This window comes from Acidovorax sp. Leaf160 (assembly GCF_001424265.1).
Classification (GTDB): Bacteria; Pseudomonadota; Gammaproteobacteria; order Burkholderiales; family Burkholderiaceae_C; genus Paracidovorax.
This window is the reverse complement of sequence record NZ_LMOV01000024.1, coordinates 111,612-168,029: the sequence shown is the minus strand read 5'-3', so window position 1 is coordinate 168,029 and position 56,418 is coordinate 111,612. Positions and strand designations below refer to the sequence as shown.

The 56,418-nt window shown below is 69.2% G+C and carries 49 protein-coding genes (2 of these 49 running past the window's edge); 24 read left to right on the top strand and 25 right to left on the bottom strand.

Going from position 1 to position 56,418, the window contains the following annotated elements; translation table 11 throughout:
- Together ASF94_RS14335 and ASF94_RS14330 are read left to right on the top strand one after the other, a co-directional pair.
- A protein-coding gene (locus tag ASF94_RS14335) for an SDR family NAD(P)-dependent oxidoreductase (RefSeq protein ID WP_056667669.1) crosses the window boundary here: on the top strand, window positions 1-119 show its 3' end. The gene continues 598 nt to the left of window position 1, outside the view; 119 of the gene's 717 nt are visible here — the last part of the coding sequence; the start codon falls outside the window, past its left edge; its stop codon occupies window positions 117-119.
- Window positions 120-185: 66 nt separating this feature from the next.
- Entirely contained in the window at window positions 186-1,355 is a 1,170-nt protein-coding gene (locus tag ASF94_RS14330) for a mandelate racemase/muconate lactonizing enzyme family protein (RefSeq protein WP_056667665.1), read from the top strand.
- Window positions 1,356-1,461: 106 nt separating this feature from the next.
- Here ASF94_RS14330 and ASF94_RS14325 read toward each other — a convergent pair whose 3' ends face one another.
- The 4 genes from ASF94_RS14325 to ASF94_RS14310 form a co-directional block, all read right to left on the bottom strand.
- Window positions 1,462-2,262 (bottom strand): amino acid ABC transporter permease, encoded by an 801-nt coding sequence (locus ASF94_RS14325; RefSeq protein WP_056667662.1) that lies wholly within the window; start codon window positions 2,260-2,262, stop codon window positions 1,462-1,464.
- Window positions 2,259-2,921 carry an amino acid ABC transporter permease gene (locus ASF94_RS14320; RefSeq protein WP_056667659.1) on the bottom strand — a complete coding sequence of 221 codons (663 nt, stop codon included), beginning with the start codon at window positions 2,919-2,921 and terminating at the stop codon, window positions 2,259-2,261. Before ASF94_RS14320 ends, ASF94_RS14325 begins: the two co-directional genes overlap by 4 nt.
- A 13-nt stretch (window positions 2,922-2,934) precedes the next feature.
- Complete coding sequence (locus ASF94_RS14315; RefSeq protein WP_056667657.1) at window positions 2,935-3,837, bottom strand: glutamate ABC transporter substrate-binding protein; 903 nt, start codon at window positions 3,835-3,837, stop codon at window positions 2,935-2,937.
- Between the two features lie 169 nt (window positions 3,838-4,006).
- A complete protein-coding gene (locus tag ASF94_RS14310; RefSeq protein ID WP_056667654.1) occupies window positions 4,007-4,954 on the bottom strand; it encodes a ketopantoate reductase family protein in 948 nt (315 codons plus the stop codon).
- Window positions 4,955-5,301: 347 nt separating this feature from the next.
- Here ASF94_RS14310 and ASF94_RS14305 point away from each other — a divergent pair, with 347 nt between their 5' ends.
- From ASF94_RS14305 to ASF94_RS14285, 5 genes are all read left to right on the top strand, one after another.
- The gene (locus ASF94_RS14305) at window positions 5,302-5,991 is read left to right on the top strand and encodes a response regulator transcription factor (RefSeq protein ID WP_056667651.1); all 690 of its coding nucleotides are present in this window, start codon (window positions 5,302-5,304) and stop codon (window positions 5,989-5,991) included.
- Window positions 5,988-7,403, top strand: a complete 1,416-nt coding sequence (locus tag ASF94_RS14300; RefSeq protein ID WP_056667647.1) for a HAMP domain-containing sensor histidine kinase — start codon at window positions 5,988-5,990, stop codon at window positions 7,401-7,403. Before ASF94_RS14305 ends, ASF94_RS14300 begins: the two co-directional genes overlap by 4 nt.
- Window positions 7,404-7,490: 87 nt before the next feature.
- A complete protein-coding gene (locus ASF94_RS14295; RefSeq protein ID WP_082493304.1) occupies window positions 7,491-8,528 on the top strand; it encodes an ABC transporter substrate-binding protein in 1,038 nt (345 codons plus the stop codon).
- Between the two features lie 19 nt (window positions 8,529-8,547).
- Window positions 8,548-10,755, top strand: coding sequence for an iron ABC transporter permease (locus ASF94_RS14290; protein WP_056668129.1), 2,208 nt, complete (start codon window positions 8,548-8,550; stop codon window positions 10,753-10,755).
- A gap of 67 nt (window positions 10,756-10,822) precedes the next feature.
- On the top strand, window positions 10,823-11,869 hold the full coding sequence (locus ASF94_RS14285) for an ABC transporter ATP-binding protein (protein ID WP_056667644.1): 1,047 nt from the start codon (window positions 10,823-10,825) through the stop codon (window positions 11,867-11,869).
- Window positions 11,870-11,989: 120 nt separating this feature from the next.
- On the opposite strand, the gene rpoD is transcribed toward ASF94_RS14285, so the two are convergent.
- Window positions 11,990-14,377, bottom strand: coding sequence for an RNA polymerase sigma factor RpoD (rpoD, locus tag ASF94_RS14280; RefSeq protein WP_056667642.1), 2,388 nt, complete (start codon window positions 14,375-14,377; stop codon window positions 11,990-11,992).
- Window positions 14,378-14,786: 409 nt separating this feature from the next.
- Window positions 14,787-16,790, bottom strand: coding sequence for a DNA primase (dnaG, locus tag ASF94_RS14275; RefSeq protein ID WP_056667639.1), 2,004 nt, complete (start codon window positions 16,788-16,790; stop codon window positions 14,787-14,789).
- A gap of 188 nt (window positions 16,791-16,978) precedes the next feature.
- Between dnaG and ASF94_RS14270 the strand changes: the two genes are divergently transcribed.
- Entirely contained in the window at window positions 16,979-17,659 is a 681-nt protein-coding gene (locus tag ASF94_RS14270; RefSeq protein ID WP_082493330.1) for an EAL domain-containing protein, read from the top strand.
- Between the two features lie 140 nt (window positions 17,660-17,799).
- Here ASF94_RS14270 and ASF94_RS14265 read toward each other — a convergent pair whose 3' ends face one another.
- The gene (locus tag ASF94_RS14265) at window positions 17,800-18,885 is read right to left on the bottom strand and encodes a mechanosensitive ion channel family protein (RefSeq protein WP_056667636.1); all 1,086 of its coding nucleotides are present in this window, start codon (window positions 18,883-18,885) and stop codon (window positions 17,800-17,802) included.
- Between the two features lie 339 nt (window positions 18,886-19,224).
- Between ASF94_RS14265 and ASF94_RS14260 the strand changes: the two genes are divergently transcribed.
- Window positions 19,225-23,307, top strand: coding sequence for a response regulator (locus tag ASF94_RS14260; RefSeq protein ID WP_056667634.1), 4,083 nt, complete (start codon window positions 19,225-19,227; stop codon window positions 23,305-23,307).
- 83 nt (window positions 23,308-23,390) lie between these two features.
- Entirely contained in the window at window positions 23,391-24,548 is a 1,158-nt protein-coding gene (locus tag ASF94_RS14255) for a two-component system response regulator (RefSeq protein WP_056667631.1), read from the top strand.
- A gap of 59 nt (window positions 24,549-24,607) precedes the next feature.
- Here ASF94_RS14255 and ASF94_RS14250 read toward each other — a convergent pair whose 3' ends face one another.
- From ASF94_RS14250 to ASF94_RS14225, 6 genes are all read right to left on the bottom strand, one after another.
- Window positions 24,608-25,858, bottom strand: coding sequence for a glycosyltransferase family 4 protein (locus tag ASF94_RS14250; RefSeq protein ID WP_056667627.1), 1,251 nt, complete (start codon window positions 25,856-25,858; stop codon window positions 24,608-24,610).
- On the bottom strand, window positions 25,843-27,549 hold the full coding sequence (locus ASF94_RS14245; RefSeq protein ID WP_156382548.1) for an ATP-binding cassette domain-containing protein: 1,707 nt from the start codon (window positions 27,547-27,549) through the stop codon (window positions 25,843-25,845). Before ASF94_RS14245 ends, ASF94_RS14250 begins: the two co-directional genes overlap by 16 nt.
- Entirely contained in the window at window positions 27,543-28,457 is a 915-nt protein-coding gene (locus ASF94_RS14240; RefSeq protein ID WP_056667622.1) for a glycosyltransferase, read from the bottom strand. Before ASF94_RS14240 ends, ASF94_RS14245 begins: the two co-directional genes overlap by 7 nt.
- Entirely contained in the window at window positions 28,454-29,638 is a 1,185-nt protein-coding gene (locus tag ASF94_RS14235; RefSeq protein WP_082493303.1) for a glycosyltransferase family 1 protein, read from the bottom strand. Before ASF94_RS14235 ends, ASF94_RS14240 begins: the two co-directional genes overlap by 4 nt.
- Window positions 29,638-30,513, bottom strand: a complete 876-nt coding sequence (locus ASF94_RS14230; RefSeq protein ID WP_056667619.1) for a glycosyltransferase family 2 protein — start codon at window positions 30,511-30,513, stop codon at window positions 29,638-29,640. Before ASF94_RS14230 ends, ASF94_RS14235 begins: the two co-directional genes overlap by 1 nt.
- Window positions 30,514-30,578: 65 nt before the next feature.
- Window positions 30,579-31,547, bottom strand: coding sequence for an inositol monophosphatase family protein (locus tag ASF94_RS14225; protein ID WP_056667616.1), 969 nt, complete (start codon window positions 31,545-31,547; stop codon window positions 30,579-30,581).
- Between the two features lie 187 nt (window positions 31,548-31,734).
- Between ASF94_RS14225 and ASF94_RS14220 the strand changes: the two genes are divergently transcribed.
- Together ASF94_RS14220 and cysE are read left to right on the top strand one after the other, a co-directional pair.
- The gene (locus tag ASF94_RS14220; RefSeq protein WP_056667613.1) at window positions 31,735-32,544 is read left to right on the top strand and encodes an RNA methyltransferase; all 810 of its coding nucleotides are present in this window, start codon (window positions 31,735-31,737) and stop codon (window positions 32,542-32,544) included.
- A gap of 66 nt (window positions 32,545-32,610) precedes the next feature.
- The gene (gene cysE / locus ASF94_RS14215; RefSeq protein ID WP_056667610.1) at window positions 32,611-33,396 is read left to right on the top strand and encodes a serine O-acetyltransferase; all 786 of its coding nucleotides are present in this window, start codon (window positions 32,611-32,613) and stop codon (window positions 33,394-33,396) included.
- Between the two features lie 129 nt (window positions 33,397-33,525).
- On the opposite strand, the gene mog is transcribed toward cysE, so the two are convergent.
- Both mog and yjgA read right to left on the bottom strand, forming a co-directional pair.
- Window positions 33,526-34,173, bottom strand: a complete 648-nt coding sequence (mog, locus tag ASF94_RS14210) for a molybdopterin adenylyltransferase (RefSeq protein WP_056667606.1) — start codon at window positions 34,171-34,173, stop codon at window positions 33,526-33,528.
- A complete protein-coding gene (yjgA, locus tag ASF94_RS14205) occupies window positions 34,166-34,831 on the bottom strand; it encodes a ribosome biogenesis factor YjgA (RefSeq protein WP_056667602.1) in 666 nt (221 codons plus the stop codon). The genes mog and yjgA overlap by 8 nt, the downstream gene beginning before the upstream one ends.
- Before the next feature lie 110 nt (window positions 34,832-34,941).
- Between yjgA and pmbA the strand changes: the two genes are divergently transcribed.
- Together pmbA and ASF94_RS14195 are read left to right on the top strand one after the other, a co-directional pair.
- The gene (gene pmbA / locus ASF94_RS14200) at window positions 34,942-36,354 is read left to right on the top strand and encodes a metalloprotease PmbA (RefSeq protein ID WP_056667599.1); all 1,413 of its coding nucleotides are present in this window, start codon (window positions 34,942-34,944) and stop codon (window positions 36,352-36,354) included.
- Window positions 36,355-36,705: 351 nt separating this feature from the next.
- Entirely contained in the window at window positions 36,706-37,011 is a 306-nt protein-coding gene (locus ASF94_RS14195; RefSeq protein ID WP_056667596.1) for a hypothetical protein, read from the top strand.
- A gap of 91 nt (window positions 37,012-37,102) precedes the next feature.
- Here ASF94_RS14195 and ASF94_RS14190 read toward each other — a convergent pair whose 3' ends face one another.
- Window positions 37,103-37,528, bottom strand: coding sequence for an RNA-binding S4 domain-containing protein (locus tag ASF94_RS14190; RefSeq protein WP_056667594.1), 426 nt, complete (start codon window positions 37,526-37,528; stop codon window positions 37,103-37,105).
- Window positions 37,529-37,776: 248 nt separating this feature from the next.
- Here ASF94_RS14190 and ASF94_RS14185 point away from each other — a divergent pair, with 248 nt between their 5' ends.
- Together ASF94_RS14185 and ASF94_RS14180 are read left to right on the top strand one after the other, a co-directional pair.
- Entirely contained in the window at window positions 37,777-38,544 is a 768-nt protein-coding gene (locus ASF94_RS14185) for a basic amino acid ABC transporter substrate-binding protein (protein ID WP_056667591.1), read from the top strand.
- Between the two features lie 185 nt (window positions 38,545-38,729).
- Window positions 38,730-39,497, top strand: coding sequence for an amino acid ABC transporter permease (locus tag ASF94_RS14180; RefSeq protein WP_056667588.1), 768 nt, complete (start codon window positions 38,730-38,732; stop codon window positions 39,495-39,497).
- Window positions 39,498-39,528: 31 nt separating this feature from the next.
- Here the strand turns inward: ASF94_RS14180 and ASF94_RS14175 are convergent, their stop codons facing one another.
- On the bottom strand, window positions 39,529-40,977 hold the full coding sequence (locus ASF94_RS14175; RefSeq protein ID WP_056667586.1) for a sensor histidine kinase: 1,449 nt from the start codon (window positions 40,975-40,977) through the stop codon (window positions 39,529-39,531).
- Window positions 40,974-41,657 (bottom strand): response regulator transcription factor, encoded by a 684-nt coding sequence (locus ASF94_RS14170; protein ID WP_056667583.1) that lies wholly within the window; start codon window positions 41,655-41,657, stop codon window positions 40,974-40,976. The genes ASF94_RS14175 and ASF94_RS14170 overlap by 4 nt, the downstream gene beginning before the upstream one ends.
- Before the next feature lie 130 nt (window positions 41,658-41,787).
- Here ASF94_RS14170 and ASF94_RS14165 point away from each other — a divergent pair, with 130 nt between their 5' ends.
- The 3 genes from ASF94_RS14165 (at window position 41,788) to ASF94_RS14155 (ending at window position 44,993) form a co-directional block, all read left to right on the top strand.
- Window positions 41,788-42,747, top strand: coding sequence for a tripartite tricarboxylate transporter substrate binding protein (locus ASF94_RS14165; RefSeq protein WP_056667580.1), 960 nt, complete (start codon window positions 41,788-41,790; stop codon window positions 42,745-42,747).
- Between the two features lie 150 nt (window positions 42,748-42,897).
- A complete protein-coding gene (locus ASF94_RS14160) occupies window positions 42,898-43,473 on the top strand; it encodes a tripartite tricarboxylate transporter TctB family protein (RefSeq protein WP_056667577.1) in 576 nt (191 codons plus the stop codon).
- Window positions 43,473-44,993 (top strand): tripartite tricarboxylate transporter permease, encoded by a 1,521-nt coding sequence (locus tag ASF94_RS14155; RefSeq protein WP_056667574.1) that lies wholly within the window; start codon window positions 43,473-43,475, stop codon window positions 44,991-44,993. Before ASF94_RS14160 ends, ASF94_RS14155 begins: the two co-directional genes overlap by 1 nt.
- Window positions 44,994-45,150: 157 nt before the next feature.
- On the opposite strand, the gene ASF94_RS14150 is transcribed toward ASF94_RS14155, so the two are convergent.
- Entirely contained in the window at window positions 45,151-47,388 is a 2,238-nt protein-coding gene (locus tag ASF94_RS14150; protein ID WP_056667571.1) for a TonB-dependent siderophore receptor, read from the bottom strand.
- Between the two features lie 658 nt (window positions 47,389-48,046).
- Between ASF94_RS14150 and ASF94_RS14145 the strand changes: the two genes are divergently transcribed.
- Window positions 48,047-48,451, top strand: a complete 405-nt coding sequence (locus ASF94_RS14145; protein ID WP_056667568.1) for a polyhydroxyalkanoate granule-associated phasin — start codon at window positions 48,047-48,049, stop codon at window positions 48,449-48,451.
- A gap of 79 nt (window positions 48,452-48,530) precedes the next feature.
- Here ASF94_RS14145 and ASF94_RS14140 read toward each other — a convergent pair whose 3' ends face one another.
- From ASF94_RS14140 to ASF94_RS14130, 3 genes are all read right to left on the bottom strand, one after another.
- Entirely contained in the window at window positions 48,531-49,247 is a 717-nt protein-coding gene (locus ASF94_RS14140; protein ID WP_056667565.1) for a glutathione S-transferase N-terminal domain-containing protein, read from the bottom strand.
- A gap of 77 nt (window positions 49,248-49,324) precedes the next feature.
- Window positions 49,325-50,317, bottom strand: coding sequence for a ferrochelatase (gene hemH, locus ASF94_RS14135; RefSeq protein ID WP_056667562.1), 993 nt, complete (start codon window positions 50,315-50,317; stop codon window positions 49,325-49,327).
- Between the two features lie 214 nt (window positions 50,318-50,531).
- On the bottom strand, window positions 50,532-51,158 hold the full coding sequence (locus ASF94_RS14130) for a helix-turn-helix transcriptional regulator (protein WP_056667557.1): 627 nt from the start codon (window positions 51,156-51,158) through the stop codon (window positions 50,532-50,534).
- A gap of 200 nt (window positions 51,159-51,358) precedes the next feature.
- On the opposite strand from ASF94_RS14130, the gene ASF94_RS21360 reads away from it, so the two are divergent.
- Entirely contained in the window at window positions 51,359-51,688 is a 330-nt protein-coding gene (locus ASF94_RS21360) for a hypothetical protein (RefSeq protein WP_156382547.1), read from the top strand.
- A 65-nt stretch (window positions 51,689-51,753) separates the two neighbouring features.
- Window positions 51,754-52,491 carry an HAD family hydrolase gene (locus tag ASF94_RS14125; RefSeq protein WP_056667554.1) on the top strand — a complete coding sequence of 246 codons (738 nt, stop codon included), beginning with the start codon at window positions 51,754-51,756 and terminating at the stop codon, window positions 52,489-52,491.
- 46 nt (window positions 52,492-52,537) lie between these two features.
- Here ASF94_RS14125 and ASF94_RS14120 read toward each other — a convergent pair whose 3' ends face one another.
- The 3 genes from ASF94_RS14120 to ASF94_RS14110 form a co-directional block, all read right to left on the bottom strand.
- Window positions 52,538-52,909 (bottom strand): DUF962 domain-containing protein, encoded by a 372-nt coding sequence (locus ASF94_RS14120; RefSeq protein ID WP_056667551.1) that lies wholly within the window; start codon window positions 52,907-52,909, stop codon window positions 52,538-52,540.
- 91 nt (window positions 52,910-53,000) lie between these two features.
- Window positions 53,001-53,810, bottom strand: coding sequence for an alpha/beta fold hydrolase (locus tag ASF94_RS14115; protein ID WP_056667548.1), 810 nt, complete (start codon window positions 53,808-53,810; stop codon window positions 53,001-53,003).
- Window positions 53,811-53,812: 2 nt separating this feature from the next.
- Window positions 53,813-55,123: an O-acetylhomoserine aminocarboxypropyltransferase gene (locus ASF94_RS14110; RefSeq protein ID WP_056667546.1), complete on the bottom strand. Its 1,311-nt coding sequence runs from the start codon at window positions 55,121-55,123 to the stop codon at window positions 53,813-53,815.
- Between the two features lie 101 nt (window positions 55,124-55,224).
- On the opposite strand from ASF94_RS14110, the gene ASF94_RS14105 reads away from it, so the two are divergent.
- Window positions 55,225-55,677, top strand: coding sequence for a CBS domain-containing protein (locus tag ASF94_RS14105; protein ID WP_056667544.1), 453 nt, complete (start codon window positions 55,225-55,227; stop codon window positions 55,675-55,677).
- A gap of 242 nt (window positions 55,678-55,919) precedes the next feature.
- A protein-coding gene (gene aroC / locus ASF94_RS14100; protein ID WP_056667541.1) for a chorismate synthase crosses the window boundary here: on the top strand, window positions 55,920-56,418 show its start. 599 nt of this gene lie beyond the right edge of the window; 499 of the gene's 1,098 nt are visible here — the first part of the coding sequence; its start codon is at window positions 55,920-55,922; the stop codon falls past the right edge of the window.

The following is a 56,418-nucleotide window of genomic DNA, read 5'->3' as shown; positions in this document are numbered from 1 at the left end:
GCCGGCTGATCGATCCGGCCGAGATCGCAGCGCTGGTCGCCTTCCTGCTCTCTCCTTCGGTCGCTGCCATCACCGGCCAGGACATCGCCATCTGCGGCGGCTCGTCGCTGGCCCGCTGACCTGGTGCATTGCCTCCTCTCTTCTCTTGTCTTCTCCTCTCTTTTCCTCCTGAACGCGAGTCCCTCATGAAAATCGTCGATATCCGCGAATCCACCCGCCCGATCCAGTCCGATATCCGCAACGCCTACATCGACTTCTCCAAGATGACGCTGAGCCTGGTGGCCGTGGTCACCGACGTCGTGCGCGACGGCAAGCCGGTGATCGGCTACGGCTTCAACTCCAACGGCCGCTATGGCCAGGGGGCGTTGATGCGCGAGCGCTTCATTCCCCGCGTGCTGGAGGCCGACCCGGCTTCGCTGGTCGATGACACGGGCGAGAACCTGTGCCCGCACAAGATCTGGGCGCGCATGATGATCAACGAGAAGCCGGGCGGCCATGGCGAACGCTCGGTGGCCGTGGGCACCATCGACATGGCCGTGTGGGACGCGGTAGCCAAGATCGCAGGCAAGCCGCTGCACCAGCTGCTGGCCGAGCGCTACGGCGACGGGCAGCCCGCCAACCCGCGCGTCTTCGTCTACGCGGCCGGCGGCTACTACTACCCGGGCAAGGGGCTGGACGGCCTGCGCAAGGAAATGGAAAGCTATCTCGCCCGTGGCTACTCCGTCGTCAAGATGAAGATCGGCGGGGCCTCGCTCGCGGACGACTGCGAGCGCATCGAGTCCGTGCTGAAGATCCTCGGCCCCGGCCAGCAGCTGGCAGTGGACGCCAACGGCCGCTTCGACCTCCAGACCGCCATCGACTACGGCAAGGCCCTGTCGCAGTACCCCCTCTTCTGGTATGAGGAAGCCGGCGACCCGCTCGACTACGAGCTGCAGGCCAGGCTGGGGGAGGTGTACCAGGGCCCGCTGGCCACAGGCGAGAACCTGTTTTCCATGCAGGACGCGCGCAACCTCATCCGCCACGGCGGCATGCGGCCGGACCGCGACTGGCTGCAGTTCGACTGCGCGCTCAGCTACGGCCTCGTCGAATACCTGCGTACGCTGGAGATGCTCCGGGAACACGGCTGGTCCCCGAACCGCTGCATCCCGCACGGCGGGCACCAGATGTCACTGGCCATCGCCGCCGGCCTGGGCCTGGGCGGCAACGAAAGCTACCCGGACCTGTTCCAGCCCTACGGCGGCTTTCCCGACGGGGTGAGGGTGCAGGACGGCTACGTGACGCTGCCGGCGCTGCCGGGCATCGGGTTCGAGGGCAAGTCGGACCTGATCGCGGAGATGCGCGCGCTGGCGTCGTGAGGCTTTTCGGGGCCTGCACCTCGCCGTGGGTCACAGCGCGACACTTCAAGGACCTGCCGGTGCGGCTTTACTGGGCGATGCCACGCCAGCCCGCCGCAGCGGCCGCTCAGTGCATCGGCCGCCCCAGGCGGCGGCTCGCCCGCGATATCCCGTAGTTCACCAGGCAATACAGCGCCGCCACGACCAGGTACACCGGCACCAGCGAGTGGTAGTTGGCGATCAGCACCTTGGCGTTCTGCATCAGCTCGCCATAGGTCACGACGTAGCCGAAGGTGGTGTCCTTGACCACGATCACCAGCTGCGCGACCAGGGCCGGGACGATATAGCGCAGGGCCTGCGGAAAGACGATGGTGAAGAACACCTGCGTGCCCGTCATCCCGAGGCTGCGCGCGGCATCGGTCTGCCCGCGGGGCACGGCCAGCACGCCCGCACGGTAGACCTCGGCCACCACCGCAGCGGTGCTGAAGCCGATGGGCAGGGTCAGCATCCAGTAGGTGCTGAGCTTGACGCCGATGGAAGGCAGCACCAGGAAGCACAGGTAGATCAGCAGCAGGGTGGGCGTGCCCCGCAGGAACTCGATGGCCGCGATGCTGGGCCAGCGCACCAGCCGCAGCCGGGAGAGCCGACCCAGCATCAGCACGAGGCCCAGGCTCAGCGCGATGACGGCGCTCATCGCGGCGGACGCCAGCGTGCCGAGCAGCCCCTTGGCCAGGAAGGCCCATGTCGTCGGCCAGGCGAAGAACTGCCAGTAGCGCGGCTCCAGCTGGCCGGCGGAATGGAACCGGTACGCGATGCCGGCGGCCAGCAGCAGCAGCGCGCCCGCCGCGACGAAGCTGCCGGCGCGCGTGAGCGCCCGCGTGCGCGGGCTGGGCGCGCCGAACAGGGTGTCTTCCAGGGTCCGGCTCATCGCAATATCCGCACTTTCCTGTCCAGCGTGGCACCCGCCCAGGCGATCAGCAGGCCGGTCGCCACGTACATCGCGGCAGCCACCATGAAGGCGGCCATGCCGATGGCGGCGTCGTTGCCCATCTTGGAGACGAGCGCGGTCAGCTCCCGGCCAGGCATCGGCACCTGCGATGCCAGCGACGTGGACAGCATCAGCGCGATGAGCAGCGAGGTGATGGGCTGCACGACCGAGCGCAGCGCCTGCGGCAGCACGATCGAGGAGATCACCCGCGCGGGCCGCATCCCCAGGCTCAGCGCGGCCTCGACCTGCCCCGCGGGAATGGTGTTGATGCCGGTGCGCAGGTAGTCCGCCGTGAACGCGGAGCAGACCAGCGCCAGGGTCAGCACCACGCTGTGCTCGTAGTCGATCACCACCTCCAGGTCGGGCAGCGCGAACACGATGAAGATCAGCAGCGCCACGCTGGGGATGTTGCGGAAGATCTCCACGTAGAACGCGAGGCATGCGCGCAGCGGCGCAAGCGGGAACAGGCGCAGCGCAGCCACCGCCACGCCCAGCGCGAAGCCCGGCACGAACGCCAGGGCGGTGAGCTTCCAGGTCAGCAAAAGGGCCTGCCAGAAGGCAGGCCCTTGGTCGGCCAAGAGCTTGGCGACGTCGCCCATCGTGCGCGGGGGGTTACGGCAAGGCGGGCGGCGTTGGCACGGCCGTGCTGCCGGTGCGCTGGCCGATGGAGATGGTCCAGAGCTTGGCCCAGGTGCCGTCGGCTTCGATCTTCTTCAGGAAGGCGTTGACGAAGGCCACGCCGTCGGAGCCCTTGGGCAGGCCGATGCCGTAGGGGTCCTGCGCGCCGAAGGGGGCGCCTGCCAGCTTCGCGTCGCCGGTGCCCAGGCTCAGGGCGTTGAGCAGCAGGGTGTGGTCGGTCACGTAGGCATCGACGCGGCCCTGGCGCAGGGAATCGAGCGCTTCCTGATGGGTCTGGAATTCCTGCACGGTGCTCTTGGGCGCGAACTGCGCCAGAATCGCCGGGCCCGTGGAGCCAGCCTGGGTGGCGACCTTCTTGCCGGCCAGATCGTTGTACGACTGGATGGCCTTGTTGTTCGACTTGACCAGCACACCGGCCTGCGAGGTGTAGTAGGGCCCTGCGAAGGAAATCTTCTCGGCACGGGCGGGCGTGATGGAATAGGTCGCCATCACCATGTCCACCTGGCCGTTGATGAGCACCTGCTCGCGCGTGGAGGAATTCACCTGCGTGAACTGGATCTTGGAGGCGTCTCCCAGGATGTAGCGCGTGACCAGCTGGGCCAGCCCGGCGTCGAAGCCGCGCATCCTGCCGTCCTTCTCGTTCAGCAGAGAAAACAGGTTCGACGTCTGCGTGCCGCCCAGGCGCAGCGCGCCGGCCTGCTTGATCTTGCTGGCCCAGGGGCTTGCCGCGATGACGTCGGGGCTGGCCACGGGGCCAGCAGCCACCAGGGCGTCGAAAGCCGCCGCATCGATGGGCGTGCCCTGGGCGAGCAGCGAGCCGCTGCCGGCGATCGCCAGCGCAGCCACGGTGGATTTCAGAAGGGTTGTGATCGACATGAAGTGCTCTCTCTCTCGATGTGGGTTGCCAGGGCCGATGTATAGCACTGCCCGGGCCCGGCCGATGTGGGCGGAAGCAGGCAATGGTGGGAATGGATGCGGCTCCGCCTCGTTGGGCCTGGTCTATGCGGCCTATGCGGCCTATGCGGCCGACGTGGCCTAAGCGGGCCTAAGCGGGCCTGCCAGCCTCCACCAGCTTCACCATCACCCACAAAGCCCGGTTCATCGGGGTGGGCACGCCGCTCGCCTGGCCGCGCTGCACCACGTAGCCGTTGAGGTGGTCGATCTCGCTGGGCTTGCCGCGTGCCAGGTCCTGCGCGGTGGAAGACAGCTGCCCCGGCATGGTGGCGGCGATGCCGCGCACGGCGGAATGCACGTCGCCCGGCAGCCGGACGCCGTCCGCCTCCGCGACGGCCAGGCATTCGGCCACCACGTCCGCGATCACGTCCGCCACCCCGGGAGCCCGGGCCAGCCGGCCATAGGGCATCTGCGACACCGCGGACAGCGCGTTGTAGGCGCAGTTGATGACCAGCTTGGCCCACAGCGCGCCGCGCACGTTGTCCGACACGTCGGTGGCGATGCCGGCGGCGTTGAACTGCTGCGCCACGGCGGCGCTGCGCGGCGACGGTGCGATCACGAGCTCGCCCCGGCCGTGGTGGCGCACGTGGCCCGGTCCGGCCATTTCCGTGGCCACGTACACCACGGCAGCGGCCACGGAGTGGGCATTGCCCAGCACCGCCTGCACGCGCTCGTCGTTGTCCACGCCGTTTTGCAGCGTCAGCACCAGCGCGCCCGGGCTGAGATGCGGCCGGATGTGATGCGCCGCCTCTTCGGTGTCGGTGGATTTCACACAGAACAGCACCACGTCCGCCCCGTTCACCGCGCTGACGTCGGTGGTGGCGGCCATCGGCACCTGTTCGTCCAGCGTCGCAGTCTGCAGGCGAAGGCCGCGGGCATTGACTTGCTCGACATGCGCCTGGCGCCCGATCAGGGTGACCGCATGGCCGGCGCGGGCCAGCAGGGCGCCGAAGTAGCAACCCACGGCCCCGGCGCCCATGACGGCGACGCGCAGCAGCGGGGCGGTGGACGAAGAGGGTGTTGCAGGCGAGGCGGTCATGGTGGAAGCGGTCTCCTTGGGGCCGGTCGATCGTACGCCGACCACGGTCCTGCCGGGTGCCAGAAATTGCGCAAGGCCTGCAAGCGGTGGCTGCAAGACCAGGGGTCGGGGGGAACCACGAAGGCCGAGGCTTGGATAGGGTTCCACCACCACCACGCCAGCCTGAGCATCGCGGCCTATGGCTCCCCGACAGCCTGGCAACTGCGCCATTCAGACGCCATCGGTTAAAAAACACCCTGACCTCGGGCTCCGGACGCTCCGTGGCCCTTCACCTTTCGATTGCCTGTCACCCGACCGTGGTGTTAATCCGGTAGTGGCCGCCGCCTGGGCACCGCACCATCGGCACCATGAAACTGCTGCTTGTCGAGGACGACTTTGATCTCTCAGGCGTTTTGAGCCGCAGCCTCGGCATGCGCGGCTTCGACGTGCTCGTGTGTTCCGACGGGCTGGAGGCGCTGGCCATCGCGCGCAAGCGGTCGTTCGACGTGGTCGTGCTCGACCTCACGCTGCCGCATCTCGACGGCCTGGAGCTGCTCGAACGCCTGCGCTCGGGCGGCGACACCACGCCGGTGCTGGTGCTCACGGCACGGGGCGGGCTGGGCGAGCGTATCGCCGGGCTCAACGGCGGTGCGGACGACTACTTGGTCAAGCCCTTCGACCTGGAGGAACTGGCGGCGCGGCTGCATGCCCTCACGCGGCGCATCGGGCGCAACGGCCAGCTGCGCTGCGGCCTGCTGCGCCACGAAGCGGACGCGGGGGTTTTCTACCATTCCGACGTGCCGCTGGATCTGTCGCCGCGCGAGGGCGAACTGCTGCGCACGCTCATGCAGCGGATCGACCGAGTGGTACCGCGCGAGGCGCTGCGCACCGCGGTATTCGGCAGCGAGGACGCGGTGCAGGCCGACGCGATCGAGGTGCTGGTGCATCGCCTGCGCAAGAAGATCGCCGGCACCAACGCCGAGATCCTGACGCTGCGCGGCGTCGGCTACCTGCTCTGCGACGACGCCAGCCAGGCGGCGCAGCGGAGCGCCCGGTGACCATCGCCCCGGCCTCGCCGGCCCGGCGGCTGGGGTACCCGGCCTCGCTGCAGGGCCAGTTGCTGGCATCGCTACTGGTGCCGCTCTGGGGCCTGGTGCTGCTCGCGGCCGCGTGGCGCGTGCTGGTCGTCCACCAGCAACTCGGCCAGGCGCAAGACGCCCGCTTGCACGCCGCGCTGACGGCGCTGGCGCAGGAGATCGACGGCGTGTCCGGCAACGCATCCGTCCAGGCGTCCGGCGGTTCGCGCGGTGCAGCGCAGGCTGCTGCCGGGCAGCTGGTCGTGCGGATTGGCGCGGCCGACGGGACATGGCAGGCCGGCGAGCGCGACTGGGCCGCCTATCCCTGGCCGCAAAGCCTCTCCACGCCCGACGTGACCCATTTCTACACCAGCCATCTGCACGGCACCGTGTTGCGGGCCGCGGCCCGGCGGCATGCGGCACCGGCCGGGGCGGTGCAGGGCGGGTCGCCACAAGATGCTGGCCCGGTGCTGCTGCAGGTGGGCCTCCCGCTGATCCAGCGCTGGCCCGCTGCGGGCACCTTCCTGGCGGGCACGTCGGCCCTCGTGCTTGCGGCAGCGGTTGCGCTGTCCTTGGCGGCCTGGGCCGCGGTCGCGCTCGCCATGCGGCGGCTGCAGCGGGCGGTGGACACGCTGGGGCAGCCGGCGCCGGAAGGCCCGCCGGCCGAGGTGCCGTCCGAGCTGCGCGCGCTCTCGCTGCAGGTGCGGGCCGTGTACCGCAGCGAACACGACTGGGTGGACCAGCAGCGGCGGTTCCTGGCCGAGGCCTCGCACCAGCTGCGTACGCCGATGGCGGTGCTGCGCACCCAGCTGCAGTCGGCCATCGACGGCACGGTGGCGGTCCGCGAGGTACTGCCGCAGATGCTGCATACGGTGGACCGCGCCACCGGACTCGCCAACCAGCTGCTGAGCCTGACCAAGCTCGAACAGATCAAGCGCGCGGGCGGGCTCCGGCCGGTCGACGTCCGGGCCGCAGCACGGGACGCGGTGATGGAGCTGTCGCCGCTGATCGCCGCCAAGCGGCTGGATTTCTCGCTCGACGAAGCGGCCGTAGAAGCACCGGCTGACGCCGTCATGCTCGGCGAGCTGCTGCGCAACCTGCTGGCCAACGCCATCCACCACACGCCCTACGGCGGCCGCCTGGGTGTCCTGCTGCGCACGGGCGCCGCGGGGCCGGAACTGGTGGTCTGGGACGAAGGGCCGGGCGTGGACGACGCCGTGGTTCCCCGCCTGTTCCAGGCGTTCACCGCGACCAAGGGCGGGGTGGGCCTGGGCCTGTCGATCTGCCGGCAGATCGCGGAGGCCATGGGCGCTGCCATCCAGCTCTACAACCGCATCGACCAGGGGCGGATCGTCGGTGTCGACGCCGTCGTGGCCTGGGGCCAGGGGCCCTGACCCGCACTGGCGCAGTCGCAGGCCCTGCACCCCGCCGACGCCCCCTCCCGCCATTCCTTCTGTTTCCGTTCCCAGAAAGACTTTTCCATGTCCACTCTCCGCTTTTCCTTCGGTGCCATGGCGCTGGCCACCCTGGCTGGCGCCGGCACCGCGGCCCACGCCCAGGGCGCCGGCCAGCTCAACGTGATCTGCTCCGTGCAGGATGCATGGTGCTCGTCCATCGCCTCGGCCTTCGCGCGTTCCTCGGGCATCAAGGTCAACATGGTCAAGCGAGGGTCGGGCGAAGCCCTGGCGCAGCTGACCGCCGAGCGCGCCAATCCCAAAACGGACGTATGGTTCGGCGGCACCGGCGACCCGCACCTGCAGGCCGCCGAACTCGACCTCACGCAGGAGTACAAGTCGCCCAGCCTGGGCCAGCTGCACGGCTGGGCGCAGGAGCAGGCGCGGCAGTCGTCCTACCGCACGGTCGGCGTGTACTCCGGTCCGCTGGGTTTCGCCTACAACACGGAGCTGCTGGCCAAGAAGAAGCTTCCGGTGCCCAAGTGCTGGAGCGACCTGTTGAACCCTGCCTTCAAGGGCGAACTGCAGGTGGCGAACCCGGCGAGCTCCGGCACCGCCTACACCATGGTCGCCACGCTGGTGCAGCTGATGGGCGAGGACAAGGCCATCGACTACCTGAAGGGCCTTCACAGAAACGTGAGCCAGTACACCCGCTCGGGCACCGGGCCGATCAAGGCGGTAGCGCGGGGCGAGGCGGCGGTCTCCGTCAGCTTCCTGCAGGACGCGCCGGGTGAGCGGATGCAGGGCTTTCCGATCATGACGAACACGCCCTGCGAAGGTACCGGCGCCGAGGTCGGGTCCATGTCCATCATCAAGGGCTCCCGCAACCTCGAAAACGCCAAGAAGTTCTACGAATGGGCGCTGACACCCGCCGCGCAGCAGCTCGGCGTGGCGGCCAAGCAGTTCCATCTGCAGTCCAACGCGGCGACACCGCTCGATCCGGACATTCCGGACTTCTCGAAGATCAAGTTCATCCGCTACGACTACGCCAAGTACGGCAAGACGGCCGAACGCAAGCGCTTGATCGAGCGCTGGGAACGCGACGTGAACTCCCTGCCGCGCTGATGCCCGCGCCATGTTCCCGATGAAAACCCATCACAACGGCGTGATCGCGCTGTGGGCGGCGCTCGGGCTGAGCGCCTTCATCCTGCTGCCGTGGCACACGATTCCAGACGGCATCCTGTCACTGCAGGGCTGGGGCGAACTCGTGGGTGGCCACGACAGCTCCAGCGGCCTGGCGCAGTCGCTGCTGCACGGCCGGCCCTGGTTGCTGGCGGCGGCGGTGGCGCTGCTGCTCGCGGGTGCCGCGGCCACCCGGGGGCCGACCCGCGCCCAGGGCCGGCTGCTGTTCGGCGCCGGCGCGCTGGGCATCCTGGTCCTGCTCGCGCAGGGCTTCGCCATCGGCTCGCCCGTGTCTGCCGATGCGGCGGCGCAGAACGGCGGGCTTGCCGCACTGCTGGCGGGGCCGGGTGCGTCGCAGCCGGGCTTCGGCTGGGGCGCGGCGGTGGTGCTGCTGGCGCTGGTGGTCCTCGCCGCCTTCGGCCTGGCGCGGCTGGGTGCCTTCCGGGGCGACCTGTTCGTGGGCGCGTGCGTGCTGGTCTCGGCCGGCCTGCTGCTGCTTTTCGTGGTGTACCCGGTGCTGCGCACGCTGTCGGGCGCATTCGTCGAGGGGGACGGGCGCTTCGGCCTCTCGGCGGCAATGGCGCGCCTGGCGTCCCCGCGCATCTGGGGCCTGGGCTGTCTCCATTCGGATCTGCAGTGCGGCGTGGCCTGGAACACGCTTTTCCTGGGCGTAGTGATCGGGGCCGGTACCACGGTGCTCGGTACGCTGCTGGCGCTCATCGACGACCGGACCGATTCGCGCATCCGCGGCGCGCTGCGCATCCTGGCGCCGCTGCCGATAGTCACGCCGCCGTTCGTGGTGGGACTGGGGCTGATCCTGCTGTTTGGCCGCGCGGGCCTGGTCAACCAGGGGCTGGAATGGGCTTTCGGCGTCACCCCGTCGCGCTGGTTCTACGGTGCCTTTGGCGTGGCGCTGGCGCAGATGTTCGCCTTCACGCCGATTGCCTACATGATCATGCGCGGCGTGGTGCAGGGCATCGGCCCCTCGCTGGAAGAGGCCTCGCAGACGCTGGGCGCGTCCCGCTGGGACACTTTCCGGAAAGTCACGCTGCCGCTGCTCAAGCCCGGGCTCGCCAACGCCTTCCTGGTCGGTTTCATCGAGAGCATCGCCGACTTCGGCAATCCGATCGTGGTGGGTGGGCAGTTCTCGGTGCTGTCGACCGAGGTGTTCTTCGCCATCGTGGGCGCCCAGTTCGACCAGGGCCGTGCGGCGACGCTGGCCTGGCTGCTGACGCTGTTCGCGCTCGCTGCCTTCGCGCTGCAGCGCGGGCTGCTCGGCCGCAAGAACTACGTCACGCTTTCAGGCAAGGGCGATGCGGGCATCCCGATGCGCCTGCCCGACGGCGTACGCCGGGTGGCGCTGGCGGTGACGGTGCCGTGGCTGCTGTTCACCGCCGTGGTGTATGTCTTCGCCTTCAGCGGCGGCTTCGTGAAGACCTGGGGGCGCGACTACACCCCGACGCTCGCGCACTTCCGCTCGGCCTTCGGCATGGCCTGGGAAGGCGGGCTGCAGCTGACCGGCATCGGCTGGCCCTCGCTGACCACCACGCTCGAGCTGGCGGCGATTGCCGCCCCGCTCACGGCCGCGCTCGGTCTGGCGATCGCCTGGCTGCTGACGCGCGTGCAGTTCCGCGGCCGCAACCTGTTCGAGTTCTCGGCGCTGCTGGCCTTCGCGATTCCCGGAACGGTGCTGGGGGTGAGCTACATCCTGGCCTTCAACGTGCCCCCCTTCGAGCTGACCGGCACCAGCCTGGTCATCGTGCTGTGCTTCCTGTTCCGCAACCTGCCCGTCGGGGTGCGGGCGGGCGTCGCCGCGTTCAAGCAGCTCGATCCGTCGCTGGAAGAGGCCTCGGTCATGCTGCGGGCCGGCACGGCGCGCACGCTGCGTACGGTGGTGCTCCCGCTGCTCAAGCCTGCGCTCGCCGCGTCGCTGATCTACGGCTTCGTGCGCTCGGTCACCACCGTGTCGGCGGTGATCTTCCTCGTCACCGCAGAGACTGAGCTGGCCACCACGTTCATCATCGGGCGGGTGGGGCAGGGCGACTACGGCGTGGCGCTGGCCTACAGCACCGTGCTGATCGTGGCCATGGGCCTCGTGACTGCGGCCATCCAGTGGACCGTGGGCGGCCGCAAGCTGGGCCGGCGGAGCGCTGCGGGGGCGGCGCGATGACGCCGGCTTTCTACCCCGCACGCCGCGCAGGCCCGGCGCCCCAACCCGAACACCTCCAGGAGTCCCCATGAACGGCATCGAATTCCGCAACGTCTCCAAGCGCTACGGCACGTCGGCCTCCTCGCCGACGGTCGTGGACCGCATCAGCTTCACGGTACCGCGCGGCACCCTGACCACCATCCTGGGCCCCTCGGGCTGCGGCAAGACCACCACGCTGCGCATGATCGCCGGGCTGGAAACCCCCAGCGCGGGCGAGATTTGGATCGACGGCCGGGACGTCACGCGGCTCGGCCCTGCCCAGCGCAACGTGAGCCTGGTGTTCCAGAGCTACGCGCTGTTCCCGCACATGACCGTGATCGACAACGTCGCCTACGGGCTGCGCATGTCGGGCATGCCTGCGCGCGAGGCGACCGCCAAGGCGGCCGCGATGATCGACACGGTGGGCCTGCACGGTCTGAACACGCGCATGCCCAGTGAACTCTCGGGCGGCCAGCAGCAGCGGGTCGCGCTGGCGCGTGCTCTGGCGTTGGAGCCGGCGGTGCTGCTGTTCGACGAACCACTGTCCAACCTGGACGCGCGCCTGCGCCGCGCGATGCGCGAGGAGATCCGGGCGCTGCAGCAGCGCCTGAAACTCACCGTGGCCTACGTCACCCACGACCAGAGCGAGGCGCTGGCGGTGAGCGACCAGATCATCGTGATGAACCAGGGCGTCATCGCCCAGCGCGGCACGCCCGCCCAGCTGTACGAGTCCCCGTGTTCCGAATTCGTGGCGGGCTTCATGGGCGAGGCGATGCTGTTCGACGGCACCTGTACCGGCGACGGCCATGCGAGCCTGCCGCCGTTGCGGGTGCGCACCGCGGACGGGATGGCCGCCGGCCCGGTCAAGATCGCCGTGCGCCCCGAGGCGTGGCGCATTCGTCCTGCGGGCACCGAAGGACTCGCGGCGCGCCTGACCAAGCGCACCTACCTGGGCAACGTGATGGAGTACACCCTGAGCACCGCGCTCGGCGAGATCTTCGTGGTATCGCCCGAGGTGTCGCAGCCCTTGAGCGTGGGCGCGCCGGTGAGCCTGGAACTGGCGCCGCACGGCGTGTCGGTGGTGGCGGCCGCCTGAGGAGGTCACAGGCGGCGTGTGCCGGGCATCCGGCCCGGCCGGCCGGCGGCAGCCAACGCGCATGAAAAAGGCGCCCCTCCCGTGGCCGGGAGGGGCGCCTGCCTGTTGCGCCGGAAAAGATTACAGCGAGTCGATGAAGCTGCGCAGCTTGTCGCTGCGGCTGGGGTGCTTCAGCTTGCGCAGCGCCTTGGCTTCTATCTGGCGGATGCGCTCGCGGGTTACGTCGAATTGCTTGCCGACTTCTTCCAGCGTGTGGTCGGTGGACATTTCGATGCCGAAGCGCATGCGCAGCACCTTGGCTTCGCGCGGCGTCAGGCCGTCCAGGATGTCCTTGACCACGTCGCGCAGGCCGGCCTGCATGGCGGCATCGATGGGGGCGGTGTTGGCGCCGTCCTCGATGAAGTCGCCCAGGTGGCTGTCGTCGTCGTCGCCGATCGGCGTTTCCATGGAGATCGGCTCCTTGGCGATCTTCATGATCTTGCGGATCTTGTCTTCCGGGATCTCCATCTTCGCAGCCAGGATGGACGCGTCGGGCTCGAAACCGAATTCCTGCAGATGCTGGCGCGAGATGCGGTTCATCTTGTTGATCGTCTCGATCATGTGCACCGGGATCCGGATGGTGCGCGCCTGGTCGGCGATCGAGCGCGTGATGGCCTGGCGGATCCACCACGTGGCGTAGGTCGAGAACTTGTAGCCCCGGCGGTATTCGAACTTGTCCACCGCCTTCATCAGGCCGATGTTGCCTTCCTGGATCAGGTCGAGGAACTGCAGGCCGCGGTTGGTGTACTTCTTGGCGATGGAGATCACCAGGCGCAGGTTGGCCTCGATCATTTCCTTCTTCGCGTCGCGCGAAGAGGTTTCGCCATCGTTCATGCGCTTGTTGATGCCCTTGAGTTCAGGCAGCGGCACCACGACGCGGGCCTGCAGGTCCATCAGGCGCTGCTGCAGTTCCTGCACCGGCGGAATATTGCGCTGCAGCACGGTGCTCCAGGGCTTGCCGGCGGCGGCCTGCTTCTCGACCCACTTCAGGTTCAGCAGGTTGGGCGGGAATTCCTTGATGAACACGTCCTGGGGCATGCCGCACTTGTCCACGATGATGCGGCGCAGCTCGCGTTCCTTCTTGCGCACGTCGTCCACCTGCGCGCGCACCATGTCGCACAGCTTCTCGATGGTCTTGGCGGTGAAGCGGATGGTCATCAGCTCGGCCGACAGGGCCTGCTGGGCCTTCATGTAGGCCGGCGTGCCGTAGCCTTCCTTGTCGTAGATCTTGTGGACCTTCTCGAACAGCTCGCGCATGGTGTCGAAGCGCGACAGCGCTTCGCGCTTGAGTTCTTCCAGCTTCTTGGTCAGCGCCTTGGAGCCGCCCTTGCCGTCGTCGTCGTCCTCCTCGTCGAATTCGTCGAAGTCCTCCTCGGCCACGTAGTCGTCGGCTTCGTTGGGGTTGGAGAAGCCGTCCACGATGGTGGAGATGACGACCTTGCCTTCGCGGATCTCCTCGCCCATCTTCAGGATTTCAGCGATGGTGGCGGGCGATGCGCTGATCGCCTCCATCATGTCCTGCAGGCCGCCTTCGATGCGCTTGGCGATCTCGATTTCGCCTTCGCGCGTCAGCAGCTCGACGGTGCCCATTTCGCGCATGTACATGCGGACCGGGTCGGTCGTGCGGCCGAATTCGCTGTCCACGGTGGACAGTGCGGCTTCGGCTTCTTCCTCGGCTTCCTCGACCGTGGCGGCCGTGGGCGTCACGTTGTTCTGGAACAGCGTTTCGGCGTCGGGCGTCTGCTCGTAGACGGCCACACCCATGTCGCCCAGCATGGCGACCACGACTTCCATCGTTTCGGCATCGACCAGCTTGTCGGGCAAGTGGTCGGAGATTTCGACTTGCGTCAGGTAGCCGCGCGTCTTGCCCAGGGTGATCAGGGTCTTCAGGCGCGAACGGCGCTTGGCCAGGTCCTCTTCGGACAGGACCGTTTCGTCCAGGCCGAATTCCTTCATCAAGGCGCGTTCCTTCGCCTTGCTGATCTTCATGCGCAGCGGCTTGACCTTCTCGGCAGGCGCAGCGGCGGCGGCGGCCACCTCGGGTTCCGCCTCGACTTCGCCTTCCAGGTCGGATTCGATGTCCGACAGGTCAGCGTCGTCGCCGCCCTCGGAGTCATCGGCCTTGGGCTTGCGGCCGCGCTTGGCGGGCGTCTTGGCAGCGGCAGTGGCGGTGCCGGCAGCCTTGGCGGGACGGCCGGGGCGCTTCTTCGGCGTGTCTTCGCCTTCGTCGGCGGCAGCGGGGGCGGCGGCCTTGACGCGGACTGGCTTTTTCTTCAGCAATTCATCGGCAGCTTTGATGAGCTCGGCAGAACTTTTCACGGGTGAGGTCTTGACAGTGTTGGCTGCGGCACGGGGAGCGGGCGGGGCGGCCACGGCTTTCGCGGTCGCTTTCACAGCGGATTTGGAAACGGCCTTGGCGGCGGTGCCTGCAGCGGACTTGGGCGACTTCTCGGGCTTTTGAGCGGGCATGGGCAACCTCAGGATCAAAGACGGACAGAAAGAAACGCAAGCGCCACGGTTCCCGGCGCGGGTGGCACGGCACAGGCTCGCAGCCTGTGCGGCTCGAGAAGCCATGAACCCTTTCAGTTGACTGAAATAGGTGTCAGGTCCTCAAAAGGCAAGATGTCTGGGCGAACATTTGGTGTGCAGTCCTTGCGGCAGTTGGGGCGGTTGTGCGCGGTCGTCACGGTTGCCCCGGGGCCGGAGGTGCTGCTGTCGCTCTTGCCGGTAAACCGTACATTATACCGGCATGCCAGAATTCAAGGGCTGATGTCAAGAGCCATCACGGTGCGGCCCATGTCGCGCGGTGGCAAACAGAGGGTTCGTCCCGCGGCGCGCCCCGCGGACAGTGCCGGGTGCCCTGGGCGGGCGCTCGGGGTCAGGCCGCCCGCGCCGCGATCCCGCGCAAGTGCTTGATGCGCTGCTCCAGCTCCTGGTAGCGCGCCAGGGCCTCGGGTTCGCGCGTCACGCGCAGGATCAATTCCTTCTGTTCGCGCATGAGTTCCTCGACCAGCATGCGGTCGAGCAGGCCGCGCAGTTCTCCCAGCAATTCGGCTTCGTCGCCCTCGGTCTGGGCATGCGAGCCGGTCATCACCCGCTCGGCCGTGGCCGCGCAGGCATGGCCGCGCAGCGCCTCGCGCAGCACGGCCCAGGGCTGCGGGCCGTGCTCATGCAACTGGCCTTCCAGCCAGGTGAAGAGCGGGCCGTGGGGCGCGGGCTGCGCGCACAGGGTGGCATGGTCGTCGTGCGACAGCCGCTCCAGGAATTCCATGTGCGAGAGCAGCAGGCGCGCCGCATGGTCCACGCGGCTGGCCTGGGGCGTGCGCGGCAGGGGCGGCTGCGCGGGCCGCTCGTCCTTTTTCCATTTGCTCTTCCAGTCGCCCTTTTTCCAGTCGCCGTTCGATCGGGGGCTGGAGGACTTGCGGGGGTAGGCCGTGCCGCCGCCTGGTTCGCCAGCGGGCTGCCAGCCGGCATCGTCGGCCGCGCCCTGACCCCAGGGCGGCTCGTCGGCATAGGGGTTGTGCTCTTCGGCCGGCGGGCGGGCGGCGTTGCGGCTGGGCGCACGGGCGGCGTCCTGCGCGCCGGCTTGCTGCCAGAGCTCGGCCAGGTCCTTGGCATCCAGCTGGCCCAGCTCGCCCAGCTCGCCCAGCAGCTGGCGGCGCAGCGCACCATCGGGCAGCGCGGACCACAGCGGCCGCGCATGGCTCAGCATGCGCGCCCGGCCCTCGGCCGTGCCCAGGTCGCAGCCCTCGCGGGCGGCCTCCACCAGGAAGCGGCTGAGCGGCATGGCGTCGCCCACATGGCGGGCGAAGGCCTCGGTGCCGTGCGTGCGGATGAAGCTGTCGGGATCGTGCTCGGCCGGCAGGAAGAGGAACTTCACGCTGCGCGTGTCGCTGGCGTAGGGGAGGGCGCCGTCCAGCGCCTTGCGCGCGGCGCGCCGGCCTGCCGCGTCGCCGTCGAAGCTGAACACCACCGTGTCGGTGAAGCGAAAGAGCTTGTGCACATGGTCGGCCGTGCAGGCCGTGCCCAGCGTGGCCACGGCATTGGGGAACCCCAGTTGCGCGAGCGCCACCACGTCCATGTAGCCTTCGGTCACCAGGGCGAAGCCGTGTTCGCGGATGGCCGTGCGCGCTTCGTACAGGCCGTAAAGCTCGCGGCCTTTGTGAAACACCGGGGTCTCGGGCGAATTCAGGTATTTGGGCTTGTCGTCGCCCAGCACCCGGCCGCCGTAGCCGATGCACTCGCCCTTGACGTTGCGGATCGGGAACATCACCCGGTCGCGGAACCGGTCGTAGCGCTTGCCGCCGTCGTCCTCGCTGACGATCACGAGGCCGCTTTCTTCCAGCAGCGGATCGTCGTACTGCGCAAACACGCTGGCCAGCCCGCGCCAGCCTTCGGGCGCGTAGCCCAGGCCGTAGCGCTTGGCCACGGAGCCCGATACGCCCCGGCCCTTGAAGTACTGGATGGCGCGGGGTGAATCGCGCAGGTGGCGTCGCCACGACTCGCCGGCCTTCTCCAGCACGTCGGTCAGCGTGACCTGCTTCTGGCGCTGAGCCGCGGCGCGCTCGCGGTCCTGCGGCGAGACGTTGTCGTCGGGGACCTGCAGGCCGGTCTGCTGGGCCAGATCGTGTACGGCCTCGACGAAGCCCATGCCCGCGTGGTCCATCAGAAAGCCGATGGCATTCCCGTTCTTGCCACAGCCGAAGCAATGAAAGAACTGCTTGGACGGGCTGACGCTGAAGGAGGGCGACTTCTCGCCGTGAAAGGGGCACAGCCCCATGAAGTTCGCGCCGGCCTTCTTGAGCTGCACGTAGCGGCCCACCACGTCGACCACGTCAACGCGCGAAAGCAGCTCCTGGATGAATGACTGGGGGATGGACACCCGGCGATTTTCACCGATGGGCCCGCAACACGCGGTGTTCTCCTGCAAGCAAGGGGCACTGCACTGCTGTTACCCTTTGCGACATGTCAGCTGCCCAGCCCCTCCGACGTGCGTCTCCGCTGACGCAGATTTCTCCGCCCCCCTGTGGTTTGTGCCGCGACGCGCCACCCCTGGACTTCGATTTCACGATGGCCTTCCAGCCGATCGTGGACGTGCGCGAGCGCAAGGTGGTTGCGCACGAAGCGCTGGTGCGCGGGACCGACGGCAGCGGCGCGTACAGCGTGCTCCAGCGCGTGACGCCGGAAAACCGTTATGCCTTCGACCAATCCTGCCGGGTGAAGGCGGTGCAGCTGGCCAGCCAGCTGGGCATGCAGGGGCTGCTCAACATCAATTTTCTGCCCAACGCGGTCTACCAGCCCGAGACCTGCATCCGCGCCACGCTCATAGCCGCCGAGCAATACGGGTTTCCGATCGAGCGCATCGCCTTCGAAGTGGCCGAGCAGGAGAACGTGGGCGACATAGCCCATTTGAAACTTATTCTTCAGTCCTACCACCGGCAAGGCTTCCACACAGCCATCGACGACTTCGGCGCAGGCTATGCCGGGCTGAGCCTGCTGGCCGACTTCCAGCCCGACATGATCAAGATCGACATGGGGCTGGTGCGCGGTGTGGACAGCGACCCGGTGCGCCAGGTCATCGTGCAGTCCGTACTCGGTCTGTGCGAATCGCTGGGCATACAAGCACTGGCCGAGGGCGTGGAAACCGTCGCCGAAATGGAGTGGCTGCGGGCGCGGGGTACCTACCTCTTCCAGGGCTACCTGTTCGCCAAGCCCGAGGTCGAGGCGCTGCCGGCCATCCGCTGGCCTTGAGGTGGCCTTGAGATGGCCTTGAGGTGGCCGCTCCGGGCCGGTGTGGCGGAGCATTTTGCTATTATTTATATAGCAAACTATCATTGAATGACGGGCGCTTGAGGGTTATTTGGCTCTAAAATTTGCCGCGTTCCACGCCATCACAACATCGAACTGACGCCACCCCGCAGGGGCTCCTGCCCGGATTCCGCCGTGGCGGGCATGCGCACCTGGGGCAGGCACTCCGGATAGTCGCGCTGAATGAAGGTGACCAGGGCTTCCCGCACCCGGCAGCGCAGGTCGAACGCCAGGCCCGATGACCGCGCCGACACCAGCACCCGGATCTGGATCGTGCGCTCGGTCACATCGGTCAGCTGCAGCACCTTCACGCGGCGGTCCCATTCGGGCGCCGTCTCCAGCACCCGGTCGAGCTCGGCACGCAGCGGCTCCAGCGGCAGGCGGTAATCGGCGTAGAGGAACACCGTGCCCAGAATCTCGGAGCTGTTGCGCGTCCAGTTCTGGAACGGGTTCTCGATGAACCACTGCAGCGGAATGATCAGCCGCCGTTCGTCCCAGATGCGCAGCACCACGTAGGTGCCGGTGATCTCCTCCACGCGGCCCCATTCGCCTTCGATGATCAGCACGTCGTCGATCCGGATCGGCTGCGCCAGCGCGATCTGCAGCCCGGCGATCATGTTGCTGAACACGGGCCGCGCCGCGATGCCCGCCACCAGGCCGACCACGCCGGCCGACGCCAGCAGGCTGGCGCCCACCTGGCGCGCGCCCGGGAAGGTCATCAGCATCATCGCCAGCCCGGCCATGAACACGCCCGACATGGCGGTGCGCGACAGCACCCGGGCCTGCGTCGCGATGCGCCGGGCCTGCAGGTTGTCCTCCACGTCTGCCGGGTGGCGCGCGATGATGCCGTTCGCCAGCCCGCGTATGCCGCGCATCAGCAGCCAGGTGCCGCAGGCGATCACCAGCAGTCCGTTCAGGTGCCGCACGCTGGCGATGTAGCGCTGCTCGTCGCTGGCCGCCTGCCACACCATCTGCAAGGCCACCAGCGGCAGCAACACGCGCATCACCGGCACGCAGGCCTGTACCACCGCGTGCAGCAGCGGAGCCGGGCGCGTGGCGCGCAGCGCCAGCAGCGCGGCGATGCGGTGGCCGATGGCCGCGGCAAAAACGGCAGCCAGCGCCGCGATGGCCGTGGTGGCCCAGGGTGAGAGGTGCAGGGAGTCGAGCATCGAGCGCAGGAAAGTGGACTGCCTCAGCAACGCCGCAGCCGCTGGACATGCAAAGTGCTAGACCGTAAGGGCGAAATTCCGGGCTTTGTGTCGGAAGGCTTCCCGCGTGCTGGAACGCAGACAGCACTTTCGTCGGTGTTGGAGAAAAATGGCACCGAATGAGGTTACGTTTTGACATACTGCATTCAGATGCAGGGATGGGGCCCGCCGCGCCTTCGGTGGGCTTGCCCGTCGCCCCGCGTCCCTATCCCACCCAGACCCTGTAACCGTGATGGCCCCCTCCGCCAGGCGACCGCGTCGTAGCCCACCCATTCGCTGCCGTGCAGGCAGGAGGCTGGGGTGACGCGGCCGCCCGGCGCGCCAGCTTCGCTGCTCGAGCGCTGGATCGAGCGCGACGCGCGCTGGTGGACCGGAGCGCTCTGGGTGCTGCTGGTGGCGGTGGCTGGCACGGCGCTGGTGATCGAAGGGCTGGCCGAATGGCGGGCGCATGAGCGGGCTGGCGACCGCGCGCAACTGCTGCAGGGCGCCGCGGATCGGCTGGTGCACGAGACCAGCGGGGGCCCGATGCTGGGCGCGGTCACGTTGCTGGGGCTGTCCGAAGCCTCCCTGAAGGCGCTGGCCCGCGGCGAGCTGCCCCCCGACGCGCCCTCGGCCCTCGCGCGGCTGGGGCTGGTGCGCAATCGCTTTCTGGGCAGCGGCATCTACGTCATCTCGGCCAGCGGCACGGTGGTGGCGCACGACACGGCCGGGCAGTCAGCCGTCGGGCTCAACCTTGCGTACCGCCCCTACTTCCAACAGGCGATGGGCGGCGTGGTGGCGGTGTACGCAGCACTCGGCGCCAACACCCACGAGCGCGGGCTCTACTACGCCGCGCCGCTGTACGACCAGGAAACGCCCGCCAGCGCCATCATCGGCGTGGTCCTGTTCAAGGTCGCGTTCGAGGTGTTCGACGCGGCGCTGACGCGCGTGGGCCGGCCCATGCTGCTGATGTCCCCGCAGGGCGTGGCCTTTGCCTCCACCCGGCCGGAATGGCTGTACGCCGTGTCGCCGCCGCTCACGCAGGCGCGCATCGACGAGATCCGCGCGCTGCGGCAGTTCGGCCAGCGCTTCGACAACGGCGTGGCTTCCGCGCTGCCCTTCCGTCCCGATGCGCACGAAGCGCTGATCGACGGCGTGCGTTACGCCATCGAACGCCGCGACATCGACTGGAACGACCCGGCGGGCCCCTGGCGCCTGGTGATGCTGGACGACGTGAGCGCACTGGTCTCGCCCGCGGAGCGCCTGTGGGTGGGCAGCGCGGCCTTCGTGCTGCTGGCGCTGCTGGGTGCCCTGGTGCTGGACATGGTGCGCAACCGTCTGCGCATGCGCGCGGCGATGGAACGCTTCGGCGTGCTGGGCGCGGCGCTGGAAAGCAGCCCGGTGGCCGTCACCATCACCGATGCGGACGGGCGCATCGAATGGGTCAACCCGCAGTACGAGCGCAAGACCGGCTACAGCCTGGCCGAAGTGCGTGGCGCCAAGCCCTCCATCGTGGCCAGCGGCCAGACCCCCCGCGAAACCTACAACGACATGTGGTCGCAATTGCTGGCTGGCCAGTCGTGGCGCGGATCGTTCGTCAACCGGCGCAAGGACGGCACGCTCTACCACGACGACGCGACGCTGTCGCCGGTCTTCGACAGCCGGGGCCGCCGCATCGCCATCGTCGGCCTGCACGAGGACGTGACCGACCGCCGCACCCTGCAGGCCCAGGTGGCCGGGCAGCTGGCCTTCCAGCAGGCGCTGATCGACGCGATTCCGGTGCCGCTCTTCTACAAGGGCGCGGACGGCCGCTACATCGGCTTCAACCGCGCGTACGAGCAGGCCTTCGGCGTGCAGCGCACCGACCTCATCGGCAAGACGGTGCTGGACCTGGACTTCCTGCCCGCCGAGGCCCGCGCCCGCTTCGAGGGCGACGCGCAAACGGCCCTGGCCGGCGAGCAGTGGGTGCACAAGGAAGTCGATCTGCCGTATGCCGACGGTGCGCTGCACCACACCCTGTTCTGGCTGCACGGCTTCCAGCGTCCCGATGGATCGCCCGGCGGGGCCATCGGCACGTTCGTGGACATCACCGACCGCCAGCGCGCCGAGCGCGAACTGCGCCGCGCCAAGGAGCTGGCCGAAGAGACGGCGGCGCTCAAATCCAACTTCCTGGCCAACATGAGCCACGAGATCCGCACGCCGATGAACGCCATCATCGGCATGTCCCATCTGGCGCTGAAGTCGGGCCTCAATGCGCGGCAGATCGGCTACGTCTCCAAGATCCAGCAGGCCGGCCAGCACCTGCTGGGCGTGATCAACGACATCCTCGACTTTTCCAAGATCGAGGCCGGCAAGCTGGTGGTGGAAAAGCAGCCCTTCGTGCTCGACCGCATGCTGGGCGGCGTGGCCGACGTCGTGGGCTACAAGGCGGCAGCCAAGGGGCTGGAGCTGGTGCTGGACGTCGCGGCCGACGTGCCGCCCAATCTGGTGGGCGACGCGCTGCGGCTGGGCCAGATCCTCATCAACTACGCCAACAACGCCGTCAAGTTCACCGAGGCGGGCGAGATCCACGTGCTGGTGCGGGTGGTGGAGTCGGTCGGTACGCGCGTGGTGCTGCGCTTCGAGGTGCGCGACACCGGCATCGGCATTGCGCCCGAGCAGATGGGGCGGCTGTTCCAGAGCTTCCAGCAGGCCGATACGTCCACCACGCGCCGCTACGGCGGCACCGGGCTGGGCCTGGCCATCTGCAGGAACCTGGCGGAGCTGATGGGCGGCGAGGCCGGGGCCGAGAGCACGCCGGGCGAAGGCTCGTCCTTCTGGGTCACGGTGCCGCTGGAACGCGGCGAAGCCCCCCGGGCCCTGCTGCCGCCAGCCGGCCTGCGCGACGGCCGGGTGCTGGTGGTGGACGACAACGAAACCGCGGCCACCGTCCTGGCCGACATGCTGCAGGCCATGGGCTTCGAGGCCACGCAGGTGCATTCCGGCAACGAAGCGCTGCAGGCCCTGGCCGAGGCGCGCCACACCGGACGGAGCTTCGGGCTGCTGCTGCTCGACTGGCAGATGCCGGGCATGGACGGCATCGAGCTGGCGCGCCGCATCCGGGCTCTGGGGCTCGACCAGGTGCCGCAGATGCTGATGGTCACGGCCTACGGGCGCGAGGAGCTGAGCCGCGCGGCGCGCGATCAGGGCATCGATTCGGTGCTGGTCAAGCCGGTGAGCGCCTCCGTGCTGTACGACACGCTGATGCAGCCGCTGGAACATGGCTGGCTGCCCAGCCATGCGCCGCTGCTGCAGCCGGTGCCCGACGAACTGCCCGCATCGCTGCGCGGCGCGCTGGTGCTGCTGGTCGAGGACAACGAACTCAACCAGCTCGTCGCCACCGAGCTGCTGCGCGATGCCGGGCTGCGCGTGGACCTCGCCGCCAACGGGCAGATCGCGCTGGAACGCATCGACCGCCAGCGCTACGACCTGGTGCTGATGGACATGCAGATGCCGGTGATGGACGGCGAGACCGCCACCCGCCGGCTGCGGGCCGACCCGCGCCATGCCGGGCTGCCCATCATCGCCATGACCGCCAACGCCATGGAGACCGACCGGCAGCGCTGCTTTGCCGCCGGCATGAACGACCATGTGGCCAAGCCCATCGACCCGCCCGTGCTCTGGGCCGCGCTGACGCGCTGGATCAAGCCGCGCGGAGAAGGCGGAGCAGAGGCCGCAGCCGCTGCGGCAGCCGCGGCAGCCGGCACTGCGGGGCGCTCGCCAGTGCCGCCGGCGCGCCGGACGTCGCCGCGAGCGCGCGATGCCGCCGTGCTGCTTCCGCGCGACATTGCCGGGCTGGACGCCGCGCTGGGTCTGCAACGCGCCCTCGGCAAGCCTGCCCTCTATGCCGACATGCTGCGCCGCTTCGCGCAAGGCCAGCGCAGCGTCGACCGCGCACTGGAGGCCGCCGAGCAGGCAGGCGATGCGGTGCTGGCCGAGCGGCTGGTGCACACCCTGAAGTCGGTGGCCGCCAACATCGGCGCGCGAGGGCTGTCGGAGCAGTCGCAGGCGCTGGAGCAATCGCTGCGGGCCGGCGAGCCCCCCCGCATGCGCCAGCACCTGCGCGATGCCATGGCCCTGTCGCTGGCCGTGCTGCTGCGCGGGCTCGATGCCTGGATGGAGGAGAGCCGCCCGGCGTCCTCCGCTGCGGCGGCGCCCGGCGTAGCGGCCTGGCCGCAGGAGGCCCTGCACCAGTTGGCGGAGCTGCTGCGGCAGGACGACCCCGCCGCCCTTGATTGCCTCGAGCAGCATCGTGCGGCGCTGCAGGCGGCGCTGGGCGATGCGTTCGAACGGCTGGAGCGCAGCACGCGCGGCTTCGATTTCGACGAGGCCCTGGCCGTGCTGGCCCGCGCCGGACCGGAGTGAGCGGGCAGCACGCCGCATCGATCCGCCGCCGGACCATCGACCGACCCTCCCTTCTTCATCCCGTTCTTGCAGGACCTGCCACCATGGAATCGACCTTGCCAGCCGAACCCCGCGATCCGCCGGACACGCACGACCCCCGCGATCGCTTCACCGGCAAGCCCAGTGCCACGGTGCTGGTGGTGGACGACACTCCCGACAACCTGACGCTGATGGGCAATCTGCTCGCAGACCGCTACCACGTGCGGGTCGCCAACAGCGGGGAGAAGGCGCTCCGGATCGCGCAGTCAGCCACGCCGCCCGATCTGATCCTGCTGGACATCATGATGCCCGGCATGGACGGGCACGAGGTCTGCCGGCGCCTCAAGTCGCATGCGGCGACGCGCGACATCCCCGTCATCTTCCTGACCGCCAGGTCCGAGTTGGAGGACGAGCGCGCCGGCCTGGCGCTGGGCGCCGTGGACTACATCACCAAGCCCATCAGCCCCCCGATCCTGCTGGCGCGGGTCCACACCCACCTGGCGCTGAAGGCCACGGCCGACTTCCTGCGGGACAAAAGCGCCTATCTGGAACGCGAAGTGGCGCTGCGCACCCTGGAAGTGCAGGCCATCCAGGACGTGACCATCATGGCCATGACCTCGCTCGCCGAAACGCGTGACAACGAAACCGGCAACCACATTCGACGCACCCAGCTGTACGTCAAGGTGCTGGCCGAACGCTTGCGCCGCCATCCCCGCTTCGAGTACCTGCTGAACGACCGCACCATCGACCTGCTGTACAAGTCGGCCCCGCTGCACGACATCGGCAAGATCGGCATTCCCGACAGCATCCTGCTCAAGCCCGGGCCGCTGACGCCCGAGGAATTCGAGGTCATGAAGACGCACACCACGCTCGGGCGCGAGGCCATCGAGAAGGCCGAGCGGCGGCTGGGCATGCGGGTCGCGTTCCTCAGCACGTCCAAGGAAATCGCCTACAGCCATCAGGAGAAGTGGGACGGCAGCGGCTACCCGGAAGGCCTGCGCGGCGACGACATCCCCGTATCGGCCCGGCTGATGGCGGTGGCGGACGTCTACGACGCCCTCATCAGCCGCCGGGTCTACAAGCCGGCCTACACCCACGAGCAGGCCTGCAGCACCATCGTGCGCGGCCGCGGCAGCCATTTCGATCCGGACATGGTGGACGCCTTCGTGGAGGTGGCGGAGGACTTCCGCCTCATCACCCTCAAATACCCCGATGACGAGTGACGCCGATCGGCGCGCGGCCTCAAGGCCTCAAGGCATGAATGGCTGAATGGCTGAATGGCTCAGGGAACGGTGCCGCCCCCGCAGGCGCAGGGCTCAGCGTCCGCCCTCCGCGATTCGGCGACGAACCAGGCCCGCCCCGCCTGGGCCAGTTGCGCGCGCAGCCCGGGCTGGGCGTGCAGATCGAGCACCGCTTGCGCGAACTGCGGCGGCGTCTCCGCTGGCAGGTAGTGCTTGCCGGCCTCGAGCGCCAGGCCGCGCACGGCATGCGCGCTCGCCACGACGGCCTTGCCGTGGGCCAGCGCCTCCAGCGTCTTCAACTTGGTGCCGCCGCCGGCCATGACCGAAAGCAAGGCGACGCTGCAGTCGGCGTAGAGGGGTGACAGGTCAGGCAGGTCCGCGTGCAGCTGCACATGGCCCGGTCCGCCCAGGCGATGGCGCAACCACGAAGGGGGCCGGGCGCCAGCAATGGCCAAGGACCAGGGTGGGGGCAGCCGCCCGTGCAGCAACGGCGCGACCTGCTCGGCCAGCAGCAGGGCTGCCTCCTGATTGGGCGCGTAGTCCAGGCTGCCGACGAACAGCAGGTTGAAGCAGCCGGTGGCCGGCGCGCTGGCACTGGGTGTGGCTGAAGGTGTGGCTGGAGCTGGGGCTGGAGCTGGGGCTGGAGCCGGAAGGCGGTTGGGGCGCAGCCTGGCGCCAGGGAAAGCGGCCAGGTCCTCCCGTGCCGCCAGCCAGCAGGTGTCGTAGCCCTGCGGAAGGCGTCGCTCCAGCAGCCGGTACTGCAGGCTTTCGCGCCATGCCAGCAAGGCCTCCAGCCGGCGACCCATGCGCCAGAGGGCGCCGGCCGTGCTGCCCATGGTGGCCGAATCCCAGTCGTCCAGGTCCATCTCTGCCTGCGCCACGGGTAGCCGTTCCCGCAACCAGGCGGCGACGCCATGCGAATAGAGCCGGAAGGCGACCAGCCGCGCCACGGGCCGGTCGCCGATGGCCCGGACCATCGCCGACAGCCCTGCGGCGTGGGGCATGGGCAGCTGCCAGTGCGCAATCGTCTGGGGCCAGTGCAGGCCCAGCGCAGGCACCAGCCACCCCAGCCTGCGCGCCCGGGCCGAGCCCGGCTGGAGGTCGCCGGGACCTGCCCACCCCTGCACGCCGGGCGGCCACGGCGCCGTGGCAGCCTGCGCCTGCGGCGTCCAGACATGCAGCTCATGGCCGGCCGACAGCTCCTGCAGCCAGTCCCAGGCACGCAGCGCGCGGCCGCTGCCTCCGGGCTGCGGCCAGACCGGGCTGACCAGCACGGCTACGGGCCGGTGCATCCGGGCTGCTCCATGGTCACGCGTCCGTCCTGCAGGTGCCAGACGGCCTGGGCAAAGCGCCAGGCGGTCGGGCGGTGCGTGATGAAGATCACGGTGACCTCCGGAAGGGCGACCTGCAGGGCCTGGAACAAGGCGGCCTCGGTGAGCTCGTCCATGGCCGAGGTGGCTTCGTCCAGCAACAGCAGGTCCGGTTGGCGATAGACCGCCCTTGCGATGGCAAGCCGCTGGCGCTCGCCGCCCGACAGCTGCAGCGAGCCCAGCGCCAGATCGCGGCCAGCCAGCTGGGCCACTGCGAGCGCCGAGGCGACGGCTTCGTCCTGGCCGGCATCCCGTCCAAACACCACGTTGTCGCGCAGGCTGGCATCCAGAATCGCGGCGCGCTGCGGCACGTAGGCGATGCGCGGCGGCGCGCCCGAGGGGGTGTGCCAGACGACCCGGCCTGCGGAAGGCTGCAGCCCCGCCACCACGTCCAGCAGCGTGCTCTTGCCCGCCCCGGAAGGGCCGGCCAGCGCGATCCAGGCGGGCCGCGCCACTTCCACCGAGATACTGCGCAGCACCGCCGTGGACTGGCCTTCGTGCCTCACCTCGATGCGCTCCAGCCGCAGGGCAGGCGCGCCGGGCGCAGTCTCCATGGCAGCGACCGGCCGGCGGTGCCTGCCCGCGACTTCCAGCTCCTCGCGCACCAGCCGGATGTTGATCGCGGCGCCCCGCAGGGAGGTGCGGATGCTGAGCAGCTGCATCATCGCGGGCAGGAGGCTGCGCGCCACGACCGCATAGAACACCAGGTAGGGCAGCAGGTTGCCGAGCGGACGGCCGCCCCAGGACCAGAGCAGCACGCAGGCCAGCACGATGGTGAAGGCCAGGTAGTCGAGCGCCACGCGCGGAATGGCCGGCATGAACGCCAACCAGCGGTTGGATCGCGCCAGCGAGTCCAGCTGCCGGTCGATGCCGTTGAGGATGTGGCTTTCGCTGCCGTGGGCACGCAGCTCCTGGAAGGCGTCGAGCGCCTCGCCCATGCCCAGGTGCCAGCGCTGCTGCGCCTGCTCCCGCGACTCGGCCGCCCGTTTTTGCACCCGTCCGGTGAACCGATGGACGGCACTGTTCAGCGCGAGGAAAGCCGCACCTAGCGCCAGCGACACCAGCGGGTTCACGGCCAGCATCAGCGCGGTCAGCACCACCACGATGAGCCCGTAGGCGATGGCGGATGCCGCCTGTGTGCAGGCAAAGGCAGCGTCCAGCGCGGTGGTCGTGCAGCGGCGGAAGTAGTCGCGCGGGTTGCGCTGGCGGTACGTGTCCCAGCCTTGCGCCAGGTAGGCGGTCATGAGGCGCAGCACGGTGTGGCGCTGCACGGCCTGCTGGAAGCCCGCGACGCGCCACTGCAGCAGCACGTCGGCCAGCATCTTGACCGACATCAGCCCGAGCAGCAGCAGCGAGTACGTCATGACCGGGTCCGTGCCCACGGCAGCGCTTGCCCGCCCGACCGCCCCGCACTGGCGCGACCCCAGGCAGTCCATGTACGGCAGTGCCGCGGCCGCGACCGCCATTTCGAGCAACGAGAACACCGCGCTCAACACGCCGATGCGCTGCAGCGTGCGCCGATGCGATGTCACCAGAAAGCCGCGCACGTCCCGCTGCAGCGCCAGCAGATCCGAGGCCAGCGACCGAAGCCAGCGCCAGGCGGCGCCTACCATGCGCGGTTCCAGGCCTCGCGCGCTGCGCGAAGCGGGTGGCGGCACTCCTGCGCGAAGGCCGCCCACTGCTGCCGTCGCCAGAGGGCCAGGTCCGGTGTCACATCGGCCGGCAGGAACGGCCGCGCCAGGCGGGCGTAGGTGGTGGCGGCGAATGCCACGTACTCCGGCGTCAGCCGGCCGGCGTGAAAGCGCGAGAAGTCGCGTCGCTCGGGCGACCACCACAGGTGGTTCCACAGGTGCAGGCTGCGCGCAGAGGCGGGCAGGGGGCGGTCGCGCAGGAACAGATCGTCGATGCGCTCGGGCCGCCAGTCGAACGCGTAGAACGTGTCTTCGGGCTCGACATGCAGCGCCCCCGGCATGCGCTGGCCCAGCTGGTAGGGCAGCAGCGTCGAGTGTCCGCTCCAGCTGCCGTCGAATCGGTCGCGCATGCCGGAAAGCCAGGCGCGGCAGTACGGATCGCCGGCCGGTGCGGCGATCCAGGCGTTGCAGTAGGACGGCTGGGCGGGGTCGGGCGATCGCTCCTCGCCGAGAACGCAGGTGCTGCGCTGCCAGAGCGTGTCCGCAAGGGGCCGCACGAAGAGGGTGTCGATGTCGGCATAGACGCCTCCCTCCTCGATCAGCGCCTGCAAGCGCACGAAGTCGGCGGCGTGGGCATACCGGTAGCGCGCCACTTCGGCGTCCGGATACTGGAAGGCCTCCACCAGTTCGCAGCGTTGGGCCTTGCGCAGCTCGAGCGCCGGGCGGATGCGGTCCCACCACGGCCCCCAGGGCTCGTTGTCGTAATGCATCACCACCGCGTCGGGCCGCTCCACCGCCAAGCACGATGCGAGGCACAGGTAGTACATCAGGTGAAACGGCTCGGTCTGCGGCTTGAGGCCGAACACAAAATGGAAGGTGCGCGGAATCATGCGGGCCGCTCCAGCGCCGCGAGCAGGGCGGCGAGCGTGCTTTCCGGTGAAAACTGCGTGCGCAAGTGGCTGCCCAGTCGCGCACCGCGCTCGCGGGCGGCGGGCGGGTCGGCCGCCAGCGCCTGCATGCAGCGTCCCGCCTGCGCTGCGTCCGGCTCAGCCCAGCGGTCGCGCGAGGAATAGCCGCGGGGCCAGAGCGGCTCGTGCGCCGGGACCAGCCGGAAGTCCACCAGATCCGCGAGCTCGGCCGCAAGGAAGTCGGCCTGCCCGCCGTAGCCCGTCATCACGACGGGGTTGCCGCTCAGCGCGGCATCGAACGCGCCCAGTCCCCAGCCTTCGGTGCGCGCCAGCGACACGAAGGCGTTCCCCACCGCGTGCAGCGCGCGCATCTCGCCCGGCCCGAGGGTTTCGTCCTCGATCAGGTGCCACGCGGGCGGCGCCTTGCAGCCCGCGGCCAGTGCCGCAGCGCTGCGCGACGGCCGCGGATGCTGCCGCCGCCATGCCGAACGCCAGGGGCGTGTCCAGCGCGTGAGGTCCCGCGCGGACGTCTTGAGGATGAAGGCCACCGGGTCGTCCGCCGTGAAGGTGTCCAGATAGGCGCGCAGCAGGCGCTCCATGCCCTTGCGCTCGCTCCAGACGCCGATGCCGTAGAAGACGAATCGGCCTTGCAGGGCCTGCGGCCCGCCCAGACGGCGCACCAGCGACGTGGGGTCGGCCGTTGCGGCAGGGTCGGCAAAGAACTGCGACAGGTGCGGCACGACGTGGATCGGCACCGTCACCCCGCCCTTGCGGAACACCTGCTCGTTCCAGCGGCACGGAACGATGACGGCGTCCAGCCGATTCAGCAGCCCCGGCCAATGCGGAGGCAGACGATCCAGCTCCCAGACCGTGTAGCCGACCACGCGGCGACCGGCCGCGCGCTCGGCGTCGGCCCACTGTGGGTAGTACTCGGGCACCGTGTGCAGCAGCACCGTGTCGTATTCCACCGGGCGGTGGGCAAGCAACCGCAGGTCGGCTTCGTCCACTTCGCCGGCGGGCACGGGCTCGTAGCGCGCTCCGGGGCAGCGCAGCGGGGTCCACTGCAGCGGCAGGCCCGTCGCTGACAAGGCGCGCAGGTAGGACTTGGCGGCCACCGCGTACCCGGTCGAGTCGGCCGGCGAGACGTATCGCAGGCCGCGCATCAGCGGCGACCTTCCCTGCGTGCCGCCCGCACGTAGCGCCAGGCGCCGACGCAGATACCTGCGATGCGCGCTGCGTGCGCGATGCTGATCCAGCCCCGGAACACGAGCGTATGCAATGAGGCGGAGCCCAGCGTGAGCACCACCCAGCGCAGCGTGTGCCCGCCCAGGCGCCGCACGACGAACGCGCCGTCGCCCTGGGCGTACTGGTAGAAGCGCTTTGCCGCCCAGCGATTCCATGGCGGGATCTTGTTCGGGTGCACCATCTGGATGGCGGGATCGAAGCGGGCTCGCCAGCCGCTGCCCTCGCGCAGCATCCGATCCACCAGCTCCACACCTTCGGCGGCCGGGAAAGCGGCACCCGGCCCGAAGCGGACGTCGAAGCCCCCCACGGCCAGGAAGAGGGAACGCTCCGCGAACACCGTGGCCTCGGTCAGGCAGGCGAACATGCTCCAGCGGTCGAAGTCCTGTGCTGACGTTTTCCAGCGCAGGACGGAGGAGCGCTGGGCGGCATCCACCGTGCGGCCCGACGCCACGCGCACGCCCTCCATCGACATCACGCGGTGGACGTGCCCGAGCGTGTCCGGCTGGTAGAGGCAGTCGTCGTCCGGGAATCCGATCCAGCGACCGGTGGCGAGCGCGGCGCCTGCGTTGCGCGCGGCAGAGGCGCCCCGGGTGGGCAAGTGGATGTGCTGCACGCAGAGGCGGTCAGCGAAGGATTCGGTGACCTGGGCGAGATGGCTGCCCTGGGTCTGGTCCGCCACGATCACCTCGAAACTGCGTTCTTCGCTGTGCACCAGGCTCTCGAACAGCGCACGGAGCAGGCTGCCGTCCGGATCGACGGTGGCGACCACCAGCGAGAAGGCGGGAGCCGTCATCGCTGCACGCGCTCCTGGGTCCGGGGTGGGTCGACGCGAGGGCGGTGCAACGGAGGGCCGTTCACTCAGAAGGGCGCGCTCTGGGCCTGGGGACCGCCTTCCGGCTTCGCGGCCGTTTCGTCCTGGGCGTCCTGGCCGTCCTGGCCGTTCTGCGCCTCGGTGGATGCCAGCACGGGCACGTCCAGGGCGTCAGCGGCCTGACGCACGGCCGCCTTGTCGCCAGCGCTGGCGAACTTGCTGTATTTGCTCAGGATCGGCACCAGCTGACCGTAGATGCGGGGCGCGCCCGCCAGGCATTCGCGCTGCTCCATGAAGTCGGCGTCGCCGGTGAAGTTGCCCACCAGGCCGCCCGCTTCCGTCACCAGCAGCGAGCCGGCCGCCACGTCCCAGATCGACAGGCCCGTCTCGAAGAAGCCTTCGGTGAAGCCGGCGGCGACGTAGGCCAGGTCGAGTGCGGCCGCGCCCGGGCGGCGCAGGCCGGCGGTGCGTTGCATCACGTCGGCCATGATGTTCAGGTAGTTCTTGAAGTTGTCGCCCGGGCGGAACGGGAAGCCCGTGGAGATCAGCGATTCCTTGAGCTGCGTGCGCTTGGAGACGCGGATGCGGCGCTCGTTCAGGTACGCGCCACGGCCCTTGGTGGCCGTGAACAGGTCGTTGCGGGTGGGGTCGAAGATGACCGCCTGCTCGACCTTGCCGCGCACGGCCAGCGCGATGCTGACGCAGTAGACGGGAAAGCCGTGGATGAAGTTGGTGGTGCCGTCCAGCGGGTCGATGATCCAGATGAATTCCGAATCCTTGGCGCCGTAGCTGGTGCCCGATTCTTCCGCCAGGATGCCGTGGCCGGGGTAGGCGCCCAGCAGCGTCTCGATGATGATCTTTTCGCTGGCGTGGTCCACTTCGGTCACGAAGTCGTTGATCTGCTTTTGCGAGATGCGCACGGATTCCACGTCCAGCGCCGCGCGGTTGATGATGGCGCCGGCGGCGCGTGCGGCCTTGATGGCCACGTTGAGCATGGGATGCAGATTGGTCGACATTGGATTGTGATGAAGGAGCGGGGAGCGCGGCGGCTCCGGTGGGACGGCGCGCCGGTCGATGCTGGCGCGCAAAGGCGGCATTTTACCCAGGCCGCGCAAATCTGCAGGGCAGCGACAATGGCCGGCTGTCGCGCGCCCCTCGGGCGCTCCGTTCTCGATTCTTCGCTGCCGCCCGTTTCGCTTCCGCATGAAAACCCGTTTCATCCTCATCCAGACCAGCCATGCCGGCAACGTGGGCGCCACCGCCCGTGCCATGAAGACCATGGGTTTCGACGACCTGGTGCTGGTCGCCCCGCGCTGGGCCAACGTGCTGCGGCGCGAGGAAACCATCCAGCGCGCCAGCGGGGCGCTGGACGTGCTGGCCAACGCCCGCATCGTCGACACGCTGGACGAGGCGCTGGACGGCATCAGCCACCTGTGCGCCACGGCCATGACGCCACGCGACTTCGGGCCGCCCACGCGCGAGCCGCGGGCGCATTTCGAGATGCTATTGAAAAGCGAGCATCAGGCCCAGGAGAATCAAGCGCTGGAGGCCAATTCGGCTATTGAAACGCCCGCCGGTGGCGCAGGGGGCGAGGCCGGCGTGGCCTTTCTCTTCGGCAGCGAGCGCTTCGGCATGGCCAACGAAGACGTCTACCGCTGCCATGTGGCGCTTTCCATCCCGACCGATCCGCAGTTCGGCTCGCTCAACCTGGGCGCGGCGGTGCAGGTGATCGCCTACGAATGGCGCCAGGCGCTGGGCGGCTTCGGATCGCCGGGCTCCGCAGGCGCAGGCGCGGCCCCGGCGCGGGCCGACGCCCAGCAGGTCGCGGGCATGCTGGCGCACTGGGAGCGCGCGCTGGTCGAGATCGGCTTTCTCGACCCCGCCGCACCCAAGAAGCTCATGCCGCGGCTGAACCAGCTGTTCAATCGCGCGCAGCTGGGGCAGGAGGAGATCCACATCCTGCGCGGCGTGGCCAAAGCCATGCTGGAGACAGCGGAGCGGGCGCGGCGATAGACTGCCGGCCGTCCCCCGGGTCGTCGCCGAACGCCCGGGGCTTCCGTTCCAGAACCCGCTGCCTCCATGTTCCGTCGCCTCCGCTCCGATATCCAGTGCATCCTCGACCGCGATCCTGCCGCCCGCAGCACGTGGGAGGTGGTGACCTGCTACCCGGGCCTGCACGCGATCTGGCTGCACCGCCCGGCCCACTGGTGCTGGCAGCACGGGCTGAAATGGCCGGGCCGCTTCATCTCCAACTTCTCGCGCTGGCTCACGGGCATCGAGATCCACCCGGGCGCGGTGATCGGCGAGCGGGTGTTCTTCGACCACGCCATGGGCGTGGTGGTGGGCGAAACCGCCGTGATCGGCGACGGCTGCACCATCTACCAGGGCGTGACGCTGGGCGGCACCTCGCTCTACAAGGGCGCCAAGCGGCACCCCACGCTGGGGCGCGACGTGGTGGTCAGCGCGGGCGCCAAGGTGCTGGGCGGCTTCGAGGTGGGCGACGGCGCCAAGATCGGCAGCAACGCGGTGGTCATCAAGCCGGTGCCGGCCGGTGCCACGGCGGTGGGCATTCCCGCGCGCATCCTGCCGTCGAAGGCCGGCACCAGCGCCGACGTGGTGGCCGAGCCGCCGCAGCCGCGCGCCTTCTCCGCCTACGGCATCACCCAGGAGGACGATCCGCTGTCGCAGGCCATGCGCGGGCTGATCGACAACGCCTCGTCGCAGGAGCGGCAGATCGCGTTGCTGTGGGAGGCCATCGAGAAGCTGGCCCGCACGGCGCCGCAGGCCGGCGGCTGCGTGCCGGGCGACGCGGCGCGCTGCGAGCAGTTCGAGGCGGAACGCCTGAACGCGCTGGTGGGCAAGTAGGGCGGCGGGCAGCGAACGCTGGGCGGTGACCGCCAGCCGCGACGCCCCCGTCTTTTGCTATTGAAATAATAGCTACAAGTGCTTGCTGGTCAAGCGCCCGATGCCTTTTTGGCCGTTATTGGAGCCGGTTCAGTCGCGCGGTGGCCGCAGCGCGTGCTTGGGCCGGAACGCCTTGCAGACCGCTTCGCGCGTCTCGATGTACGGGCCGCCGATCAGGTCGATGCAGTACGGCACCGCCGCGAAGATGCCCGGCACCGTCTGCGCGCCCGTGGCGGCATCCTTCACCCCGCCAAGGGTTTCGGCAATCGCCTTGGGCTGGCCCGGCAGGTTGATGATGAGCGCCTTGCCGCGCACCACCGCCACCTGGCGCGACAGCACGGCCGTGGGCACGAAGTGCAGCGAGATCTGGCGCATCTGTTCGCCGAAGCCCGGCATTTCCTTGTGCGCCACGGCCAGCGTGGCCTCGGGCGTCACGTCGCGCAGGGCCGGGCCGGTGCCGCCGGTGGTCAGCACCAGGTCGCAGCCGGAAACGTCCACCAGGTCCCGCAGCGTCTGCGCGATGGTGGCCTCGTCGTCGGCGATCAGGCGCGGCTCGAAGCTCAGCGGGTTCCAGAGCGCCTGACCCAGCCAGTCCTGCAGGGCCGGCAGGCCCTTGTCTTCATACACGCCGCTGCTGGCGCGGTCGCTGACCGAGACGATGCCGATGCGCACGGCATCGCAGCGCGGATCGGGCGACGAGCCCGTGGGCTGCGTGGAGGCTTGCGTGGTGTCAGGCATCGGTCTGCGTTCCTTCGTCGTGGGCCTCGGTGCCAGCGTCGTCCATCTGCTCGCGCACCAGCTGGAACAGTTCGCGGTAGGCGCGCCCCTTGCGCGGGGCCAGGCCCTGCGACACCTGCACGTTGGCGACCTTGCCTTCGGGCTGCGCGTCCTTGCGGGCCTGGCGGATCAGCGCGCGGATCTGCTGGGTGTCGGTGCGCGGGAACTGCTCCAGCCATTCGGCCAGCGCGCCGTCTTCGGCGATGAGGCGCTCGCGCCACTGCTCGGCCTGGTGCAGCGCCAGCTTCTCGCTCGCCGATCCGCTGTGCTGCTCCTGCAGGGCGGCCTGCGCGGCCTGCACCGTGGCCTCGTCGAGCTTGCGCATCAGCTTGCCGACGTATTGCATCTGGCGGCGCTTGCCCTCGAAGTTGGTGATGCGCCGGGCTTCGGCCAGCGCTTCCAGGAGCTTTTCCGGCAACTGCAGGCGCTCCAGCAGGTCGGCGCGCAGCGTGAGCAGGTCGCGGCCCAGGTTCTGCAGCGCATCGCTTTCGCGCTTCAGGTCGGTGCGGCTCGACTCGCTCGTGCCTTTGAGTTCGGCCTTGAGCTGAATGTCCAGTTCGCTGCCTTCGGCGACGAACTGGCCTCGCACGAAGTAGCCTTTGGTGGGTTTGCGTGACATGGTGGGGGCGGGAAAGGAGACAGGGGCGCGGCAGCAAGCCGTGGCGCGCCCCGAAAGAAAAAGACCCGGCTCCATGGCGCCGGGGGGCGGCAAGTATCATAGCTGCCGATATGAATACACCCCGTGCACACGCCGCCCACGGCGCAGATTCCGCCCCCGCCGACAACGGCTTCAGCTACACCCGGTCCTTCTTCGAAGGCCTCGTCGACCACGCCCTGGCGCATGCACTGAAGCTCGGCGCGACCGACGCGGGCGCCGAGGCCTCGGAAGGCTGCGGCCTGTCGGTGAACGTGCGCAAGGGCGAGCTGGAAACCGTGGAGCGCAACCGCGACAAGTCGCTGGGCGTGACGGTGTACGTGGGCCATCGGCGCGGCAATGCCAGCACGTCCGACTTCTCGCTCGCGGCCATCGAACGCACGGTGCAGGCCGCGCACGACATCGCCCGCTTCACCGCAGAGGACCCCGTGGCCGGCCTGCCCGACGCGGCCGACATCGCCCCCGAGGCCACGCACCGCGACCTGCAGCTCTTCCACCCCTGGGCGATCGACAGCGAAACCGCGGCGCGGCTGGCGCTGGAATGCGAGGAAGCGGCGCTGGGCACCCACAAGCGCATCACCAACAGCGAAGGCGCGGGCGTTTCGGCGCAGCAGAGCCATTTCTTCAGCGCCCACACGCGCGGCTTCCGGGGCGGCTATGCCAGCTCGCGGCACAGCATGTCGGTGGCGCCCATTGCCTCGCTGCCAGGCCGCAACGCCGAGATGCAGCGTGACGCCTGGTACAGCTCCATGCGCGACGCGTCCGAGTTGGCGGATCCTGCGCGCATCGGCCGGTACGCTGCCGAGCGCGCCCTGAGCCGCCTGGGCAGCCGCAAGATCGCGACCACCGAATGCCCGGTGCTGTTCGAATCGCCCCTGGCCGCGGGCCTGCTGGGCGGCTTCGTGCAGGCGGTGAGCGGGGGATCGCTCTACCGCAAGAGCACCTTCCTGCTCGACTCGCTGGGCCAGCGCGTCTTCCCGCAGCACATCGACGTGGTGGAAGACCCGTTCCTGCTGCGCGGCAAGGGCAGCTCGCCGTTCGACGAGGAAGGCGTGCGCGTGGCGGCCCGCAAGGTAGTCAACGCCGGCCGGGTCGAGGGCTACTTCCTGTCCACCTACTCGGCGCGCAAGCTGGGCATGAAGACCACCGGCAATGCCGGCGGCTCGCACAACCTGAGCCTCACCTCGCGCCACACCCGGCCGGGCGACGATCTGGATGCCATGCTGAAGAAGCTCGGCACCGGGCTCTTCGTGATCGAGCTGATGGGCCAGGGCGTGAACTACGTGACGGGCGACTATTCGCGCGGTGCCAGCGGCTTCTGGGTGGAGAACGGCGAGATCGCGTTCCCCGTGCACGAAATCACCATCGCCGGCAACCTGAAGGACATGTTCCGCGGCATCGAGGCGGTGGGTGGCGATGCCTACAACTACGGCGCCAAGACCGTGGGCTCCGTGCTCATCAACCGCATGAAGGTGGCGGGCAGCTGACGGCGGCCCAGCCCTCCCGTTCAGGCAAAAAAAGACCCGCCGAAGCGGGTCGAATTGCTTGAAAAGCAAAGGGAGGGTTGTCGGCTGGAGGGCCGACGGAAGTGATCTTATGGCTGAGTCGCCCGTTTGCGTCACCCGCATGTGCCGTCTGATGGAAACGCGCTGTTGAGTGCCCCCGCCTCGACTGCGGATGCGACCGGCCAGCACTTTTCGGCGCGGAACTTGCGGCCTCAGGAGGTGGGGTGCGGCGCTGTCCTACGGTCGCATGCGCCGGCTGCGACTGCGCACCGCCTCAGGGTTTTCTAGGATAGCCCCATCTCCATTTTTCCGGTTCGCCGGTGAGAGGCTATCGTGAGCAGTTGGTATCGCCTGGACCTGGGCAGCGATCGCAAGGCGTTCGAGCCCGCCCGTCAGATTCAGCAAATCTTCATGGCCCGTTTCCTGATGGACAAGCCCGGCTCCGGCCGTGCGCTGTTCTCCAGCTACGATTCCGTCGCAGACCGGGTGCACCTGTTCTTCTCGCCCGCCGCCGCCGATGTGGCCGTGCGTTTCCGTGCCGAGCCCTGCGACAAGCCGGTAGCGCCGTCGTACCTGAGCCTGCTGGCCGGCGAGGGCGACGCCCTGGCCACCTATTTCCCGGAGCCGCTGGCCGCCTGACACCCGGCACCCGGCACCCGCACCAGGCACCTGCCACCCGACCGGGTAGCGGTGTGTTTCGTGCCCGCCGCCAAGGGCCGACGGCGCGCGTTCAATCGTCGATGGATGCGCTCCAGCGCTGGCCCCAGTCCCGCGCCTGGTCGATGTTGCGGCGGTCCCGCTTGGTGGGCCGGCCCTCCTGCAGGGTCGAGGCCGGTTCAGGCGCCAGCCGGCGCAGCTCTGCGGCTTCCGCGCGCTTGGCAAGGCTGTCGGCGGTCTCTTCATACAGCAGCTGGGCGACGGGCGCCGGCCCCCGCATGCCGCTCAATGCACGCACATTCACCGTGCGCTCTACCGGCCCCTGGCGCAGCACCAGGGTGTCGCCCGGCCGAACCTCGCGCGACGGTTTGGCGAGCTGGCCATTGACCGTGACACGGCCCTTGTCGATCTCTTGCGCCGACAGGCTGCGCGTTTTGTAGAAGCGTGCGCACCAGAGCCATTTGTCCAGCCGCATCGATACCATGGGTAAGGTGGTCATTGCCGTGATTGTGCCCCTGCGACGGTGCCGGCGCCGCGGGTCGGGCATGGGAAGCGTCGATGGGAACCCATTCGAGCCCATTCGAGCCCATTGGAGCCCATTGGAGCCGATTGGAGCCCGTTGGAGTCTCCAGGCGCCACTCCAGCCTCGGCCGGCCGGGCGGATGGGCAGACGAGCGGCAGGCTGGCTCGCCGAAACCCTGCGCCTATACTTCCCCGCTTCGTTTTCAGCCACCACGATCGCTCCCCATGCACCTATCCCGCCGCGTTTTCGCCATCGGCCTCGGCCTTGCCACGGCACTGTCGGTTCCCCTGGCTGCCCAAGCCCAGGACCGCGTGCTGACCGTCGCCTCCAGCGCCACCTACGCCCCTTTCGCGTTCGAGAACAAGGACAAGCAGATCGTCGGGTTCGACATCGACATCATCCAGGCCATCGCGAAGAAGCAGTCCTTGCAGATCAAGATCGTGAACACGCCCTGGAGCGGCATCTTCGCCGCGCTGAACAACGGCGACGTGGATCTGGTGATCTCCGGCGTCACGATCAACGACAAGCGCCGCCAGAGCTACGACTTCACCGAGCCCTATTTCGCGGCGCAGCAGCTCATCGCCGTGCCGAAGGCCAGCACGGTGACTTCGCTGAAGGACCTGGCCGGCAAGAAGATCGCGGTGGTGAATGCATCCACCGCCGATGACGTGGCCTCGCGCGAATTCGGCAAGACCAGTCCCAACATCCGCCGCTTCGAGAGCACGCCGCTCATCATTTCCGAGCTGGCGGGCGGCGGCGTCGATGCGGCCATCGGCGACAACGGCGTGATCGCATACCGCGTGTCGCAGACTCCGGCGCTCAAGACCGTCGAAGACCCGGCATTCCCCGTCGAGGGCTTCGGCATCGTGGTCAAGAAGGGCGACAAGGCACTGCAGTCCAAGCTCAACGCCGGCCTGGCCGCCGTCCGCGCCGACGGCAGCTACAACCAGATCTACAAGAAGTGGTTCGGCAAGGACTACCAGCCGCGCTGATCTGAAGCCACCCGCCGCTGGCCGGCGGGAACCAGGCGGCCCGGCGGGCCGTCGGTGGGGCGCCTATCGCGCCCGCCTTCGCTTTTTGCACAGCGGCCCATGACCTGCCTGCGGCACACAGTCCGCCAAGGGCTGGACGGCCCCGTGCTTTCCGTGATTCCCGTGATTCGTGAGAGGAAGAGGCCATGGAGCCTGTCGAGTGGTTTGGCTGGTTCCGGCCGGACATCCTGGTGGAGTACAAGGACCTGTTCATCCAGGGCGCCTGGATGACGCTCGGGGTGACCGTGGTCTGCGTGCTGGCGGGCGGCCTCTGGGGCCTGTTGCTCGCCCTGGCGCGGCTGGCCCAGGCGCGCCATGCGCCGTGGAGCTGGGTGTGCCGCTACCTGCTGCGCTGGCCGTCCACGGTCTACGTGAGCTTCTTTCGCGGCACGCCGCTCTTCGTGCAGATCCTGCTCATGCACTTCGCGGTGATGCCGCTCTTCATCCACCCGACGTCGGGGCTGCTGGTGACGGGGGACTTCGCCCGCACCCTCAAGCAGGAGCATGGCGCGCTGATCTCCGGCATCGTCGCGCTGACGCTCAATTCCGCGGCCTACATCTCCGAGGTGTTCCGCGCCGGCATCCAGTCGATCGCGCGCGGGCAGTCCGACGCCGGCCGGTCGCTGGGCTTCACGCCCGGCCAGGTGATGCGCTACGTGGTGCTGCCGCAGGCGTTTCGCCGCATGCTGCCGCCGCTCGGCAACAACGCGATTTCGCTGTTGAAGGACACCTCGCTGATCTCCGCGATCGGCTTGGCCGAGATGGCCTACGCCGCCCGCACGGTGGCGGGCGCCTATTCGCGCTACTGGGAGCCGTACCTCGCCATCGCGCTCGCCTACTGGCTGATGACGCTGGCGCTGACCGGCGGTCTGCGCCGGCTGGAGAACCACCTGGCCCGCAGCGACCGGGTGTGATCAGCGCGCGGGCCGGCGGCCACCAGCCGGCTCACGCGTGAACCGGGGGCGGCCCACCCGGCTCGGCCGCCAGCGGCACCCGCACGACGGCGTCCAGCCCGGCGGTGCGGCCCCCCTGCTGCCGATTGGTGAGCGTGATGCTGCCCCCCAGCGCCTGCACGATCTCCTGGCAGATCGCCAGGCCCAGCCCCGAGCCGGTGCGGATGTCGCCGGCCGAAAACGGCTGGAAGAGCCGCGTCGCCAGTTCCGCGTCGATGCCGGGCCCCTGGTCGGCGATGGTGAGGGCGGCGTGCCGGCCGTCGGTGCGCAGGTCCACGGTCAGCGTGCTGCCCGGCGGCGCGTGGCGCACGGCGTTGTGCAGCAGGTTGCGCGTGAGTTCGCGCAGCATCCATTCGTGCGCCTGCATCGGCGCCGCGTCGGTATGGATGCCGAAGTCCAGGTCGTTCTGCGCCACCAGGGGCGACAGGTCCAGCGCCACCTCGCGCAGCACCGTGTCCAGCCGCGTGAGCGGCGGCGTGCTCTGCTGGCGCAGCTGCTCCACCTTGGCCAGCGCCAGCATCTGGTTGGCCAGTTGCGTGGCGCGGTCCACCGTGTCGCCGATCTCGCGCAGGGCCTGGTCCGGCGGAGCATCGCCCCGCAAGGCGGACTGCACCTGGGTCTTGAGCACCGCGAGCGGCGTGCGCAGCTGGTGCGAGGCATCGCGCACGAAGCGCTTCTGGTGCTCCAGCAGATAGGCCAGGCGCTGCATCACTCCGTTGGTCGCGTCGATCAGCGGCTGCAGCTCGCGCGGTGCAGACGGGGCCGAGATCGGGCTCAGCTCCTCCTCCGAGCGGGCCTGCAGGTGGGCGCTCAGCTGGCGCACGGGCCGCGTGGCGCGCTGCACCACCAGCACCACGATGAGCGCGATGACGGCCACCAGCAGCGCCTGGCGCGCGACGGTGGCCCACAGCATCTGCAGCGCCAGCGCCTGGCGCAGCTCCAGCGTCTCCGCCACCTGGATCACCGCCATGCCGCGCCCGTTGGGCGACGACACCGGCTGCAGCAGCACGGCCACGCGCACGGGCTGGCCGCGGAACTCGTCGTCGTAGAAATCCACCAGCGCGGAGTAGGGCGGCCGCGCCGGGATACGGCCGCGCCAGACGGGCAGCTCGGCAAAGCCCGACACCAGCTCGCCGTGCAGGTTGGAGACGCGATAGAACATGCGGCTCTGGTTGTCGGCCTCGAAGGTTTCGAGCGCCGAATACGGCACGATGGCGCGCAGGATGGCCGCGTCGTCGTAGCCGCTCACGTCCAGCTGCTCGCTGATGCTCTTGGTGGAGGCGAGCAGGGTGCGGTCGTAGGCGGTGTGCAGCGAATCCAGCGTCTCGCGGTAGAGGCTGAGCGTGTTGAACACCACGAAGGCGATCACCGGCACCAGGATGCCCACCAGCAGCTGCCGGCGCAGCGAGCGGGCCGCCGACCGCGGGGCGCTGCGGCTCACGCCTCGGCCTTGAGCAGGTAGCCGAGGCCGCGCAGCGTCATCAGCGTGAGGCGCGTGCCGACCAGCTTCTTGCGCAGGCGGTACACCACGACCTCGATGGCCTCGTACTGCACGTCCAGCTGGCCGGGGAAGACCAGCTCGTAGAGCCGCTCCTTGGTCACCGCGTGGCCCGGCTGCGCCAGCAGCGCGTGCATGAGCGCCAACTCGCGCGGGGTGAACTCCATCACCTCGTTGCCCAGGTAGATGGCGCCGCTATCTTTTTCATAGCGTATGGCGCCGATCTGCAGGGCGCCCGTGGCCGATTTGGCTTCGGAAGGCTCGCCGCTGCGGCGCAGCAGGGCGCGCAGGCGGGCTTCCAGCTCGTCCAGGTCGAACGGCTTGGGCAGGTAGTCGTCGGCGCCGGCATTGAGGCCCAGCACGCGGTCGCCCACCGTACCGCGCGCCGTCAGCAGCAGCACGGGCGTGCGCAGGCCACGGGCGCGGGCCTGCTGCAGCACCTGCAGGCCGTCCAGGCCTGGCAGGCTCAGGTCCAGCACCACGGCATCGGGCGGCTGCGCCGTCCACTGCGCCAGGGCCGCGCGCCCGTCGCCCAGCGCGGTCACTTCCATTCCGCGTCGCGTCAGCGATCGCTGCAGCGTGGCCTGCATGGCGGCGTCGTCTTCCACGAGTAAAAGTTGCATGCGCGGCACCTTAGCATCGGCACTGCCCAGCCGGCAGGTGGGTGTTTTCCCTGAGTCTGCGGACAGCCATTTGACAGGAAGCGCGCGCATCATCCGCTGCGTCAGATTGCACCCACAACAGGAGACATCCATGCGTCGCGATACCTTCCTCAAGTCCCTGGCCGCCCTCGCGGCCGCCGGCACGCTGCCCCTGTCGGCCCACGCCGCTGCCGCCGTGAAGATGCTGCTGCCCGCCAACCCCGGCGGCGGCTGGGACACCACGGGTCGCGCCCTGGGCAAGGCGCTGCAGGATGCGGGCGTGGCGTCTTCCGTCACCTACGACAACAAGGGCGGCGCGGCCGGTGCCATCGGCCTGGCGCAGTTCGTCAACGGCTCCAAGGGCGACCCGAACGCACTGATGGTGATGGGCGCCGTGATGCTGGGCGGCATCATCACCGGCAAGCCGCCGGTCAACCTGTCGCAGGCCACGCCCATCGCGCGCCTGACCAGCGAATACAACGTCTTCGTGCTGCCCGCCAACTCGCCCTACAAGTCGATGGCCGAGGTGATCGCGCAGCTGAAGAAGGACCCCGGCAGCGTGAAGTGGGGCGGCGGCTCGCGCGGCTCCACCGAGCACATCGCGGCGGCCATGATCGCCCGCGAAGTCGGCGTGGACCCGGCCAAGATCAATTACGTGGCGTTCCGTGGGGGCGGCGAAGCCATCGCTGCCATTCTGGGCGGCAACGTGACCATCGGCGGCGGCGGCTACAGCGAGATGGCCGAATACATCAACACCAAGAAGATGGTGCCGGTGGCGGTCACGTCGGCGCAGCGGCTCAAGGGCTCGTCGGTGCCCACGCTCAAGGAGCAGGGCATCAACGTGGAGATCGGCAACTGGCGCGGCGTGTACGCGGCGCCCGGCATCACGCCGGCCCAGCGCAAGGCGCTGATCGACATGGTGGCCGCTGCGCTCAAGAGCAAGAGCTGGGCCGAGTCGCTGGAGAAGAACGACTGGACGCCCGCCTGGCTGGCGGGCGACGAATTCGGCAACTTCGTCGATGCGGAATTCGCCAGCCTGCGCGCCACCATGGTCAAGGCCGGCATGGTCTGACCTGGCGCACATGCGCCCCTGCTCCGCCCGGCACGGCGGAGCCGGTGTGCGGCGCATCCGGCCCTGGCGGGCGGGTGCAGCGCTGCATGCCGCATTGCCGCCTTGTCGGGTCCGGTGTCCGTCGCCGCGCCCGCCATCAGGAGCTACCCCATGACTGAACCACTGAATTCCCCCCTTACCGCAGGCGATGCGTCACCGCCGCCGCCGCCCGGCGCCGCAGGCGTGCCCGCAACCCGCATGCAGGTCGCCGTGGGCGCCGGCGTGCTGGTGACCGCGGCCTGCCTGGCCTGGGGCGCGCTCGACATCCCGTCCAATTCGGGCTATGGCGGCGTTGGCCCCAACTTCCTGCCCTGGCTGGTGTCGGCGGTGCTGGCCGTCTGCGGCATCTTCCTGTTGTGGGAAGCGCTTTCCGGCGGCTACCGTGAACTGGACGCCGCCACCGGCGCGGAGCGTGCCGACAAGGGCGCGTTCGTGTGGGTGTCGGCCGGCCTGCTGCTGAACGCCGCCCTGATCACCACCCTGGGCTTCATCCTGAGCTGCACGCTGTGCTACATGCTCGCGGTGCAGGGCCTGCGCCGCGCGGCGGGCCAGCCTGCGGCGGGGCAGGTGCGCACCTGGATCACCGATCTGGTCACCGGCCTGCTGATCTCGGCGCCCGTCTTCTGGGCGTTCACCCAATTCCTGGCGATCAATCTGCCGGGCCTGACGAACACGGGGTGGCTGTGATGGAAATCTTCGACGCACTGCTGGCAGGGTTTGCCACCGCGGCCACGCCCGCCAACCTGCTCTGGGCCCTGGTGGGCTGCGCGCTGGGCACCGCCGTGGGCGTGCTGCCCGGCATCGGCCCCGCCGTGGCGGTGGCCATGCTGCTGCCCATCACCGCCAAGGTGGAGGTCACGGCCTCGATGATCTTCTTCGCCGGCATCTACTACGGCGCCATGTACGGTGGGTCCACCACGTCGATCCTGCTGAACACTCCCGGGGAGACGGCCAGCATGGTCACGGCCATGGAAGGCAACAAGATGGCCAAGAGCGGGCGCGCGGGTGCCGCGCTGGCCACCGCCGCCATCGGCTCGTTCATCGCCGGCACCATCGCCACCGTGGTGGTGACGCTGTTCGCCCCCTACGTGGCCGACTTCGCCGTCAAGCTGGGCCCGCCCGAGTACTTCATGCTGATGGTGCTGGCATTCACCACCGTGAGCGCGGTGCTGGGCAAGAGCACCGTGCGCGGCATGACCGCGCTCTTCGTGGGCCTGGCGCTGGGCTGCATCGGCATGGACCAGATCTCCGGCGCCGCCCGCTACACGCTGGGCCAGCCCGAACTGCTCGACGGCATCGACATCGTGCTCGTGGCGGTGGGCCTGTTCGCCGTGGCCGAGGTGCTGCACGCTGCCATGTACGAGGGCAAGGTGATCGACACGCAGAACCGCCTGGGCCGCGTGCACATGACGAAGCGCGACTGGAAGCGCTCCGTGCCGGCATGGATCCGCGGCACGCTGATCGGCACGCCGTTCGGCTGCATCCCCGCCGGCGGCACCGAGATCCCGACCTTCCTGAGCTACGCCACCGAGAAGAAGCTGGCCAAGGGAGAAGACCACGCCGAGTTCGGCACCAAGGGCGCCATCGAGGGCGTGGCCGGCCCCGAGGCTGCCAACAACGCGACGGTGACGGCCGCGCTGATTCCGCTGCTGACGCTGGGCATTCCCACGTCGAACACCACGGCAGTGCTGCTGGGCGCCTTCCAGAACTACGGCATCAACCCCGGCCCGCAACTGTTCACCACCTCGGCCACGCTGGTGTGGGCGCTGATCGCCTCGCTCTACATCGGCAACATCATGCTGCTGGTGCTGAACCTGCCCATGGTCAGCCTGTGGGTGAAGCTGCTGAAGGTGCCCAAGCCGCAGCTGTACGCCGGCATCCTGATCTTCGCTACCGTGGGGGCCTACGGCATGCGCCAGAGCACCTTCGATCTGTTCCTGCTCTACGGCATCGGCCTGCTGGGCGTGCTGATGCGGCGCTTCGACTTCCCGACCGCTCCGGTGGTGGTGGGCATGATCCTCGGGCCGCTGGCCGAAGCGCAGATGCGCAACGCCATCTCCATCGGCGAGGGCAGCTGGATGGTCTTCCTGCAACGCCCCATGTCGGTAACGCTGCTGGCGATCGTGCTCGCGGTGCTGATCGTGCCGCGGGTGATGAAGACGATGGCGCGGCGCAAGCTGCAGCGGCTGCAGCCACTGGACGCGTGAGTCGCGCGGCCGCCACTGGGGCGGCCGGTGGATGCGGCAGCCATGCGCAAGAACGCCCGGTCTCGAACCGGGCGTTGTGCTTTTTGGGATAACCGCGACGGGCCGTGGCGGTCCGTCGCAGGCCTGGAGCTCGCGGGGCCCACGGGGCCCGCGGGGCTCAGAAATCCACGCTGGCGCTGACCGTGAAGGTGCGCGGTGCGCCGAGCACCAGGTAACCCGATCCGGGGTAGCCGCCCACGGACGCCCAGTAGTTCTTGTCGGCCACGTTGTCGACCCGCGCGCGCAAGGTGAGGGCGCGACCGTTCCACCCGGTCAGGTAGCGCACCCCCAGGTCCAGCCGCGTCCATCCCTTCACCCGCAGGGTGTTGGTGGCATTGGCATAGCTGCTGCCGGTGTAGACGCTGCGGGCGTCCAGCGCCCAGCCGTTCGCGCCGGGAACATCCCATTCCGCGCCCAGCGTGGCCTGCAGGCGGGGCACGCCGATCACGCGCTGGCCGTCGGTGGTGCTGCTGCCGGTGCTGCGCTGCTGGGCGTCGAGCCAGGTGGCGCCGCCCAGCAGGCGCAGCCCGCGCATGGCCTCGCCGTGCACGGTCAGTTCCACGCCGCGGTGGCGGTCTTCGCCCTCGGACGTGAAGCGGTTGTCCACCAGCACGGAACGCGGCTTCTCGGTGGAGAAGAGCGCGATGCCGCCGCCCACGCGGCCACCGTCGTACTTGACGCCCACTTCCTTCTGCTTGGAGACGTACGGCGCCAGGTTCTCGCCGGCGTTGATCACGCGGACGCCGCCGGAGGTCGCCGGGGCGGTGTCGCCCTGCACCAGTCCTTCGATGTAGTTGCCGTAGACGGACACCTGCGGCGTGAGCTTGAACACCGCACCCAGCACGGGGCTGGTGCGGCTGCCTTCATACACGGTGCTGGCGCCGCCGGGGTTGCTCACCGCGCCGTTGAAGACCGTGCGGTAGGCGACCGACTCGACCTCGATCTTCTGGTGGCGCGCGCCGATGGTGAGCAGCGCGCGGTTGTCCAGGAACGAGAGCGTGTCGCCCAGCGCGAAGCTGCGCAGCTTGGTGCCGCCGTTGTAGGCCGGATCGGCCAGGTCGTTGCCCAGGAAGGTCAGCGGGGTGACCGGGTAGCGCACCGGGTTGTAGAGATTGCTGGCCAGGGTGAAGCCGGAGCTGAGCCCATAGGCGTTGTCCTTCTTCAAATGGAAGGCGGACAGCGACGCCACCCATTCGTGGCCCACGGCGCCGGTGCGCAGCTTGCCGCGCAGCCCCAGTTCACCCGTGTCCACCTGGTCCTTGCGGGCGTTGTCGAAGCGGCTGGTCGTCATGTCGCCATTGCCCGCGCCCGTCAGCGTCACGTTGGCCAGCGAATTGGCCTCCTTGCTGCGGCGCAGGCCGTAGGCGGCCCAGGCGGTGACGTCGCTGGCGATGTCCCATTCGCCGCGCAGCGTGCCGAAGATGTCCTTTTCGTTGGAATACGTCCAGGGTTGCGCCCAGTTGGAGCCCGCATCCGGCGCCGCCGGAATGGCCGTCATGCTGGCCGAAGGGGTGACGTTGGTCCGCGTGCGCTTCAGGCGGTTGTCCTGCCAGCCGATGTCGCCGGAGAGCCGCACGTCGCGGCTGCGCCAGTCGGCACCCAGGGAGACCAGGCCCAGGCGGCTCTTCTCGTCGTCCACCGCCGTGCCGTCGCCGCGGTAGGCCGCGTTCAGGCGAATGCCGGTGTCGCCCTGCGGCCCCACCCGGCGCGCGATGTCGGTCGCCACGGTGGCATTGCCACTGTCGTCCACGCTGGTGGTGATGCGGGTGAGCGGCTCGTTGGGAGCGCGCTTGGGCAGCAGGTTGATGCTGCCGCCGATGCCGCCGCCGTTCGGGCTGGCCCCCACCAGGAAGGCCGATGCGCCGCGCAGCACTTCGACCCGCTCGAACAGCTCGGTGGCGATGTACTGGCGCGGCAGCAGGCCGAACAGGCCGTTGTAGGCGACGTCATCGGAATTGAGGATGAAGCCGCGGATGAAATACGACTCCTGGAAGTTGCCGAAGCCGCGCGCCATGCGCACGGAAGGGTCGTTCTGCAGCACGTCGCCCACGCTGCGGGCGTGGCGGTCCTGGATCAGCTCGTTGGTATAGCTGGTGATGGAGAAGGGGGTCTCCATGTTGTCCCGCGTGCCCAGAATGCCGGCCCGGCCGCCGCGCGCCACCTGCCCACCGGGGTAGGCGGGGGACAGGCCCTGGGCGGAGGCGTCGGCGCTGGCGCTGACGTCCACGGTGGGCAGTTCTGCTGCAGTGGCGGCATTGGGGACGGGGACGGCGGGCGCGGTCGTCTGGGCGTGCGCGCTCAGCGTGTGCAGGGCAAGCAGCGCGGCTGCAGCTGCGATGGGGTGAAGTCGGGTCATGGCGTGCCTGGGCGAAAAGGGGCTGGAAGCAAAGGGATGCGGGCTCAGCAGGTGGCGGGTTATGTCAGTCGATGTCACCCGGGGTCACCCGGGGTCACCCGGGGTCACCCGGGGTCAGCCGGGGTCAGCCCGGGTCAGGTGCTGACGCTGGCCTCGTGGACCGCCCGCACGCGGTAGCGGCTGCGACGATCCACCGGTCCACACCGGAGAGCCGTCGCAATTCTCGCAGTAGATGAGAATTGTTTACATTCCCGTGTGGCGTACGGGCAACGGCTGGGCATTAAAAATCTGGAAGGGGGCAGGAACCTCGCCTCCTTCCGCCGAAGGCAGCGGGGCGACAGAGTCCGGAGCAGGGCGGGCGATGCGGGGAATGGCTGCGTGGCAGCCGCCGGCAGGGGCGGCGGGTAGGTCTGCGGACGACCGGGCCGGTCTTCGCAGGCCCCCCCCCGAAGGACCGCGTTGTCCTTCGGGGGCCCCCCACCAGAGAAGCGTGCTTGCAAAGGCGGCATTCTATAAAGAATGAGAACCGTTATCAACCAGGGCTGCGCTTTCTGCCTACGCGGCGGTGGCCGCAGCCGGTGCAGCATGGCGCTGACGGCGCTGATTCCAGCGTCTGCCGAACCACCACGGACGGGCGACAGCCCAGGAGCGCTGAAAGATGACACGCAACAATCAACGCCAAGCGGCTGCCTTGTGGCGCCAGGGCACCGAGCTGTCCATCGCTGCTCCGCAGGTTATCGCGCATCGCCTGGCCCGCATGGCGGCGGCCGGCGCCCAGCCATCGGCCCGCGACCAGCGCGAGTTCACCCGCATGGTGGCCGAGAAGCAGACCGCGTTTGCCCAGGCGTGGATGGCCATGGCCACGCAGTCGATGGTGGCCGCGCCCGCCCTGGCGATGGGCATGGCGCGCAGCTGGTTCACACCCTGGGGCGCGACCGCCTGGGCAGGTCAGCAAGCCCTGGCGGCGCAGTGGCAGGCGGCGGCCATGGGCGTCATGGGCAAGGGGCTGGCGCCGGTGCGCGCTGCGGCGGTCGCCAATGCCAAGCGGCTGAACCGCCTATGAAAGGCGGGCCACTGGCGTGACCCGACCCCGCCGGCGGCCGGCGGCCGGCGGCAGCCGGCCCGGCTGAAAGGCGCGCCGGTCAGCCGGCGGCAGGCGTTGCAGGAATTTCGAGACCGCGCAGGACGGCGGGGCGTTGCACGAAGGCAGCCAGCGCCCGCTGCACATGCCGGAAATCGTCCAGGCCCACCAGCTCGCCCGCCTCGTAGAAGCCGCCCAGGTTGCGAATCCAGGGGAAGATGGCGATGTCCGCGATGCTGTACGCGTCGCCCGCAACCCACTCCGTCTTTGCCAGCTGGCCGTCCAGCACCCCCAGCAATCGCTTCGATTCGGCGGCGTACCGGTCGCGTGGCCGCTTGTCTTCGTATTCCTTGCCGGCGAACTTGTGGAAGAAGCCGAGCTGGCCGAACATCGGCCCTACGCCGCCCATCTGGAACATCAGCCACTGCAGCACGTGGTAGCGGCCTGCGGCGTCCGGCGGCAGGAAGCGGCCGGTCTTTTCGGCCAGATAGACCAAGATGGCGCCGGACTCGAACAACGCCAGGGGTTTTCCGCCCGGGCCGTCCGGATCGATGATGGCCGGAATCTTGTTGTTCGGGTTCAGCGACAGGAATTCTGGAGACAGCTGGTCGCCCGCGTCGAACGCCACGCGGTGCGGCTCGTAAGCGAGGCCTGTCTCCTCCAGCATGATCGACGCCTTCACTCCGTTGGGCGTGGGCAGCGAATACAGCTGCAGCCGCTCCGGATGCTTCGCCGGCCATTTGCGGGTGATGGGAAAGGCATCGAGCGGGTTCGTCATGCGGGTCTCCAGCAGGGGGTGGATGGCGGTGGATGGCGGTGGGTTGGCTGCGGTCGGCGGCGGGTGGGTGGCGCCGGTCAGCGCACCGGCCAGCCGCCCAGATGTTGCTGTGCGATCTGGCTCAGGCCGGTGATCCAGGCGTTGCTGTCATTCAGGCACGGGATGTAGCGGAATTCCTGCCCGCCCGCGTGCAGAAACGCTTCGCGGGCTTCCATGTTGATTTCCTCCAGCGTCTCCAGGCAGTCGCCCGTGAAGCCCGGGCACATCACGTCCACCCTGCGGGTGCCGCCCTGCGCCATGGCAATCAGCGTGGGCTCGGTATAGGGCTCCAGCCACTTGGCCTTGCCGAAACGCGACTGGAAGGTCACGCGGAACTGGTGGGGCGCCAGGCCCAGCGCTTCGGTCAGCAGCCGGGCGGTGGTCAGGCACTCGGCCTGGTAGGGGTCGCCCAGGCGCACGTTGCGTTCGGGAATGCCGTGAAAGCTCATCACCAGCTGCTCCGCCGGGCCCCCTTCGCGCGCCCAGTGCGCGCGCACGCTCTGGGCGAGCGCATCGATGTAGGCCGGGTGGTCGTGGTAGCTGTTGACGAAGCGCAGCTCCGGGAACCGCCGCTGGCGCCGGGCCCAGGCCGTCACGTCGTCCACCACGCTGGCGGTGGTGGTGGCGGAATACTGCGGGTAGAGCGGCAGCACCAGCACGCGGTCCACGCCTTCGTCCTGCAAGGCCTTGAGCTGGGATGCGATGGAGGGGTTGCCGTAGCGCATGGCGGGGCGCACCACGACGCCCAGCCCGGCCTCCCCCAGCCAGCCGCGCAGCATCACCGCCTGCCGGGCCGTCCACACGGCCAGGGGCGAGCCCTCGGCCATCCAGATGCTGGCGTACTTGGCCGCCGACTTGGCCGGCCGGATGCGGAGAATGATGCCGTGCAGGATGGGCAGCCAGGCCACGCGGGGAATCTCCACCACGCGCGGGTCGCCCAGGAACTGCGCGAGGTAGCGCCGCAGGGCGGGGGCGGTGGGTTCGTCGGGGGTGCCGAGGTTGCAGAGCAGGATGGCGGTGCGTGCAGACATATGGGCTGCGATTGTGGCAGCGCCGCGGCCGCTACACAGGACGCCTGCGCCAAGCCAATCTGCCGAGCAGGCCTAAAAGCGTTGACCCAGACAGCGTTCCGGCTTCAGAGCTTCTGCTTCCCTTTGAGCACCCCGGGCGGCGGGAAATTCGGTGTCCCGCTCCGACGCAACGCTCGACCCGCAGGTCGGCCAGGCGCCCGTCCCGGCACCGGCATCACCCCATCCTGAGCGACCGCAGCAACGCGGCAATCTCCATCTGCCGCCGACAACCCGTCTTGCGCAGCAGATTCTTGATATGCGTTCGCGCGGTGTGCCAGCTCATACCCTCGGCCACGGCGAAGTCCTTGATGGTCTTGCCCGAGGCGATCATGAGCGCCAGCCGGGTTTCGGTGGGCGACAGGCCCAGCATGTCGGCGATGAGGCGCGGGTCCATGCCCTGGGGCGCGTCCGGGTCGTGCAGCACGACCAGGGCCAGGGGCGTTTCGATGAACGCCGCCGGATGGTGGGCATGGATGGGCAGCACGGTCACCACCAGGCTGCGCGTGCCCGACTTGGCCATCAACGTGCCGGCCGTGCCCGTGCCCTGGCGCATGCAAGCGGCCGCCACGATGCACCGCCACTGCGCCTGGGCGGCGCTCTCGTCGCATTGCAGGCGGCCGTGCCGCACGTGCATGGCGCCTGGCGTGCAAAGCAGCCGGTCGGCAGCGGCGTTGCAGTGCTGGATGCGGCAGTGCGCGTCCACCAGGGCGATGGCCTGGGGCAGGGCGTCGAGCGCGGCCAGGCCGAGGGCTGCCTGCTGTGCCAGTTGGATGGTGCGGGCTCGCAGGCGTGCCGCGCGCATGACTTCGGGAATGAGATGCAGTGCGAAACGACGCTCTTCTCACTGAACCGGGGTCTGTCCGAGGCACGCATGAAGCCTACATACTGCTGCACGCTGCCCTCGACGCGAAGCATCAGGCCCATGGTGTACTTCATGCCCATGGGAGCGAGGCAATCGGCATAAAGGGCACTGCGCGACATGTGGCGTTCGCTGAAGTGCTCATGGTCCAGCAGCATTTCGCCTTGACCCAGTCGCATCATGGCTGGAACTCGTTCGTCGATCAAAGCGTAATGCTGCTCGTAGTTGCTGACGCCTTCGTCGTCGCCGGCGCTGGTAATGCTTTCCAGCACCGTTCTTGCTTGCAAGTCCACGGTCAGCTGATGGAAGTTCATGCCTCCCACAGCATCTCTGAAGGCTTCCATGCCTCCGTACCAGTCGGTGGGCGACAGAACACCGTCGTAAAGCCGACCTACGATGTAGCGGTGTCGCTCGTGCATGAACCTCTCCTTTCTCTGCATTCTATGGAGTGGAATGTCGGATGGGGCGGCTAGGCAGAGGCCTTCAGGCCCCTCGCCCGGAGGCGGGGCGGGGCGGGGCGGGCGAATATGCTCGGGCCATGATTTCCCACGCAAACACCTGTACCCCCCTGCTGGACCTCAGCCGCGTCCGTGCCATCACCCTCGACCTGGACGACACCCTCTGGCCGGTCTGGCCCACCATCGAGCGGGCGGAGCAGGCGCTGCGGGCCTGGCTGCTGACCACCGCGCCAGCCACGGCTGCGCTGCTGGCGGTGCCGGAGACGGCCCGCGCCATCCGGGCCGGGGTGGTAGCCGCGCACCCGCAGCTGTCGCACGACCTGAGCGCCCTGCGGCGCGAGAGCATTCGCGCCGCGCTGCATGCGGCCGGCGAGGACACGGCGCTGGCCGAGCGGGGCTACGAGGTGTTCTTCGCGGAGCGCCAGCGGGTGGATCTGTATGAAGACGCGCTGGAGACGCTGGAGTGCCTGGCTGTACGGCACCCGCTGGTGGCGCTGTCCAACGGCAATGCCGACATCCAGCTGATCGGCATCGGGCAGTACTTCCGCGCCAGCGTGAGTGCGCGGGAGTTCGGCGTGGCCAAGCCCGATGCGCGCATCTTCCTGGCCGCCGCCGAGGCCGCCGGCGTGGCGCCGCACGAGGTGCTGCATGTGGGGGACGACGCGGCGATGGACGCGCAGGGCGCGGTCGCGGCCGGCATGCAGGCGGTGTGGATCAACCGCACCGGCAAGCCCTGGCCGCTGGACGACACGCATCTGCCGCATGCCACGGTGACCGACCTGCGCGGTCTCTGCGCGCTGTGGAATACGGTGCTATGAATTAAATAGCTGAAGACCAAGGCGTATCAAGCGCCAGGGCCTGATTTCACATGGAAACCTTGCCGCGCCAGATGTCGCGGTACATGGCCCAGTCGCCCATGAAGCTGTAGAGCGGCCGCTTGAAGCTGGCGGGCCGGTTCTTCTCGAACACGAAGTGCCCGACCCAGGCGAAGCCGTAGCCGCACAGCAGTCCTGCGAGCAACCACCCCGGATGCCCGGTGGCGACCATCAGCGCCAGGCAGGCCAGCGCCAGCGTGGAGCCGGCGAAGTGCAGGCGCCGGCAGGTGCGGTCGCTGTGCTCGGTCAGGTAGAACGGGTAGAACTCCGCGAAGCTCCGGAAGCTGCGCGGGTCCACTGGCGCGGTGCCGGCGGTTTGCGATGCTCGCGGCGAGGGCGCAGCCTGGGTCGGAATGGGCATGACGTGTCTCCGGGCGCCTTCTGGAAGGGCGAGGCGCTCCAGACCAGTGTAGAAGCCGGCCGGCCGCTGCGCCAGGGGGCCGGCCCCGCGATCAGCGCGCCAGGAAGTCCCGCAGCGCGAACAGCGTCTCGTCGGGCGCTTCCGACATCTGGTGATGCCCGCTGGGCAGACCGATCACCGTGACCGGCAGCCCCGCCGACCGCGCCGCTGCGATCAGGCCCTGTGCTGCCTTCGGTTGCGTCATCTGGTCCTGCCCGCCCAGGGCGAACAGCACGGGCGCGGTGACGCGGGCCATGGCCGCCTCGCCGCCCGTGTACCGGTCGCAGGCCTGGAAGCCGCGGTGGAACACGTTGACGGCGGTGTTGGAGCGCAGCACGCGCCGGCCCAGCGCCATGCCCGCGCCGAACACCCAGGCGCCCGCGCCCGAGGGCGGCGCCAGCGTGCTGCGCGAAAAGACGTTGACCATGCGCAGCGCTTTCTCGGGCTCGTTCAGGGCTGCGTCCAGCAGGGCGGGCGACACCTTCATGGGGTAGGCCGTGCCGACCAGCGCCAGGTGCGTGGCACGGTCCTGCAGCCGGGCGGCCGCCTCCAGCGCGATCAATGAACCCCAGCTGTGGCCGGCGAGCGCTGCGCGCTCCACACCGGCAGCCTGGAGCAGGGCGATGACGAAATCCGCCGCCCGCTCCACGCTCTCGGGCGCATCGCCGGCGCTGCGGCAGTGCCCGGGCAGGTCCACCGCCAGCACGTTCCAGCCGTGGTGCGCCAGGTAGCGGCTCTGCAGCGCCCAGACGCTGTGGTCGTTCAGCACGCCGTGGATCAGCACCACGGTGGGCTTGGCCCCATCGAAGGGTTTGCCGCCGGTGTAGCAATAGGCGGCGGCGCCGTTGACGTCGAGGTACATGCTCAGCCTCCCGCTTTCTCGGCGGCCTTCAGCGCGCGCTTCAGGTCGTCGATGAGGTCGTCCGCATCCTCCAGTCCGATGGACAGGCGGATAGTGCCCTGCGAGATGCCCGCCTGCTGCAGCGCCTCGTCGCTCATGCGGAAATGCGTGGTGCTGGCCGGGTGGATCACCAGGCTGCGGCAGTCGCCCACGTTAGCGAGGTGGCTGAACACCTTCAGCGCCTCGATGAAGGCCTTGCCCTGCGCGCGGGTGCCCTTCAGGTCGAAGCTGAAGACCGAGCCGGCGCCGCGCGGCAGCAGCCGTTGCGCCAGCGCGTGGCTCGGGTGCGACTCCAGCAGCGGATGGCCGACCCGCGCCACGAAGGGCTGGGCAGCCAGGAATTCGACCACGCGCTGCGTGTTGCGCATGTGCCGTTCCATGCGCAGGGGCAGCGTCTCGATGCCCTGCAGGATGAGCCAGGCGGTGTGCGGACTCATGCAGGCGCCGAAGTCACGCAGCCCTTCGCGCCGCGCCCGCAGGAGGAAGGCGCCCACGGTGGATTCCTCGGTGAACACCATCTGATGGAAACCTTCGTAGGGCTGGGTCAGCTCGGTGAACTTGCCTGCCGAGCGGGGTCCCTCCCAGTCGAAGCTGCCGCCATCCACCACCACGCCGCCAATGACCGTGCCGTGACCCGACAGGAACTTGGTGGCCGAGTGGTAGACCAGATCGGCGCCGTGCTCGAACGGTCGGACGAGCCAGGGCGAGGTCAGGGTGGAATCGACCAGCAGCGGCACCCCGGCGTCGTGCGCCACTTGCGCCACGGTGGGGATGTCCAGCACGTCCAGGCCGGGGTTGCCTACGGTCTCGCCGAAGAACAGCTTGGTGTTGGGGCGCACCGCAGCGCGCCAGCCGTCGATGTCGCCGGGCTTCACGAAGGTGGTCTCGATGCCGAAGCGGCGGAGGGTGTAGTGCAGCAGGTTCTGCGAGCCGCCGTAGAGCGCGGTGCTGGCGACGATGTGGCTGCCGGCGCCCATCAGCGTGCAGATCGCCAGGTGCAGGGCGGCCTGGCCGCTGGCCACCGCGATGGCGCCGACCCCGCCTTCCAGGGCGGCCACGCGCTGCTCCAGCACGGCATTGGTCGGGTTGCTGATGCGGCTGTAGACGTGGCCCGGCCGCTCCAGGTTGAAGAGCGATGCGGCGTGGTCGCTCGACTCGAACACGAACGACGTGGTGAGGTGGATGGGCACGGCGCGCGCGCCGGTGGCAGGGTCGGGCACGGCGCCGGCGTGCAGCGCCAGCGTGTCGAAGCCGGGATCGGAATAGCCGGGCATGGGTCTCTTGTCTCCTGTGTACGGATGTGCGAGACATTGTGGGCTATATTCTTTCGCTGTATTCCCGCCGCACGCGCGGGCCTGAATCCCCGGAGACACCCATGAAAGTCAGTGACATCCTTCGCGTCAAAGGCAGCACGCTCTATACGGTGACGGCGGACGAGCCGCTGTCGCAGGCGGTGCAGGTGATGGCCGAGAAGGACATCGGCTCCCTGGTGGTGATGGACCACGGCGATCTGGTCGGCATGCTCACCTTCCGCGAGGTGATCCAGGCGACGGTCAAGAACGGCGGCAGCGTGGGCACGATGCTGGTGCGCACCGCCATGGACGATGCGCCGCTCACCTGCACGCTGGAAACCGAGATGGACGAAGTCCGCCGCATGATGCTGGGCCGCCATGCCCGCTACATGCCGGTCATGAACCAGCGCATGCTGATGGGCGTGATCAGCTTCTACGACGTGGCCAAGGCGGTGGTGGACAGCCAGAACTTCGAGAACCAGATGCTCAAAGCCTACATCCGCGACTGGCCTGAAGAAAAGGCACCAACCCCCTGAGCCGCTGCGCGGCTTCCCCTTCTTTCGTCGCGCTGCGCACGCCGGGAAGGGGGACGACCCCAGCGGCCCGGCGAAGCCGGTGCCGCGGGGTCTGCTGGCTTGGCCTGCTCCGCGGCCATCTGACGGGCGAGGCCGTGCCGGCGCAGACCCCGTGCCCGTTGACTGGCTCTGACGCCGCTTTTCTTCGTCGGTGGGGCTGCACGTCACCGGCGCCCGATGGGGCTCTGGGATAATCCCGCGCCATGAGCGGCAATACACTCGGCACCCTTTTCGCAGTCACCAACTTCGGTGAATCCCACGGCCCGGCCATCGGCTGCGTGATCGACGGCTGCCCGCCAGGCATGGAACTGTCGGAGGCCGACATCCAGGCCGACCTGGACCGCCGGCGGCCAGGCACCAGCCGACACGTCACGCAGCGGGCGGAACCCGACGCGGTCGAGATCCTGTCCGGCGTGTACGAAGGCCGCACCACCGGCACGCCCATCGCCCTGCTCATCCGCAACACCGACCAGCGCAGTAAGGACTACTCGAACATCGCCCAGAGTTTTCGCCCGGGCCATGCCGACTACACCTACTGGCACAAGTTCGGCATCCGCGATCCGCGCGGTGGCGGACGTTCTTCGGCGCGGCTGACGGCGCCCACGGTGGCGGCCGGCGCCGTGGCCAAGAAGTGGCTGCGCGAAAAGTACGGCACGGCGTTCCGCGCCTGCATGACCCAGATCGGCGAGCTGCCGATTCCCT

Coding starts and splice junctions, on each gene's coding strand:
- ASF94_RS14120 (WP_056667551.1), bottom strand. CDS start 52,909: ATGCCCATTCCGACCCAGGCTGCGCCCTCGCCGCGAGCATCGCAAACC.
- ASF94_RS14330 (WP_056667665.1), top strand. CDS start 186: ATGAAAATCGTCGATATCCGCGAATCCACCCGCCCGATCCAGTCCGAT.
- ASF94_RS14155 (WP_056667574.1), top strand. CDS start 43,473: ATGGAAATCTTCGACGCACTGCTGGCAGGGTTTGCCACCGCGGCCACG.
- ASF94_RS14255 (WP_056667631.1), top strand. CDS start 23,391: ATGGAATCGACCTTGCCAGCCGAACCCCGCGATCCGCCGGACACGCAC.
- ASF94_RS14140 (WP_056667565.1), bottom strand. CDS start 49,247: ATGACGAACCCGCTCGATGCCTTTCCCATCACCCGCAAATGGCCGGCG.
- ASF94_RS14265 (WP_056667636.1), bottom strand. CDS start 18,885: ATGCTCGACTCCCTGCACCTCTCACCCTGGGCCACCACGGCCATCGCG.
- ASF94_RS14245 (WP_156382548.1), bottom strand. CDS start 27,549: ATGGTAGGCGCCGCCTGGCGCTGGCTTCGGTCGCTGGCCTCGGATCTG.
- ASF94_RS14190 (WP_056667594.1), bottom strand. CDS start 37,528: ATGACCACCTTACCCATGGTATCGATGCGGCTGGACAAATGGCTCTGG.
- ASF94_RS14165 (WP_056667580.1), top strand. CDS start 41,788: ATGCGTCGCGATACCTTCCTCAAGTCCCTGGCCGCCCTCGCGGCCGCC.
- ASF94_RS14230 (WP_056667619.1), bottom strand. CDS start 30,513: ATGACGGCTCCCGCCTTCTCGCTGGTGGTCGCCACCGTCGATCCGGAC.
- ASF94_RS14180 (WP_056667588.1), top strand. CDS start 38,730: ATGGAGCCTGTCGAGTGGTTTGGCTGGTTCCGGCCGGACATCCTGGTG.
- yjgA (WP_056667602.1), bottom strand. CDS start 34,831: ATGTCACGCAAACCCACCAAAGGCTACTTCGTGCGAGGCCAGTTCGTC.
- ASF94_RS14220 (WP_056667613.1), top strand. CDS start 31,735: ATGAAAACCCGTTTCATCCTCATCCAGACCAGCCATGCCGGCAACGTG.
- ASF94_RS14270 (WP_082493330.1), top strand. CDS start 16,979: ATGGCCTTCCAGCCGATCGTGGACGTGCGCGAGCGCAAGGTGGTTGCG.
- cysE (WP_056667610.1), top strand. CDS start 32,611: ATGTTCCGTCGCCTCCGCTCCGATATCCAGTGCATCCTCGACCGCGAT.
- rpoD (WP_056667642.1), bottom strand. CDS start 14,377: ATGCCCGCTCAAAAGCCCGAGAAGTCGCCCAAGTCCGCTGCAGGCACC.
- ASF94_RS21360 (WP_156382547.1), top strand. CDS start 51,359: ATGGTCCAGCAGCATTTCGCCTTGACCCAGTCGCATCATGGCTGGAAC.
- ASF94_RS14110 (WP_056667546.1), bottom strand. CDS start 55,123: ATGCCCGGCTATTCCGATCCCGGCTTCGACACGCTGGCGCTGCACGCC.
- ASF94_RS14115 (WP_056667548.1), bottom strand. CDS start 53,810: ATGTACCTCGACGTCAACGGCGCCGCCGCCTATTGCTACACCGGCGGC.
- ASF94_RS14285 (WP_056667644.1), top strand. CDS start 10,823: ATGAACGGCATCGAATTCCGCAACGTCTCCAAGCGCTACGGCACGTCG.
- mog (WP_056667606.1), bottom strand. CDS start 34,173: ATGCCTGACACCACGCAAGCCTCCACGCAGCCCACGGGCTCGTCGCCC.
- ASF94_RS14145 (WP_056667568.1), top strand. CDS start 48,047: ATGACACGCAACAATCAACGCCAAGCGGCTGCCTTGTGGCGCCAGGGC.
- ASF94_RS14225 (WP_056667616.1), bottom strand. CDS start 31,547: ATGTCGACCAATCTGCATCCCATGCTCAACGTGGCCATCAAGGCCGCA.
- ASF94_RS14160 (WP_056667577.1), top strand. CDS start 42,898: ATGACTGAACCACTGAATTCCCCCCTTACCGCAGGCGATGCGTCACCG.
- ASF94_RS14320 (WP_056667659.1), bottom strand. CDS start 2,921: ATGGGCGACGTCGCCAAGCTCTTGGCCGACCAAGGGCCTGCCTTCTGG.
- ASF94_RS14150 (WP_056667571.1), bottom strand. CDS start 47,388: ATGACCCGACTTCACCCCATCGCAGCTGCAGCCGCGCTGCTTGCCCTG.
- ASF94_RS14295 (WP_082493304.1), top strand. CDS start 7,491: ATGTCCACTCTCCGCTTTTCCTTCGGTGCCATGGCGCTGGCCACCCTG.
- ASF94_RS14240 (WP_056667622.1), bottom strand. CDS start 28,457: ATGATTCCGCGCACCTTCCATTTTGTGTTCGGCCTCAAGCCGCAGACC.
- ASF94_RS14315 (WP_056667657.1), bottom strand. CDS start 3,837: ATGTCGATCACAACCCTTCTGAAATCCACCGTGGCTGCGCTGGCGATC.
- ASF94_RS14185 (WP_056667591.1), top strand. CDS start 37,777: ATGCACCTATCCCGCCGCGTTTTCGCCATCGGCCTCGGCCTTGCCACG.
- ASF94_RS14250 (WP_056667627.1), bottom strand. CDS start 25,858: ATGCACCGGCCCGTAGCCGTGCTGGTCAGCCCGGTCTGGCCGCAGCCC.
- ASF94_RS14290 (WP_056668129.1), top strand. CDS start 8,548: ATGAAAACCCATCACAACGGCGTGATCGCGCTGTGGGCGGCGCTCGGG.
- ASF94_RS14325 (WP_056667662.1), bottom strand. CDS start 2,262: ATGAGCCGGACCCTGGAAGACACCCTGTTCGGCGCGCCCAGCCCGCGC.
- ASF94_RS14105 (WP_056667544.1), top strand. CDS start 55,225: ATGAAAGTCAGTGACATCCTTCGCGTCAAAGGCAGCACGCTCTATACG.
- ASF94_RS14125 (WP_056667554.1), top strand. CDS start 51,754: ATGATTTCCCACGCAAACACCTGTACCCCCCTGCTGGACCTCAGCCGC.
- ASF94_RS14130 (WP_056667557.1), bottom strand. CDS start 51,158: ATGCGCGCGGCACGCCTGCGAGCCCGCACCATCCAACTGGCACAGCAG.
- pmbA (WP_056667599.1), top strand. CDS start 34,942: ATGAATACACCCCGTGCACACGCCGCCCACGGCGCAGATTCCGCCCCC.
- ASF94_RS14170 (WP_056667583.1), bottom strand. CDS start 41,657: ATGCAACTTTTACTCGTGGAAGACGACGCCGCCATGCAGGCCACGCTG.
- ASF94_RS14305 (WP_056667651.1), top strand. CDS start 5,302: ATGAAACTGCTGCTTGTCGAGGACGACTTTGATCTCTCAGGCGTTTTG.
- ASF94_RS14310 (WP_056667654.1), bottom strand. CDS start 4,954: ATGACCGCCTCGCCTGCAACACCCTCTTCGTCCACCGCCCCGCTGCTG.
- ASF94_RS14235 (WP_082493303.1), bottom strand. CDS start 29,638: ATGCGCGGCCTGCGATACGTCTCGCCGGCCGACTCGACCGGGTACGCG.
- hemH (WP_056667562.1), bottom strand. CDS start 50,317: ATGTCTGCACGCACCGCCATCCTGCTCTGCAACCTCGGCACCCCCGAC.